38 protein-coding genes are annotated in these 44,852 nt (G+C 70.7%); 18 read left to right on the top strand and 20 right to left on the bottom strand.

Annotation, left to right across the window (positions count from 1 at the left end):
- Positions 1-37 precede the first annotated feature (37 nt).
- The 9 genes from A3IC_RS0130970 to A3IC_RS0130930 all read left to right on the top strand — a co-directional run bounded on the left by A3IC_RS0130970 (position 38) and on the right by A3IC_RS0130930 (position 10,757).
- On the top strand, positions 38-1,840 hold the full coding sequence (locus tag A3IC_RS0130970) for a hypothetical protein (RefSeq protein WP_052173891.1): 1,803 nt from the start codon (positions 38-40) through the stop codon (positions 1,838-1,840).
- A gap of 83 nt (positions 1,841-1,923) precedes the next feature.
- Positions 1,924-3,216, top strand: a complete 1,293-nt coding sequence (locus A3IC_RS0130965; protein WP_020553967.1) for a Gfo/Idh/MocA family protein — start codon at positions 1,924-1,926, stop codon at positions 3,214-3,216.
- A gap of 138 nt (positions 3,217-3,354) precedes the next feature.
- Positions 3,355-4,614, top strand: coding sequence for an ABC transporter substrate-binding protein (locus A3IC_RS0130960; protein WP_020553966.1), 1,260 nt, complete (start codon positions 3,355-3,357; stop codon positions 4,612-4,614).
- A 93-nt stretch (positions 4,615-4,707) separates the two neighbouring features.
- The gene (locus tag A3IC_RS0130955) at positions 4,708-5,613 is read left to right on the top strand and encodes a carbohydrate ABC transporter permease (RefSeq protein WP_020553965.1); all 906 of its coding nucleotides are present in this window, start codon (positions 4,708-4,710) and stop codon (positions 5,611-5,613) included.
- A gap of 2 nt (positions 5,614-5,615) precedes the next feature.
- Positions 5,616-6,575: a carbohydrate ABC transporter permease gene (locus A3IC_RS0130950; RefSeq protein WP_079026787.1), complete on the top strand. Its 960-nt coding sequence runs from the start codon at positions 5,616-5,618 to the stop codon at positions 6,573-6,575.
- Between the two features lie 9 nt (positions 6,576-6,584).
- Entirely contained in the window at positions 6,585-7,646 is a 1,062-nt protein-coding gene (locus A3IC_RS0130945) for an NAD-dependent epimerase/dehydratase family protein (protein WP_020553963.1), read from the top strand.
- A gap of 150 nt (positions 7,647-7,796) precedes the next feature.
- Positions 7,797-8,789, top strand: a complete 993-nt coding sequence (locus A3IC_RS0130940) for a dihydrodipicolinate synthase family protein (protein ID WP_158696157.1) — start codon at positions 7,797-7,799, stop codon at positions 8,787-8,789.
- On the top strand, positions 8,773-9,834 hold the full coding sequence (locus A3IC_RS0130935; protein ID WP_026218944.1) for a hydroxyacid dehydrogenase: 1,062 nt from the start codon (positions 8,773-8,775) through the stop codon (positions 9,832-9,834). Before A3IC_RS0130940 ends, A3IC_RS0130935 begins: the two co-directional genes overlap by 17 nt.
- Positions 9,835-9,905: 71 nt before the next feature.
- Positions 9,906-10,757: a fumarylacetoacetate hydrolase family protein gene (locus tag A3IC_RS0130930; RefSeq protein WP_020553960.1), complete on the top strand. Its 852-nt coding sequence runs from the start codon at positions 9,906-9,908 to the stop codon at positions 10,755-10,757.
- A 136-nt stretch (positions 10,758-10,893) separates the two neighbouring features.
- Here A3IC_RS0130930 and A3IC_RS0130925 read toward each other — a convergent pair whose 3' ends face one another.
- Positions 10,894-11,289 carry a RidA family protein gene (locus A3IC_RS0130925; RefSeq protein ID WP_026218943.1) on the bottom strand — a complete coding sequence of 132 codons (396 nt, stop codon included), beginning with the start codon at positions 11,287-11,289 and terminating at the stop codon, positions 10,894-10,896.
- Positions 11,290-11,506: 217 nt separating this feature from the next.
- Complete coding sequence (locus A3IC_RS0130920; RefSeq protein ID WP_020553958.1) at positions 11,507-12,127, bottom strand: TetR/AcrR family transcriptional regulator; 621 nt, start codon at positions 12,125-12,127, stop codon at positions 11,507-11,509.
- Positions 12,128-12,254: 127 nt separating this feature from the next.
- Between A3IC_RS0130920 and A3IC_RS0130915 the strand changes: the two genes are divergently transcribed.
- Complete coding sequence (locus tag A3IC_RS0130915; RefSeq protein WP_026218942.1) at positions 12,255-12,998, top strand: SDR family oxidoreductase; 744 nt, start codon at positions 12,255-12,257, stop codon at positions 12,996-12,998.
- Positions 12,999-13,299: 301 nt separating this feature from the next.
- Here A3IC_RS0130915 and A3IC_RS0130910 read toward each other — a convergent pair whose 3' ends face one another.
- The 3 genes from A3IC_RS0130910 to A3IC_RS57445 form a co-directional block, all read right to left on the bottom strand.
- Positions 13,300-15,027 carry a Cys-Gln thioester bond-forming surface protein gene (locus A3IC_RS0130910; RefSeq protein WP_020553956.1) on the bottom strand — a complete coding sequence of 576 codons (1,728 nt, stop codon included), beginning with the start codon at positions 15,025-15,027 and terminating at the stop codon, positions 13,300-13,302.
- 290 nt (positions 15,028-15,317) lie between these two features.
- Positions 15,318-16,772, bottom strand: coding sequence for an APC family permease (locus tag A3IC_RS57450; protein WP_052173886.1), 1,455 nt, complete (start codon positions 16,770-16,772; stop codon positions 15,318-15,320).
- Between the two features lie 57 nt (positions 16,773-16,829).
- Complete coding sequence (locus tag A3IC_RS57445) at positions 16,830-18,125, bottom strand: zinc-binding dehydrogenase (RefSeq protein WP_020553954.1); 1,296 nt, start codon at positions 18,123-18,125, stop codon at positions 16,830-16,832.
- Between the two features lie 177 nt (positions 18,126-18,302).
- Between A3IC_RS57445 and A3IC_RS0130895 the strand changes: the two genes are divergently transcribed.
- Positions 18,303-19,031 carry a helix-turn-helix domain-containing protein gene (locus A3IC_RS0130895; protein WP_205354567.1) on the top strand — a complete coding sequence of 243 codons (729 nt, stop codon included), beginning with the start codon at positions 18,303-18,305 and terminating at the stop codon, positions 19,029-19,031.
- Positions 19,032-19,187: 156 nt separating this feature from the next.
- A complete protein-coding gene (locus A3IC_RS57440) occupies positions 19,188-19,889 on the top strand; it encodes a helix-turn-helix domain-containing protein (protein ID WP_158696156.1) in 702 nt (233 codons plus the stop codon).
- Between the two features lie 138 nt (positions 19,890-20,027).
- Here the strand turns inward: A3IC_RS57440 and A3IC_RS0130880 are convergent, their stop codons facing one another.
- From A3IC_RS0130880 to ddaH, 5 genes are all read right to left on the bottom strand, one after another.
- Positions 20,028-20,867 carry an anti-sigma factor family protein gene (locus A3IC_RS0130880; RefSeq protein ID WP_020553950.1) on the bottom strand — a complete coding sequence of 280 codons (840 nt, stop codon included), beginning with the start codon at positions 20,865-20,867 and terminating at the stop codon, positions 20,028-20,030.
- Positions 20,864-21,424 carry a sigma-70 family RNA polymerase sigma factor gene (locus A3IC_RS0130875; protein ID WP_020553949.1) on the bottom strand — a complete coding sequence of 187 codons (561 nt, stop codon included), beginning with the start codon at positions 21,422-21,424 and terminating at the stop codon, positions 20,864-20,866. The genes A3IC_RS0130880 and A3IC_RS0130875 overlap by 4 nt, the downstream gene beginning before the upstream one ends.
- A gap of 234 nt (positions 21,425-21,658) precedes the next feature.
- Positions 21,659-22,450, bottom strand: coding sequence for an ABC transporter permease (locus A3IC_RS0130870; protein WP_026218941.1), 792 nt, complete (start codon positions 22,448-22,450; stop codon positions 21,659-21,661).
- Complete coding sequence (locus tag A3IC_RS0130865) at positions 22,447-23,445, bottom strand: ATP-binding cassette domain-containing protein (RefSeq protein ID WP_020553947.1); 999 nt, start codon at positions 23,443-23,445, stop codon at positions 22,447-22,449. Before A3IC_RS0130865 ends, A3IC_RS0130870 begins: the two co-directional genes overlap by 4 nt.
- A gap of 1,152 nt (positions 23,446-24,597) precedes the next feature.
- Positions 24,598-25,443 carry a dimethylargininase gene (ddaH, locus tag A3IC_RS0130860; RefSeq protein ID WP_020553946.1) on the bottom strand — a complete coding sequence of 282 codons (846 nt, stop codon included), beginning with the start codon at positions 25,441-25,443 and terminating at the stop codon, positions 24,598-24,600.
- Positions 25,444-26,755: 1,312 nt separating this feature from the next.
- Between ddaH and A3IC_RS0130845 the strand changes: the two genes are divergently transcribed.
- Positions 26,756-27,448 (top strand): LmbU family transcriptional regulator, encoded by a 693-nt coding sequence (locus tag A3IC_RS0130845; protein WP_169400947.1) that lies wholly within the window; start codon positions 26,756-26,758, stop codon positions 27,446-27,448.
- Positions 27,449-28,031: 583 nt separating this feature from the next.
- The gene (locus A3IC_RS0130840; RefSeq protein ID WP_020553942.1) at positions 28,032-29,375 is read left to right on the top strand and encodes a lysine N(6)-hydroxylase/L-ornithine N(5)-oxygenase family protein; all 1,344 of its coding nucleotides are present in this window, start codon (positions 28,032-28,034) and stop codon (positions 29,373-29,375) included.
- A gap of 70 nt (positions 29,376-29,445) precedes the next feature.
- Here the strand turns inward: A3IC_RS0130840 and A3IC_RS65480 are convergent, their stop codons facing one another.
- Entirely contained in the window at positions 29,446-30,321 is an 876-nt protein-coding gene (locus tag A3IC_RS65480; protein WP_020553941.1) for an SAM-dependent methyltransferase, read from the bottom strand.
- Positions 30,322-30,523: 202 nt separating this feature from the next.
- Entirely contained in the window at positions 30,524-32,302 is a 1,779-nt protein-coding gene (locus A3IC_RS0130830; protein WP_020553940.1) for a CDGSH iron-sulfur domain-containing protein, read from the bottom strand.
- 117 nt (positions 32,303-32,419) lie between these two features.
- Here A3IC_RS0130830 and A3IC_RS0130825 point away from each other — a divergent pair, with 117 nt between their 5' ends.
- Positions 32,420-33,061, top strand: coding sequence for a TetR/AcrR family transcriptional regulator (locus tag A3IC_RS0130825; protein WP_020553939.1), 642 nt, complete (start codon positions 32,420-32,422; stop codon positions 33,059-33,061).
- A gap of 17 nt (positions 33,062-33,078) precedes the next feature.
- Here A3IC_RS0130825 and A3IC_RS0130820 read toward each other — a convergent pair whose 3' ends face one another.
- On the bottom strand, positions 33,079-33,654 hold the full coding sequence (locus A3IC_RS0130820) for a DUF1707 SHOCT-like domain-containing protein (protein WP_158696155.1): 576 nt from the start codon (positions 33,652-33,654) through the stop codon (positions 33,079-33,081).
- On the bottom strand, positions 33,651-35,240 hold the full coding sequence (locus A3IC_RS57435; RefSeq protein WP_020553937.1) for an MFS transporter: 1,590 nt from the start codon (positions 35,238-35,240) through the stop codon (positions 33,651-33,653). Before A3IC_RS57435 ends, A3IC_RS0130820 begins: the two co-directional genes overlap by 4 nt.
- A 130-nt stretch (positions 35,241-35,370) precedes the next feature.
- On the opposite strand from A3IC_RS57435, the gene A3IC_RS0130810 reads away from it, so the two are divergent.
- A complete protein-coding gene (locus A3IC_RS0130810) occupies positions 35,371-36,141 on the top strand; it encodes a TetR/AcrR family transcriptional regulator (RefSeq protein WP_020553936.1) in 771 nt (256 codons plus the stop codon).
- 49 nt (positions 36,142-36,190) lie between these two features.
- Here the strand turns inward: A3IC_RS0130810 and A3IC_RS0130805 are convergent, their stop codons facing one another.
- A complete protein-coding gene (locus A3IC_RS0130805) occupies positions 36,191-36,649 on the bottom strand; it encodes a MarR family winged helix-turn-helix transcriptional regulator (protein ID WP_020553935.1) in 459 nt (152 codons plus the stop codon).
- Positions 36,650-36,840: 191 nt separating this feature from the next.
- Between A3IC_RS0130805 and A3IC_RS0130800 the strand changes: the two genes are divergently transcribed.
- Positions 36,841-38,355, top strand: a complete 1,515-nt coding sequence (locus A3IC_RS0130800; protein ID WP_020553934.1) for an MFS transporter — start codon at positions 36,841-36,843, stop codon at positions 38,353-38,355.
- Positions 38,356-38,425: 70 nt separating this feature from the next.
- The gene (locus A3IC_RS0130795) at positions 38,426-39,445 is read left to right on the top strand and encodes an NADP-dependent oxidoreductase (RefSeq protein WP_020553933.1); all 1,020 of its coding nucleotides are present in this window, start codon (positions 38,426-38,428) and stop codon (positions 39,443-39,445) included.
- 109 nt (positions 39,446-39,554) lie between these two features.
- On the opposite strand, the gene A3IC_RS62860 is transcribed toward A3IC_RS0130795, so the two are convergent.
- The 5 genes from A3IC_RS62860 to yczE all read right to left on the bottom strand — a co-directional run bounded on the left by A3IC_RS62860 (position 39,555) and on the right by yczE (position 44,823).
- Entirely contained in the window at positions 39,555-41,009 is a 1,455-nt protein-coding gene (locus A3IC_RS62860; RefSeq protein WP_020553932.1) for a CHRD domain-containing protein, read from the bottom strand.
- Positions 41,010-41,208: 199 nt separating this feature from the next.
- On the bottom strand, positions 41,209-41,832 hold the full coding sequence (locus tag A3IC_RS62855) for a hypothetical protein (protein WP_020553931.1): 624 nt from the start codon (positions 41,830-41,832) through the stop codon (positions 41,209-41,211).
- A 241-nt stretch (positions 41,833-42,073) separates the two neighbouring features.
- Entirely contained in the window at positions 42,074-43,543 is a 1,470-nt protein-coding gene (locus tag A3IC_RS0130780) for an SDR family NAD(P)-dependent oxidoreductase (protein WP_026218935.1), read from the bottom strand.
- Between the two features lie 255 nt (positions 43,544-43,798).
- Positions 43,799-44,212: a PPOX class F420-dependent oxidoreductase gene (locus A3IC_RS65475; protein ID WP_026218934.1), complete on the bottom strand. Its 414-nt coding sequence runs from the start codon at positions 44,210-44,212 to the stop codon at positions 43,799-43,801.
- Positions 44,098-44,823, bottom strand: a complete 726-nt coding sequence (gene yczE / locus A3IC_RS0130770) for a membrane protein YczE (protein WP_020553928.1) — start codon at positions 44,821-44,823, stop codon at positions 44,098-44,100. The genes A3IC_RS65475 and yczE overlap by 115 nt, the downstream gene beginning before the upstream one ends.
- Positions 44,824-44,852: the final 29 nt, after the last annotated feature.

Here is a 44,852-nt window from a genome sequence, read left to right as displayed (position 1 = left end):
GCGCGAGGGTCGCTGGATCCAGGTGCACGACGGGGTGATGGACTTCCGCCGGTTCGGCATCCTGGACGACAAGGTCCCCGCCGACGCCGCGCTGGACGCGATGGTCAACGACCCGTACGTCCACCGCGTCGAAGCGCACAGCGACCTGCTGTTCGTCAAACGGCACACCTTCGGCCGCTCCCGGATCGTGCTCGACTTCGGCGGACACACCGTCCGCACCACCGGCATCGAGAAGAACACCCACGACAACCCCTTCGGCGCCGTCCTGTACTTCAAGGGCAAGGTCACCGACACGGTGGTCAAGGCCAAGCTGTCCCAGCCGATGCCCGACCTGGCCGACGTCTTCGAGGTGCCGGACAGCGCGGCCTTCAAGGTCGGCGACTGGTGGGCGGTCACCATCGACCCGGAGCCGGGCAAGGGCAAGTACGAGCAGGAGGTGCAGCGTCTGGTCGAGATCACCCAGCTCGTCGACGCGACGCACATCCGGGTCGGCTACAAGATCGGCTGGGACCTCGCCGCCGGCCGTACCTTCACCTGGACCCGGATCGAGCCGGTGGACCGCGCACACGTGCGCAACATGGTCTTCCAGGGCATCCAGGACGGCGACCAGTACACCGGTTCGCACCCGATCGCCTACGAGTACACGATCCACTGCGACGTCGAACACGTGGACGCGGTCGGCACGTTCTGGCCGGTGGTGATGCGTCGATGGTGCACCCACTACCGCACCCGCGCGTGCACGCTGAAGAACCCGGCCAGTGTCACGTGGGGCGGCGCCGGCTACCTCACCCAGCAGATCTACTGCCTGTACGGGCACGTCGAGGACTGCCACGTCGCGAACAGCCGGCACCTCAACGACCTGACCGCCTCGGCCTACTGCTACGTGACCAACTGTCACGGCGACGGCGACGACCAGGGCCCGTTCGTGACGCACGGTCAGTTCGAGCACGACCTCGTCTACACCGGCAACTCGGGTCTGATGACCTTCGCCAACTCCGGTGCCGCGTGGGGTTCGGTGGCCAAGCGCATCACCGTGCGCAAGCACGTGTGCTCGTGGTTCGTGGCCCGGGTCAAGATCACCGATCTGACCCTGGAGGACATGCAGGTGATCGGCAAGCCGGCGCTGGCCGGTTCCGGGATGTTGTGGGTCAACGCCGACGGCGTGCAGATCCGCGGTTGCACCGCGTCCGGACCGCTGATCGTGTCGCAGGCGTCCAACCGCTCGCAGCGCGCCAATGTGATCGCCGACTCGACGTTCACCCTCGGCAAGGACGCCGAGATCACCCAGGCCAACGTGAGCGGCGAACTGCACCTGCACCGGGTCACCCTCAAGGGCCTGGACAACGCGAGCCTGAAGAACGCCGGCCGGCTCGTGCTGACCGACTGCACCCTCGTGGGCGCCCCGACCGCCGCGCCGACCACGGTGACCGGCGCCGCGCTGACCGTGGCCGGCGGCGAACTGCGGGACACCGGGCTGCGGTTCGCCGGCACCGGTGACCAGAGTGTGGCACTGTCGCGCACTCGACTCGGCGGCACCAACGCGGCCCGCGCGCTGCTTTCGCGCACCGGCGGCGCCCGCACGGTCTCCTGGCAGCTCGACGGCTGTGTGTCCACCGCGGCCGACGCGGCCACCGCACACGTCCTGATCACCGACGGGTCCAACCGCTACCGCGCGGCGGGCAGCACGTTCACCGGCGGCCGGCTCGAACTGACCGGCGCGGCCTTCGGCGGAGCCGGCGCGCTGCTGCACAGCGGCTGCGTCGAGGACGGCGTCACGCGCACCGCGCTGCCCGACGAGGGTCCGCGCGTCGCGCACACCGCCGGCAACCAGCTGATCTGAGTCGCCGTCACCCTCGGGCCGGCAGCGCTCGCGCGCGGCCGCCACCCTCGTATCCGCAACTCCCTCGCACCACGGGAAGCACCATGACCGCCCCCAGTTTGACCACGAACTCCGGCCGACCGGCCGGTACCGACCGACCCGTACGGATCGCGCTCGTCGGAGCGGGCAACCGAGGTTTGACCTACACCGATTGGATCCATCGCCACCCCGACCGCGCCGAACTGGTCGCGGTGGCCGACCCGCGCGCCTCCGCCCGGCAAGCGTCCGGGGCGAGCGTGCAGTTCGAGGATTGGCGTCCGCTGCTCCGGGAGCGGATCGCGGACGCGGTGATCGTGGCCACCCAGGACCGCGAGCACGTCGAGCCGATCCTGGCACTGGCCCGGGCCGGCTACGCGATCCTCACCGAGAAGCCGATGGCCGCCACCGAGGCGGACTGCCGGCGGATCATCGAGGGGGTCGCCGAGACCGGCGTTCCGTTCGCGGTGTGCCACGTGCTGCGCTACACCCCCTACACCGACCTGGTGAAGGGCGTCCTGGACTCCGGCGTGCTCGGCTCGATCGTCAGCCTGGATCTGCTGGAGCCGGTCGGCTGGTGGCACTACGCCCACTCCTACGTGCGCGGCCCGTGGAGCCGCGAGGCGGACTCCTCGCCGATGATCCTGGCCAAGTCCTCGCACGACCTGGACTGGATCGGCTACGTCACCGGTGCCCGGATCGAGACGGTGGCCGGCTTCGGCGGTCTCGCGCACTTCAAGCCGGAGAACGCGCCGGCCGGCTCGGCCCGCAACTGCCTGGACTGCGCGGTCGAAGCCGACTGTCCGTACTCCGGTCCCAAGCTCTACTTCCCGGCACTGCGCAAGACCGGCGACGCGTGGCCGATCAATCACGTCACCGACGCCGCGCACGGACCGCAGGACCAAGACGAGTTGGTCCGGGCGCTGCGCGAAGGTCCTTACGGTCGCTGCGTCTACCACTGCGACAACGACGTCGTGGACCACCAGGTGGTGGCGATGCAGCTGTCGGGTGGGATCACCGCGACCTTCACGATGACCGCGTTCACCGAGCAGACGCACCGTCAGGTGCGGATCTTCGGCAGCCACGGCTGGCTGCGCGGCGACGGCGAGAAGGTCACCGTGCACACCTTCGCCGACGACAAGGTGGTCACCCTCGACGCGGGTACCTCCGGATCGAACGCGGCGGACGGACACGGTGGCGGCGACACCGCGCTGATGGACGCCTTCGTCACCGCGCTGGCCACCGGCGACCGGGCCCACATCCGCTCCAACGGCGCCGACTCGCTCGGCAGTCACCTCGCCGCCTTTGCCGTCGAACGCTCCCGACACGGCGGCAACACCGAGGTCGTACCCGCGAGTTAGCGACGCCCCCCGAGCCGGACCGGCCGCTCGCGCCGTCCCACGATCGCCGCCTGCGAGCGGTGGGCGAGCGACCGGTCCACCACCTCGGCCCCTGAACTGACACCCCGTCGAACCCCGCTGTCAGGAGACACGACCCTCATGAGAAGAAACATCCGTCCGCGTACCGTCCGCGCGATCGCCCTCCCGGCACTCGCCACCGCCCTCACCGTGGGCCTGGCCGCGTGCGGCGGCTCCTCCGGGCCCGGCTCGGGCGGCAAGACGATCACCACCTGGATGTACCCGGTGATCGCCGACGAGGCGAAGAACAAGGAGTACTGGGCCGGCCTCACCGACGCCTTCGCCAAGGCCAACCCGGGCTACAAGGTCAAGGTCGAGACCTACCCGTGGGCCAACCGCGACACCGCGCTGGCCACCGCGATCGCGGCGAACAAGGGCCCGGACGTGGTCTATCTGGTGCCGGACCAGCTGCCCAAGTACCAGCGCAGCCTGGTGCCCGCGGACGAGTACATGCCGGCCGCCGACAAGGCGGACTACCGCAAGGCCGCGCTGGATTCGGTGAGCGTGGACGGCAAGCCGATGGCCACTCCGCTGCTGATGAGCGCCAACCCGCTGATCTGCGACAAGCGGGTGTTCGCCGCGATCGGCGAGAGCACCTACCCGAGCACCTGGGACGACCTGCTCAACCTGGCGCCCAGGCTCAAGGACAAGGGTTACCAGGCGACCAGCTACAGCGGCGACACCCAGCAGACGCTGAACCTGACCTGGTATCCGATGTTGTGGCAGGCGGGCGGTGAGGTGTTCGCCGCCGACGGCAAGTCGGTCGCGTTCAACTCCGAGGCCGGCGTCAAGGCGCTGAGCTACCTCAGGACGCTGGTGGACAAGGGCTACACCGACAAGGACCAGGTCACCACCACGCCCAAGCTGGAGCAGACCCCGGTGGCCAAGGGCAAGGTCGCCTGCACCTGGCAGAACACCCCGGCGGACGTGGAGAAGTTCTGGGGCAAGGAGAACGCCGTCGTGATGCCGCCGCTCAAGGACGTCAAGTCCGCGGGCTACGGGACGGTCGGCTCGTTCGCGATGCTCAAGGGCGCCAACAAGGACGCCGCGGGCAAGTGGATCTCCTTCGTCGCCAAGCCGGAGAACAGCCTCGCGCTGGTCAAGTCCAACGGCTACTTCCCGGCCCGCACCTCGGCCGCCGACCCCTACCCCGGCAACGCGCTCCAGGCCGAGGTGGCCAAGACGCTCGACGTGATGAGCGCCGGCCCGCTCAAGGAGAAGTCGCGCGACGTGATGGGCGTGCTCGCACCGGAGATCCAGGCCGCGCTGATCGGCAACAAGAGCCCCAAGGACGCGCTCAACGACGCGGCCAAGGCGGCGAACGCGCTGCTCGCGCGCTGACCCCGACCGGGCGGCCCGGCCCCCGTCCGGGCCGCCCATCCCCTCCCACCCCTTCCCGTCCCGCCATCCGCTCTTCAGCCCAAGGAGGTCCCCGTGGCCGCAGTCGCGGAACAACCCCGCAGGCTCCGCCGACGCGGGCCGCACGCCCGCCGCGAGGCCCGAATCGGGCTGCTGTTCGTCCTGCCCGCCTTCGTGCTGTTCGTGCTGTTCCGATTCGGCCCCAGCATCGCCGGCGTGCTGCTCGGCTTCACCGACTACTCGCTGATGGACTCGCCGAAGTTCACCGGCCTGGACAACTTCACCCGGCTGTGGGACGACCCGGTCTTCTGGTCCTCGCTCAAGGTGACCGTGCTCTACACGGTGATCACCGTGCCCGGCACGATCATCGCCGCGCTCGGGCTGGCCCTGCTGACCCGGCGCGCGTTCCGCGGTTCGAAGTTGTTCCGTTCGATCTTCTTCCTCCCGGTGGTCACCAGCCTGGTGCTCGCCTCCACCGTGTTCATCTGGATCTTCTCCACCGACGGCCCGTGGTCCACGGTGATGAGTCTGGTCGGTGGACACACCGGATCCTGGCTGGCCGACGACGTGTTCGTGGTGCCCGCACTGGCGATCGTGGGCATCTGGTCGCGGTTCGGCTACGGCATGCTGATCCTGCTGGCCAGTCTCCAGAACGTGCCGCGCGAGCTGGAGGAGGCCGCGCTCACCGACGGCGCCGGCCCCTGGCAGCGCTTCCGTCACATCATCGCGCCGAGCCTGAAACCCGCGCTGTTCTTCCTCGCCGTGATCGAGACCACCGCCAGCTTCCAGGTCTTCGACGCGGTGTACGTGATGACCGGCGGCGGCCCGGCGAACGCCAGTTACACGCTGGTGTTCCAGCTCTACGACGCCGGCTTCAAGTACTTCGATCTCGGCTACGCCAGCGCGATCGGCCTGGCCCTGTTCGTGCTGACGCTCATCGTCGCGATCATCCAGCGCCTGGTGATCGGGAAGGAGAAGTGACCATGTCCCTCGATACCCACGAGGTCACCGAGATCACGCCGCCGCCGATCGTGGCGACCGAGGACGAACCCGCGCGCTCGCGCCTGAGGTTGCGCCGGGACCGCCGGCGCGCGGGCCGCGAACAGGACACCGTGCCGTACGCCCTGCGCGGCACCCGGCGCGGCAAGGTGCTGCGCGGCGTGCTGCTCGGGGTGGTCGCACTGGCCACGATCTTCCCGTTCTACGCGATGGTCGTGCTGTCCCTGAAGCCCTCCGGCGCGGTCGAGTTCCCGGGCAGCCTGCTGCCGTGGAACCTGACCACCAGCGCCTACAGCGACGTCCTCGGTTCGCAGGACGTCCCCCAGTGGTTGATCAACACGCTCATCTACTCGATCGTCGGCGTGCTCGGCACGCTGCTGCTCTCCGCGCTGGCCGGCTACGCGTTCGCCAAGAAGCGCTTTCCCGGCCGCGAGGCGATGTTCTGGTCGTTCCTGTCGATGGTCATGGTCCCGTACCACGTGACGATGATCCCGACGTTCGTCCTGATCGCGAAGATGAACGGCGTCGACACCTACTGGGGTCTGATCCTGCCGTCGCTGGCCAACGCGCAAGCGGTGTTCCTGATGCGGCAGTTCATCCAGGGACTCCCGGACGAGCTGTTCGAGGCGGCCAAGATCGACGGTGCCTCGGAGTTCCAGATCTTCGTCCGGATCGTACTGCCGCTGATCAAGCCGATCATGGCCACCCTGGGCACGTTCGTCTTCCTGTGGCACTGGAACGACTTCCTGTGGCCGTTGATCGTCGGCCAGAGCACCGACATGCGCACGCTGACCGTCGGCATCGCCTCCCTGCAACAACAGAACGTGCCGCTGAACGTGGTCCTGGCGGGCTCCGTGGTCGCGTTCGTTCCCATCTTCATGGCCTACCTCGTGGGCCAGCGCTACGTCACCGAAGGCGTGGCGGCAACCGGAATCAAGGGCTGATCACGCGTCATGAATGCTGTAGCTGTAGCGGATGGTGCCTCCGGGCGACTCGGCTTCCCCGATGGTGAGGCCGCGCTGGAGGAACTCCTCGCGACCCCTTCGGCGGGGCTGATCGCAGACCTGTCCGGCCTGGACGGCGACCTGGTCGTGCTCGGCGCGGGCGGCAAGATGGGCCCGAGCCTGTGCCGGTTGGCCCGCCGCGCGCTGGACGCGGGAGGGCGCGCCGACGCGCGTGTGTACGCGGTCTCGCGCTGGTCGGACCCGGCGGCGGCGCAGGCGCTGGAGACCGACGGCGTGCGAACCGTCGCATTCGACCTGATGACCGGCGACCCGGCCGAACTGCCGGACGCGGGCAACGTGGTGTTCATGGTCGGCGCCAAATTCGGCTCGGCCGGCGCGCCCGAGCACGCGTGGGCCGTGAACGCCGCACTGCCGGACCGGATCGCCCGCCGCTACCCGGCCGCGCGGATCGCCGCGTTCTCCACCGGCAATGTGTATCCGCTGGTGGACGCGGGCTCCGGCGGCAGTGTGGAGAGCGACCCGGTCGGGCCGGTCGGCGAGTACGCGATGTCCTGCCTGGGCCGCGAGCGGGTGTTCACCCACGCCGCGACCACGCGCGGCACCCGGGTCGCGCTGATCCGGCTCAACTACGCGGTGGACCTGCGCTACGGCGTGCTCGCCGACATCGCCTCGGCGGTGCACGCGGGCGAACCGGTGGATGTGACGACGGGTCAGGCCAACGTGGTGTGGCAGGGTTACGCCAACGAGGTGGCGCTGCGCGCGCTCGGACACGCGGGCACGCCGTTCACGGTGAACCTGACCGGCCCCGAGACCGCGTCCGTACGGCGCCTCGCGGCGATGTTCGGCGCCGAGTTCGGCCGGGAGGCGATCGTGACCGGTGCCGAGTCGGGCAGCGCGCTGTTGTCCGACGCGAGTGTGTGCCACGAGTTGTTCGGCTATCCCGAGGTCCCCCTGCGCACACTCGTGGCCTGGCAGGCGGACTGGATCCGGCGCGGGCATCCGCTGTCCGGCAAGGCCACCAAGTTCCAGGTCCGCGACGGAAAGTTCTGAGGCATCGTGATCAACTCCGCAACGGATTCCCCGGCTTCGGTCGGCTCGGTGGACCCGGTCGATCCGGCCGGCTCGCTCGACGCGGCCGGTCCGACCGGCGCGGCGGCATCCCCGCCCACGCCGATCGAGCTGCTGCTCGAAGGCACCGTGATCCCCGCGCATCCGCTCGCGCTCGATGTCGAGGGCCGGTTCGACGAGCGTCGGCAGCGGGCGCTGACCCGCTACTACCTCGCATCCGGCGCGGGCGGCCTCGCGGTCGGCGTGCACACCACGCAGTTCGAGATCCGCAAGCCCGAGGTCGGGCTGTTGCGGCCGGTGTTGGAACTGGCCGCCGAGACGGTCGCGCGCGAGGCGGGCCGCCCGGTGGTGCGGGTGGCCGGCGCCTGTGGGTACACCGCGCAGGCGGTGGCCGAGACCGAGTTGGCCGCCTCGCTCGGCTACGACGCGGTGCTGCTCAGCCCCGCCGTGCCGGGGGCGGACGAACAGGGCCTGCTGGACCGGGCGCGTGCGGTCGGGGAGGTGTTGCCGGTGATCGGCTTCTACCTCCAGGACGCGGTGGGCGGCCGGTTCCTGACCCCCGAGTTCTGGCGCGCGTTCGCCGACATCCCGAGCGTGGCCGCGATCAAGATCGCGCCGTTCGACCGCTACCGCACCTCGGACGTGCTCGCGGCGGTGGCGGACGCGGACCGGGCCGGCGAGGTCGCGCTGTACACCGGCAACGACGACGCGATCATCACCGACCTGCTGACCCCGTATCGGGCCGGCGACCGGCCGCGCTGGTTCGCCGGCGGGCTGCTCGGCCAGTGGGCGGTGTGGACCTCCACCGCGGTCACCCTGCTCGACCGGGTCCGCCGCGCCCGCGCCGGCGACCACCGCACCATGGTCGAACTACTGGGACAGGCACCGGAGTTGACCGACGCGAACTCGGCGGTCTTCGACGTGCGCGGCGGCTTCCGCGGCTGCATCGCGGGCGTGCACGAGGTGCTGCGCCGGCAGGGGCTGCTGGCCGGGACCTGGTGCCTGGACCCGGCGGAGACGTTGTCGCCGGGACAGGCCCGGGAGATCGAGCGGGTGGCCGCGGCGTATCCGTGGTTGACGGACGACGCGTTCGTGGCGGAGCACCTCGATGCCTGGCTCGCCTAGTCCGGTGTCGGCCGCCGGGCGGCACGGTCGCGCCGTGGTCGCGCTGGCCGTCCCGCCCGGGCTGCGCGCGGAGTTCTTCGGTGTGGACGATCCGGCCGGGCCGGGTGGTGTGGCCGAGCGGCTGCGGGCCGTGGCCGACGTCGTGCCGGTGGATGATCCTGCCGATGTCGCCGCGCTGCGGGCGGCCTTCGCGGGTGCGGACGTGGTCGTGTCGTCGTGGGGAATGCCGCGGCTGACCGGCGAGTTGCTCGCGGCGGCGCCCCGGGTCGGGCTGCTGGCCCATACCGGCGCGGCGATCACCCCGTACGTGGGTGCCGACGCGTTCGCGCGCGGGGTGCGGGTGACCCAGGCCGGGCAGGGCATGGCCCGCTCGGTGGCCGAGGTCGCATTGGCCTTCACACTCGCGCTGTTGCACCGGACTCATCGCTACGATCACGCGTTGCGCGGCGGACGCGACTGGGCGGCGGCCTCGGTCGCGCCCGCCCGGCACGAGGTGCTCGGTGCCCGGATCGGCGTGATCGGCGCGTCGCGGACCGGGCGGGCGTACATCGAGGTGGTCCGGGCCCTCGGTGCCCGGGTGCAGGTCACCGATCCCACCCTCGGCGCCGCCGACGCGGCCGAACTCGGGGTCGAACTCGTCGGACTGGACCAACTCCTGACGAGCGCTCGGATCGTCGCGCTGCACGCGCCTTCGCTGCCGGCCACGCGGCACCTGATCGGGGCCCGCGAACTGGCCCTGCTCGCGGACGGCGCGGGCCTGGTGAACACCGCACGCTCGTGGCTGGTCGACGAGCGGGCGCTGCTCGCGGAGTTGACCACCGGACGGATCGACGCCGCACTGGACGTGTTCGACGACGAGCCGCTGCCCGTGGGGCATGCGTTCCGGGCATTGCCGAACGTGCTGCTGACGCCGCATCGGGCCGCCGGTACGGTCGAGTGTCGCCGTCGTCAAGGCGACATCGTCCTCGACGAGGTGGAGCGCTACCTGACGGGCCGTCCGCTGGACCACGAGGTCGGCCCCGACGCGCTCACCCGGGTCGGCTGAACCTCCCTTTGCACTGTCCCGATCACACCACCGACACCCCCGACACCCCTCACGTACCTGGAGAGATCACCGTGCGCCTGATGCGCGTAGGCGAACCCGGCAACGAACGCCCCGTACTGTTCGCCGCCGACGGCCGCCACTTCGACCTGAGCCGGCTCACCGCCGACCTCGACGCAGCCTTCTTCGCCTCGGACGGCGTCGAGCGGGTCCGCGAGGCCGCGGCGGCGGGCCTCCTGCCGGAGATCGACATCGCGGGCCTGCGCGTCGGCGCACCGGTGGCCAGGCCCGGCGCGATCCTGTGCATCGGTCAGAACTACGCGGCACACGCGGCCGAATCCGGCGCCGAGCCGCCGAGCACGCCGATCCTGTTCTACAAGGCGCCGCACACCGTGGTCGGGCCGTACGACGACGTGCTGATCCCGCGCGGTGCGGTCAAGACCGACTGGGAGGTCGAGCTCGCCGTCGTGATCGGCCGCCGGGCCCGCTACCTCGCCTCGCCCAAGGACGCGTTGGCCCACGTCGCGGGCTACACGATCAGCAACGACGTGTCCGAACGGGCTTTCCAGCTGGAGCAGTCCGGCGGCCAGTGGTCCAAGGGCAAGAACTGCGAGACGTTCAACCCGCTGGGCCCGTGGTTGGTGACCACCGACGAGGTCAGCGACCCGCAGACGCTCGGGCTGCGCTCGTGGGTCGACGGGGAGAGCCGGCAGGACTCGACGACCGCCGACATGATCTTCGGCGTGGCGTATTTGATCCACCACCTGTCGCAATACCTGGTGCTGGAACCCGGCGACATCGTCAACACCGGGACGCCGCAGGGGGTTGCCCTGTCCGGGCGCTTCCCGTACCTGGCGGAGGGCGACGTGATGGAACTGGAGATCGATCGGCTGGGGCGGCAGCGGTCGCACCTGGTACAGGCCTGACGGGTCCGCGGCCGCCGCCGGGTGGCCCTTGGATGCCGTGACCGGGAAGTCGCACCGGTCACGGCATCTTTGCGTGGGCACCCGCGCCGGCCGGCGCGATCGCCCGGCCCGCGCTTCGGGGCGTCGGGTGCGCGGGTCAGGGGCGTACCGCGACGGCGTCGACCTCGAACAACATTTCCGGCAGGGCCAGGGACGCGACGCCGCTGAGCGTCTGGGTCGGCGGCACGTCGCCCCAGATCGCGCCGATCGCCTTGCCGAGAATGGCCAGCTTGTCCGAGTCGTGGTCGACGATGTGGGTGCGCAGCTGCACGATGTGGCTCAGGTCCAGGCCGACGGCGGCGAGCGCGATGCGCAGGTTGTCGAACGACTCCTCGACCTGCTCGGCGAAGTCGTCGGTGGTCACATGGCCGTCGGCGTCCGACGCGTACTGTCCCGCGACGAACACGAGTTCCCCGGACGCCACGGCGACGTGGCTGTAGCCGAAGTGCACCGGGTCGTGCAGGCCGTCGGGGTTGATGATGCGGTGCGACATGGTCTGGGTCCCTCCGAAGCGAACGGTCGTCGAGTACAGGTCGTCGGCGCGCCTGATCATTCCCGATGCCGGTGACCGTCGAGTACGCCGGTGCGGCGGACGGGAGACGACGTGCCGACGACCGACACCACGACCACGGCCCGCTCGGGTGCCGCTTCGCGCCCGGGCCTGGGGCGTGTGCGTGTGGTCCGGTCGGCCCGGACCGGACCACACCGACCTACCGGGGTCCGCTCGGCGGCGTGCCGGCCTGGCCGGCGAGGGCCTCGGCGAGGGCGGTGGCGGCCTCGCCGGAGAGCGGCCGGTGCTCCAGCAGGAAGCGGTACCAGAACAACCCGTAGAGCTGATCCACGATCAGGTCGAGGTCGGCGCCCGGCGCGAGTTCGTTCGGATGGCGGGTGAGCAGGGCTCGCAGCGCGTCGCGGCGGGACGCGGTGAACGTGCGGACCAGGTCGGCCGCGTGCGGATCGCGCGCCGCCTCGCGGACCAGTGAGCGCAACACCGACGCGGTCGATTCGGCCCGCGCGCCGCGGAACGTGGCGGCCACGAAGGAGGACAGGTCGGCGCGCAGGGTGTCGGCCTCGGGAGGTGACACGACGTCACCGGCCAGGCCGGTCAGTGCCTCCAGCAGGACCGCGCCCTTCGAGGGCCACCAGCGGTAGATGGTCTGCTTTCCGACGCCGGCGGCGCGGGCGATGGTGTCGATCGTCACCGGCGCACCGCCGGATTCGGCGAGCAGGACCAGGACGGCGTCCAGGATCGCGCGTCGGGCGTCCTCGTTGCGGCGCCGGCCCGTGTGTGCGCGGCGCGGGGAGTCGTCGTCGGGGTCGTCGCGGTTCATCGGGCCAGCATATGCCCTTGACGAGACCGATGGTCTCGGCAATGCTTTATCGAGACTGATGGTCTCGGCAAGTCGCGAGCCGGCCGCCGCGGATCGCACGACCCCACGACGAGAAGGCAAGGCACTCATGTCCGTGTCCCGTTCACTGCAAGGTCGGTACGTCGTCGTCATGGGCGGCAGCTCCGGAATCGGCGAGGCGACCGCCGCGCTCGTCGCCGCCGATGGGGCGGAGGTGGTGATCACCGGCCGCGATCGTGCCCGGCTCGACGCGGCGGTCGAGCGGATCGGCGGCAAGACCACCGGTCATGCGCTGGACGCCACGGACGCGGACGCGGTGGCCGAGTTCTTCGCGGCCTCGAACGCGCCGATCGACCATCTCGTCCTGGCGCTGAGTGGTGCGTCCGGCAGCGGCCCGATCGCGAGCCTGGACCCGGATCGGCTCGCCGCCGGATTCGCGGGCAAATTCTGGCCGTTCGTGCGCACCCTGCAAGCGGCGCTGCCCCGACTCTCGGCGCACGCCTCGGTGACGTTCGTGACCGCGGCCTCCGCTCGGGCGGCCTTCCCCGGCACGGCCGGACTGGCCGCGATCAACGGGGCGTTGCAGGCGATGGTGCCGCCGCTCGCGGTCGAACTCGCGCCGATCCGGGTCAACGCGGTCTCGCCCGGCGTGATCGACACCCCGTGGTGGGACTCGATACCGACCGAGGCGCGCGCCGAGCTGTTCACCGGCATCGGCGCCGCCACCCCGGTCGGCCGGGTCGGCCGTGCCGACGAAGTCGCGGACGTGATCCGCCTGTTCGTCGGCAACGGCTTCATGACCGGCACGGTGATCGACTGCACCGGCGGCGCCAACCTCCCGACGGGCCGCTGACCCGGAGTCGCAACGGTCGCGCCCGAGCCGCCGGAGAATACGGCAAGCACCGCGAAGAATTGTCACACCCATGTCCCAATCCCGCTCATTCGAATTGTCGAGCCGGTTTGGTATGTGTGCAGGGAAATGAATCGTGCTGTCGACAAAACACGGATTGCATTCGTGGGAATACGCATGGGATTCGCGGGTGAAAACGACAAGGGCCCCGCCGTGTGTCGGCGGGGCCCTTGTCGTCGGCTCGGATCAGGTGGTGGCCCGACCCGGTTCAGCGGTGTCGCGGGTGCTCGGGTGTCGCGGGTGCTCAGACCTGGTGGCGGCCACGGCGGCGGTTGAGGTGGATCGCGCCTGCGCCGGCGGCGAGCAGCGCGGCGGCCGCGCCGGTGATCATGACCACGGTGGAGTTGTCGCCACCGGTGTTGGCGAGGTCCTTGCCGTTGCCGGCCGGGGCGACCGGGAGCCACGGCACCTCGACCGCCGGGTTGTCCGTACCCGGCTCGACGATCGGCTTGGTCGGCCCCTCGCTACCCGTGGGCTCCGCGCTGCCGGACGGCTTCGCGCTGGTGGCCGGTGCCGCCGTGGTGGCCGGGGCGGACGTGGTGCCGGGCCCCGCGGAGGTCGCCGGAGCCGAAGGGGTGGCCGGTGCCGAAGACGTGGCCGGGGCGGAGGACGTGGCCGGGGCGGACGTGGCCGGCGCCGAGGTGCCCGGACCGGGAGGGGCCGTGCTGGTCGGCGGCTTCGACGTGGTGGGCGGCGTGGTGTTCACCGGCGGCGGCGTCGTCGCGGGCGCGCTGGTCGGCGGCGTGGTCGTCGGCGGGACCGTCGGGGTCTCGACGCAGTCGAGCGTGCCCGTGTAGGTCTGCGAGAAGCCGGCCGGGCCGGTCACGGTGACGGTGTAGTTCGTGTCCTCGGCGACCTTGACGAACTGGGTCTTGGTCGAGTTCGGCGGCACGCTCACCTTGGTGCCGTTGAGCTTGAAGTCGGCCGGTCCGTCACCGGTGTTCTTCAGCGTGACGGTGACACCGCCCTGGACGCAGTCCTCCTTGTACGCCGACGAGGGGACCGGAACGGGCTGGTGGCTCCACTTGACCTGGGCCGAGGCGGCGACCGAGAACGGCTGCGAACCCGCCGTGATCAGGGTCTGCGAGTGCTTGCGGTCCTTGGCCAGGAAGACCCGGCCGATGTTGACGCCGGCCTTGGTCGAGGCCGAGATCCTGGCCTCGCCCGGGTTCTGGCTCTTGGGCACCTTCACGTACAGCTCGGTGCCGTCGGCCGCGGTGCCGACCGGGTTGCCGTCCTTGCCGACCAGCGAGACGCCGGTGGGGACGGTGCCGTCGAGCTTGACCGCGACCGGCTCGGTCGAGGTGGTCTTGACGGTGACCGGACCGACGCCGGGAGTGTCGCCGTCCTTGCCGCTGGTGGTGGTGGGGGAGAGCTCCAGGGAGGCGCCGGGCTCACTGGCCTCACCCTTGTTGGCCTCGCCGGTGAGGTACTTGTACAGCGCCACGACGTCCTTGTCGTTGCGCGATTCGGACGCGTTGACGCCGTTGCTGTAGTGCCAGATCGCCGCCTGGGTCGCCGCGACGGCCTCCTGCGCGTCGAGCTTCCCCTTCTTGTCCGACACGCCCGCGGCCTTGGCCAGCGCGTCGAGGTCGTTGATCTTGGGGTACGAGTGGTTCAGCACCCAGTTGATCTTCGCGACCTTGGCGGTGTCCTTGAGCCACGAGTCGGCCCAGGCGCCCTCGCGGTAGTCGACCCCCTCGCGGACGGTGGTCTCCAAGTCGATGCAGTACACCAGGACCTCGGGCGCGCCGGCCTTCTGGGCGCTCAAAACCATCAGCTCGGTCTGCTGCTTCCAGAGGAAGCCCGACAGGGCGACCTCGCCCTCCGTGTGCTTCACGTGACCACGGAACTGGAGGGCGGCGCCGTCGGCGTATGCGACGGGCGAGAACCCGATGACGGCGACCGCGGCCAGACCGGTGACGGCACACGCCGATGCCGCGCGGGATATACCCCGCTGAGTCGTGAACATGAAAGAAAGGACTCCTTGCGAAAAGGCGGCCCCCGCTGCCCGGGTCTGTCACCGGGATCCCCACCCCTGGGCCGCCGAACGCAAGAATCGTGGCATTGCGATGGTTAGTCAATTCACCGGTGGAGAATCCGGCCACAAAATCGCCATGCCCTCGAAACCACTCGATATCATATCGCATTATTGCCGGTAATTCAGGCGTTCCCGCGTCGATGCCCGGCTCCCGACGCTCGGGTGACACACCTCGGCCGCCGTCCTCCGCGAGGGGGAGGCGGCGGCCGAGGCGGTTCGGTTCAGCCCTGGGCCGCGTCGTCGGCGAACGTGCCCGCGCGGGCGGCGCGTTCCGGGTCACGGGCGCGCAGGACCGCGTAGCCGGCGATGCCCACCACCAGGGCGCCGACGAAGACGTACGGCAACACGTTGAGCGGCGACTCCGGGACGGGCCACAGGTTGCGGTAGAAGACATAGACCATCGCCGCCGCGCCGATCAGGCCCAGGACCCAGGCGAGCAGCAGGGCCCGGGCGCCCGTCCTGCGGACGAACAGCGGCGCGGCCAGACAGACCAGCACGTACGACAGCATGTAGCCGAAGACGCCGATCGTGTCGATGTACGTGGTCGCGTCCAGGCCGTCGGTGCCGGCCAGTACGACCGCCACCGTCGGGATCGCCACGAATGGTGTGACGACCCAAATCGCGGCCGACGGGGTCTTGTGGGTCGGGTGCGCCCGACCGAGGCGGGCCGGCACCACGCCCTCCCTGGCCATGCCGAATAGCAGCCGGGCCGCGACCGTGACGCAGGCCATCACCACCGCCAGGAACGAGGCCGCGAATCCGGCGTGCAGGAAGAACTTCAGGAAGCCCAGGCCGGAGAGTTCGGCCAACTCGTCCATCGGGTCGGCACTGGCCACCAGGCCGTCGGGGCCGCCGAAGCCGACCACCTGGGCATAGGCGGCGAACATGTACAGCAGCCCGGCCAGCAGCGCGCTGCCCATCACCGCGCGCGGGATCGCCTTGTACGGATCGGTCGCCTCCGCCCCCAGCGAGGCCGCGCCCTCGAAACCGACGAAGCCGAGCACGCCCAGCACGACCGCGAACACGATGCCGTCCACGGTGCTGCCGCTCAGGGTGAGCTGGTCGGTGTCGAACAGGTCGTTGCCGCTCTTGAAGAACACCGCCAGGAGCACGACCACGATCAGCACGATCGAGATCACCTCCAACGTCGCCGCCACCCGCGCCGCGGTACGCACGCTCGCGATGGTCAACCGGACCGCGATGGCGGCCAGCAGCACGTCGAGCAGCACCTGGCCGGCCACCCCGGTGAAGGCGCCCACGCCGATCCCGTCCAGCGCGCGGCCCGTGTAGTAGCCGGCGCCCGCGAGTGAGCCCGAGCCGATGCACACCGCGCCGATCAGCAGCGCCCAGCCGGTCACGAACGCGCCGGACGGCCCGAGCGAGAGCCGGGTGAACGCGTACAGCGAGCCGGTGCCGGCTCGGCGGCGGGCGAACACGCAGATGCAGTACGCGATCGCCAGCACCGCGGCCATGGCCAGGAAGAACGAGAACCACGCGCCGTTGCCCGCGGACGCGGCCATGCTCGCGGGCGCGAACGCGATCACCGCGCTGGGCGCGACGTTGGCCACGCTCTGCGCGCCCACCTCGAAGGTGGTCACACTGCGCCGGGCCAGGCCGTCGTCGGACACGCCGGAGTGGGCGCCGAAGGACGGGGGCGAGGCTGCGGATGTGGGCACGGGTGCTGCCTTTCCGGACTTTCCGGCCGAATTGCCTGGGGTGAGAGTAGTCATCGGTCAGCCCTCGCGCTTGGTGGGGTCGTACCCGGACGGGGTGTGTGTGGTCGAACCGGAGGCGGAGCGAGGTGCGACGTACGCCGTGTACGCCTCGTAGGCGGCCGAGTCGGAGCCGGCCACGCCGGCCTCGGCCGGGTCGTACGGCGCCGGCCGGTAGCCGGTGATCAGCAACTGCCGCAGTGCGCGGCCCTCGTTCAGTTCGGCGAGGGCGTCCCCGGCCTCCTCCAGCGGGCGCCGGGCCGAGATCATCGACTCGACGTCCAGGAAGCCGCCGACCACCAGGTCGACCAGGATCGGGATGTCGCGATGGGCGACCACCGAGCCGTAGTTCGAGCCGAGGATGCGCTGATCGGCCTCGGCCAACGCGAGCGGGTCGAAGCGGGCGGTGCTGCCGGTCGGCGGGAGGCCGACGATCACCGCCGCGCCGCCCTGGCCGAGAGCGGCGATGGCCTGCTCGGTGGTGGCGATCTTGCCGATCGCGTCGAACACGTAGTCCAGGCCCTCGGGGACCAACGTGCGCAGCGCCGCCACCGGGTCGACCGCGCTCGCGTCGATGGTGTCCGTGGCGCCCAGCGTGCGGGCCAGGTCGAGCTTGTCCGCGACCACGTCCACCGCGACGATCCGGCCCGCGCCGGACAGCCGGGCGCCTTGGACGCAGGACAGTCCCACGCCGCCGCAGCCGATCACCGCGACCGTCGCGCCGGCCTCCACCCCCGCGGTGTTGCGTACCGCACCCACGCCGGTGGCGATCGCACAGCCGACCAGGGCCAGCGCGTCCAGCGGCGCGTCCTTGCGCACCTTGATCGCGCCGGAGACCGGGACCACCACGCGGTCGGCGAACGAGGACACGCCCAGGTAGTGGTGCAGTTGCTCGCCGTCGGCGGAGCTGAGCCGGCTGGTGCCGTCGTACAGCACACCCTTGGGCGCGACCACCTCGGCGACCAGCGAGCAGGCGGCGGGGCGGCCGGCGAGGCAATAGCGGCAGGTGCCGCACGCCGGTACCCAGGACAGCACCACGTGGTCGCCGACGGCCAGGCCCGAGTCACCGGTGTCCGGGCCGAGCGCGGTCACCACGCCGGAGCCCTCGTGGCCCAGCACGACCGGCATCGGCACGTCCCATTCGCCGCGCACCACGTGCAGGTCCGAGTGGCACACGCCGGCCGCGACCACCGCGACCTCGACCTCGCCGGAGCCGGGTGGGGCCAGTACGAGGTCGGTCATGGCGAGGTCGTTGCCGGGGCGCAGGACCACGCCGCGGATGCGGTCGGCGGATGCCGGCGAGGGGATGGGGCTCATGGCTGCTCCTGGCTGGACGAGGTTGCGTTTAGTGGAGCTAAACTTTCGTCAAGGTTTTACAGGAGTAAACTCGTGGCGTAAAGACCCCCGAGCGGGGTGAATCCGAACCTTTACGGACCGCCCCGCGGCTCCGGAACGGTGCGCTGAAACGGCGGGAGGGCGGGTACCGTGTCGCGCGTGCCAGCACATACCGGAGAAGCACCCGGCGAAGACCCCAGCGAACCTTCCGGCGCCGAGCCGGAACCCGCAGTCGAGGCCGAGCCGGAGGCCCGAGCCGGAGGCGGGACCGGCGCCGAACCCGCGCCCGGGGACGTCGCGTCCAGGGACACCTCCAGTCGGATGTCCCGGGTCGGCCCGCGCCTGCGCGAACTGCGCCAGGCGCAGGGGCTGACCCTGGTTCAGGTGGCCGGCGCCGCCGGGGTGACCAAGGGCTTCCTGAGCCTGGCCGAGCGGGGCAAGGCGTCGGTGTCCGTGCCGACCCTGCTGCGCATCTGCGACGCGGTCGGCACCAGCATCGCGGCCCTGTTCGACTATCCCGACCAGGATGTGGTGCGCAGCGGCATCGGCGCGCCGCTGGAGATGGGCGGCATCGGGATCGAGGAATTCCTGCTGACGCCGGCGGACGAGACGCACGTCCAGGTGATGCGCACCGTGCTGAGCCCGGGCGGCGGCTCGGGCGGCGCGTACGCGCTGGAGGCCGAGACCGTGTTCGCGTACATGGTCCGCGGCAGCCTCGAACTGACCGTCGACGGCGCCGTACGACACCTGGGCGCGGGCGACTCGACCACGTTCTCCGCGCGACTTGAACACGGATGGACGAATCCGGGCGAGATCGAGGCCGAGGTGTTGTGGTCGATCGCGCCGGCCCTGCCGCGCCACGTGACGAAGCTGCGGCCGAACCGGTAATCACCGGTTGCCGACCGATTGCCGACCGGGGGCGATCGAGTGCGGGCCCGGTACGGACCGGGTGGCGGCCCGATGTCCGCCGCGCAGCGGGTCGGTTCGTCGCGTCCACATCGACGTCGGCGCCACACCGCCGCCGGGGCTTTCTATGCTTGCCGCGTGACCGACCCCAATGACCTCGATGTCCGACCGGCGTTCTCGCCGTCCGCAGCCGCCTCCGCCCGGGGGGTGATGGCGCTAACCTGCGAGCGTGTGGCCGCGACATTGGCTTCGTACGAGCTGCGGGTGCTGCCGTCGACCGTGGCCCAGTGGGAAGCCGGTACGGAACGCCCGAACGAAGCCGAACTGCTCGCCCTCGCCAAGTCCTTGGTCGTCCCCGTGAGCCAACTCATGGGCGGCCGACCGACCAATCTCCAGGACCACCGAATCGCCGCCGGCCTCACCCGCGCCGAACTCGCCAACCGGGTACGGATGAAGGAGGTCGGCTACGCGCGACTCGAACGCGCGAACAAGTGGCGGGCCGACGAGGAGCGGACCGGCTTCCTGGTCCGCGCGCTGGGCCTGTCGATGCGTGACCTGGCCGAGGTGTCGGGCGTGGGCCCGGAACTGGAAAACCTGCTCGCCGAGGCCGTGGTGGGTCGCTGGAAGACCCAACTGCCGGACATCACCCGGCTGATCGGGATGCGCCGCAAGCGCATCGGCGAGGTGCTCGAAGTGCTGAGCTCGGTCTTCCCGGAAGGCATGGATGCGGCCGACGTGCCGCGGGCCGCGGTGGTCGAGCGGTTCTGGGGCCTGCTCGGCGACCCGGTGGCGGACCCGGGCGCACCGGGCGTGTGGCTGCTGCAAGGACGTTTCGCGTAACCGACCCCAGGAAACGAACGGTCCTGCCGTTCCGTCGGATCCGACGGAACGGCAGGACCGCATTTTGTTCGAGCCCCTTCGAGCCCCGTCGAGCCCTTTCGAGCCGCTTCGAGCCGCTGCCTGTTCGAGCCGAGCCGCCTATACGGGCACGCCGACCAACGTCCCGCCGTCGGCGAGGCGCACTTCGAAGCGGGCGAGTTGGTCCTTGGGCGTCCAGGTGCCGGTCTGGACGACCAGCGGCGCCTCCGAACCCGGTACGCCGTAGCCCTTCGGCGGAACCGTCCAGCCGGAGATCTGCTGCTCCTTGCCGTCCTTGCCGACCGCGACCAGCGAGCACCGCAACGGGCCGCGCACGTTGCGCAGTTCGAGCGCGAGATTGGTACCCCAGGCCTTGCTCTCCAGCGCGATCCGGGCGGCCGCGCCGGTGCGCGGATCGGTGGCCTGGACGGTCGTACCGTTCCTGGCGATGGCCGCCATCGGGTCCGCGGGCACGTTCTGCGCGGCCGTGGACGAGTCCTCCTTGAACCAGGTCCGGCCGGCGAGCACACCCGCGCCCAGGCCGATCACGAGCAGCGCGACGCACGCGGCGACCAGGAGCGCCGGCCGAGACCGGCGCCGGGCGACCCGCCGTGCGCCGAGCTCGTCCACGGGTCCCGACGCGGCGGCCGGTGTCGGCAGCGGTGGTGCGGGCGACATCGTCCGCGGCGTCTCGATCGGCTCCGGCACCGAAGTCGGGGTCGGTCCGGGCACCCGCGCCCCTTCGGCCGGCGACGGGGCCGAAGCCGACGGCTCCGGCAGTTCGTACACACCCTCGTCGCGCAGCTCGGTCAGCAGCGTGGCCATGCCGGAGAAATCGGCCAGCTCGTCGAGACACCGGTCACACGTGGCCAGGTGCTCCTCGAACGCGTCCCGGTCCGCCGGCTCCAGCAGGCCGAGGGCATATGCGGCGATATCCGCGTGTTCGGGTTGGATGCTCATGCCGACACCCCCCTCTCCTCCAGGACGATCCGCAGGGCGCGCAGCGCGTAGTACACGCGTGACTTCGCCGTACCCGCCGGGATGCCGAGTACGTCGGCCGCCTGATTGACAGTACGGTCGCGGAAGAAGGTTTCGATCAAAATTTCCCGGTGTGATGTGGAGAGGGCGTCCAGCGCGTCGCCGACCACCACCGCGCGCAGCAGCCTGTCGACCTCGTCGCCGGTGGGCAGCGTGGCCAACGGCTCGTCGCCCACCTCCGGTGGGCGGGCCGCGCGGGCCCGCTGTTCGTCGATGACCAGCCTGCGGGCGACGGTGACCAGCCAGGGCAGCAGCGGCGCGGCGGGATCGAGCTTCGCGCGATTGCGCCAGGCCCGGACCAGCACCTCCTGCACGCTGTCCTCGGCCCGCTGCCGATCGCCGCCGTTCAGTCGCGACACGACGGCGAGCAACGGTCGCGAGTACTCGCGGTAGAGCATCGTGACGAACCTGGTCTCCTCATCGGAGCCCGGCGGGTCGGAACCCGGCGGGCTCGATCCCGGTACGTCCACATCGGACATTCCCGACCCGCCTCCTCATCCCGTAGCCGAGATCCGTATCCCGGAACAGGCAACACCCTAGGGGGCCGCATGCCCTCGGATCGGCCCGGACCGGCAACCCGGCGTGCGCCATCGCCCGGGCCGGCGCCGCGCGGAAGGCGGAGAACGCCGACGGGCGGCGGACGCCGACGCGGTGTCGGAGCACGCCGCCCTGGGACGGAGGGGGTTGCGCGAAGCGGCCCGCGCTCATGTCGCCTACCGCGGGTCGCGGTTGAACGACGCCTTCGACCAGAAGTAGCCCAGCACGGTCAGCGCCAGACACCAGGCGACGGCGAGCCACCCGTTGTGGCCGATCTCGGTGCCGAGGAGCAGGCCGCGCAGGGTCTCGATGGCCGGGGTGAACGGCTGGTACTCGGCGATCGGCTGGAACCACCCCGGCATCGCGTCGAGCGGGACGAAGGTGGTGGAGATCAGCGGCAGGAAGATCAGCGGCAGCGCGTTGTTGCTGGCCGCCTCGGCGTTCGGGCTGATCAGGCCCATTCCGACCGCGATCCAGGTGAGCGCCAGGGAGAACAGCACGAGCAGCCCGAACGCCGCGATCCACTCCAGGACGGTGGCATCCGTGGACCGGAACCCGATGGCCAGCGCGATGACCCCGACGAGGATCACGCTCAACAGGCACTGCAGCACACAGCCGACGACGTGCCCGATGAGCACCGACCCGCGATGGATCGCCATCGTCCGGAAGCGGGCGATGATGCCCTCGTTCATGTCCGTGGCGACGGACACCGCGCTGCCGATCGTGGTGCCGCCGATCGTCATCATCAGGACGCCCGGGACGAGATACGCGACGTAATCGGACCGGTCCGCCCCGCCGCCCCCGATTCCGGCGCTCATCGCGTCGCCGAAGATGTAGACGAAGAGCAGCAGCAGCATGATCGGCGTGAGCAGCAGGTTCAGCGTGAGGGACGGGTAGCGACGCGCGTGCAACAGGTTGCGCCGCAGCATCGTGGACGAGTCGCGCACGGCGAGGGCGAGGGAGCTCATCGGACGGCCTCCTTGGGCTGGGCGCTGCTGCTGCCGCTGGTCAGGGCGAAGAACACATCGTCGAGGTCGGGGGTGTGCACGGTCAGCTCGTCCGCCTCGATGCCGGCCGAGTCCAGCCGATCGAGGATGAAGCGCAGCTCGCGCTGGCTCCCGTCGCTGGGGATCTGCAGCGTCAGCGCCTCGTCGTCCCGGGCGACGTCGTGCAGCGCGGAGGCGGCGGACCGGTACGCGGCCGGGTCCGAGAAGCGGAGTCGCACGTGTCCGCCGGGGATGAGCCGCTTCAGCTCGTCGGCGGTCCCCTCGGCCGCGATCTTGCCGTTGTCGAGCACGGCGATGCGGTCGGCGAGCTCGTCGGCCTCATCCAGGTACTGGGTGGTGAGGAAGACGGTGACGCCGTCGGAGACGAGCTCGCGGATGATCCCCCACATGTTGTGCCGGCTGCGCGGGTCGAGACCGGTGGTCGGCTCGTCCAGGAAGATGATCCGCGGGTTGCCCACCAGGGTCATGGCGATGTCCAGGCGCCGCTTCATGCCACCGGAGTAGCTCTGCGCGGGCTTTCCGGCGGCGTCGACGAGGTCGAATCGCTCCAGCAACTCGGCGCTCACCCGCCGTCCTTCGCGCTTGGACAGGTGGTGCAGATCCGCCATGAGGAGCATGTTCTCCTCGCCGGTGATCAGCCCGTCGACGGCCGAGAACTGCCCGGTGACGCCGATCGCGGCGCGCACCTTGTCCGGTGACGTGGCGATGTCGTGGCCCGCGACCTGCGACTGGCCGCCGTCGGCGGTGATGAGCGTGGACAGGATCTTGACGGCGGTGGTCTTGCCGGCGCCGTTCGGCCCGAGCAGTGCGAACACGGACCCGGCCGGGATGTGCAGGTCGATGCCGTCGAGGACGGTCTTGTCGCCGTACGACTTGCGCAGACCGACGGTGGCGATGGCCGCCGGCGACGGACGGCCGTTCCCCGGCCTGGATGTGGGGATGTCAGAAGAAGGCATGGGACCCTCCCGCTCGAAGGCTGAGGTGGCTGGGGAAATGCGTGAGTCGGGGCCGGCCTTTCCGGGGTCGGCCTCGGCGCGGCGGACGTCGGCGCTGCCGTGCCGGGTGCCGCCACCCCTCGCCGCGGCCGCCCGCGGCCGCGTTCTCGAGCGGCTCGACGGGCGGGTCCGGGTGCTCGGCGACACCGCCGTCGACGGGCGGCGTCACCACGACGTCGGGGTCGAACACGCCCAGTCGTACGTCGACCGAGCCGATGCCTGTTTGCGGTGGGGACGGTCGGCGCACGGCGTGAGGTTCATAGCGCCAGCATGGCACCATGATGGCGGCATGTGCAAGCCTGGATGGCGCCGTGGCTGGAGCGGGCTCCGTAATGACCACTCTGACCTGCGGAAACGGCAAGGAGAAGGCTTGAATGATGGTGGCGCCATACGTGCTCATGGGTTTTCGGGAGGCTGAAAATGGCTTCGGATGACATAGGATGGCGCCAGGCAGTACTGCATGGCGCCAAGTGATGCCACGTGATCTCCGCCCGCTTGGGGCGAGGAGCCACGTCGTGCGCAGGTCGGCGGCGACGCGGGTCGGCCGAGCGCTTCGCGCGCTCGCCACTGTGCGCACGCCGTGGCGAACCCTGCGCCGGTCGGGCACTTCGGGTCACCCGGAATTCCGGCCGATTTCCCGGCCGCCGATACCTCCCGGGCGATTCCTCGATGACCGACCGGTTGAAAGATGAACAGGCCGTCGGATGGGGAATGGCGCGAGCGGGCTGTTCCCGACGCCGGTCGATGAGTGGGATCCGAGGGTGGGCTTGGCCCGGGCATCGATCCGGGAATTCTGTCGATCCTGCCACGGACCGGATCCGGATCCTGATCGAGTTCCCGGACCGCATGCCGGCACCCGTTTTCGACCGGGCCCGAGCATACCCTCGCCCGGAATCGGTGAACGGGCGCGGGATAAGGGCGCGTCGGTCGCGAACGCTTTCGCCCTCGGGGAATTCTCGGTGTTTGCGCGAGGAAGGGAAGGCGGGCCCGCCCGGGAATTCGCGCCGGACCTCGAACCGGGCGGACGAGCCGTCGGCTCCGGTGCCACCGGAGGGTGTCCCGTCGACGGGACTCGGCCTCGACGAGCCGCCCGCCCGCCCGCATCGGGGCCGATCAGCCGCGCAGTTCGAGCGTGCAGCACTTGGCGTTGCCGCCGGCCTTGAGCAACTCGGTCAGGTCGATCCCGATCGGGACGTAGCCGCGCTCGCGCAGCCGCGGCCCGACGAGTTCGACCGCTCGCTCCGGCAGCAGCACGTGTCGGCCGTCGGAGAGCGCGTTGAGCCCGAACGCGGCGGCGGTGGCCTCGTCCGCCAGGATCGCATCGGGAAAGCGCTCGGCCAGTCGACACCTGCTGTCGGGGGAGAACGCCTGCGGGTAGTACATGACCTCGTCGGGACCGAGCACCGAGAGCGCGGTGTCCAGGTGGTAGAACCTGGGGTCGACCAGCGTCAGGCTGAGCACCGGGATGCCGAAGAACTCCCGTGCCTCGTGGTGCGCGCGCACGTCGCTGCGGAAGCCGCAGCCGGCCAGGAGCTCGCCGCCCACGTAGAGGAAGTCGCCCTCGCCCTCGTTGAAGCTCTCGGCCTGACGCACCTCGGACCACCCGCCGGCACGGAACCAGTCGAGGTAGGCGCGCGACTCGTCGGCGCGCTGGCCGTGACGAAACCGTGCGACGAGCACCTTGCCGTCCACGACGGTCGCACCGTTGGCGGCGAACACCATGTCGGGAAGACCGGGCACCGGTTCGATCAACGCCACGTCGTGCCCGAGCGCCACGTAGGCGTCGTGCAGCCCCTTCCACTGGGCCAGCCCGGTGTCCGCCGAGGTGGGCACGCTCGGGTCCATCCACGGATTGATCGAATAGGTGACGTCGAAGTAGGTCGGCCGGCACATCAGGAAACGCCGCGGCCGAGCGGTGCGGTTGTCGTTCGAGGTCTGTTCGATGTTTGTCTGGGTCACCTTGATTCCCTTGTTCTCCGTGATTGTGTCCGGGGCGAAATCAATGCCGATGCGAAACGGTGAGTTCGACCGGATGGAAACACGACGTGTGCCCGATGCGGGGCATGCCGGAAAAGAGCGGGATCGCCGCGGGCCGAAGCTAGCACGAGGTGCGGGTCGCACTCGTCCCGTTGACGGGACAACCGTGGTCGATGGATATCCACGATTTCGCCGAGGTCGATTCGGGTAATTCCACCGGGCGATATGCCATGCGTGCTCCCGGGAGCCGTCGCCTGTCGAGCACGGCGAATGGAACTCGCGCCGTATCTCGCGCCGTATGTCGACAAACCGAAGCGCGAACCTTCGGCGGTCCGGGCGAGGCGGAGGGCCGGCGGCCCGCGCACGGGCCGAGCGCTCCCGCGGCGCCGCCGATGTGCGCGGGCCGGCCGATGTCGCCCGAGGTACCGGTGGCTGCCGTCGACAAGATCACCCGGGAACCGGGGTGGCTCACCCGCGCGCTGTCCACCGCCGCGGACGGCGAGGGTCCGGCCCGACTGGCGCCGCACCCGGCCGGCCGGATCCGATCGTTCGACGGGCGCGATCCACACCCGAACGGACCGCCCGGAAAAGCGTTCGAGTGGACGAAGTCATTCCGGATACGACCCGCTTGTGAATGTGCGATGACGCTTACCCGGCGGGGCCGTTAGGAAGGCGTCAAGACGACCGGATCCCCGAGCCGCAGCAGGAACGTACCTCTATAGTGACCGCCCCGCGAACCGGGTCGGTCCGTTCGCCATAGCCGCGCGTCGAGACAATCCGGTTGGGCGAATCCTTTTTGGCCGGATACGGAATGAGGAGATCGACTACCGAGCACGTGCGGTCGGTATCTCTCCGAAACAACCGGCGGTCGGTTCCTTGATTTCCGGGAGTTGCTGGGATCTACTCGGGTTGGCCGTCGAAGAGAACCCACATTGAATGTGGATCTTCAGGTGCCGGCAGGGCGTGACGCCGGTAGCCGCAACGCCAACGGGGATCTGTGAAGAGGCGAACGGGGCGAGTCGTTGATGCACGCATTCGTACACATGTCGACCATTTCCGACCGCGCGGTCTCGAAGATCGCGCGGCACGGTCGTACGCAGGTGGAGCCCGGGCCGTCGACCAACCGGCCGGTAGCGATCGAAGGGCGGCAGTCGTGCCCGATCGCGCCGGTGGGGTCGGCGGTCGGCTGAATGCATATCGGATATGTCTGATATACCGCCCGAGGCGGACTCCCCGTGGCAACGAGCTGCGCAAGAGCGGCAACCTGCGCAACGACGTGCACTCACATGGAGGCATGGTGGCGAATCAAACCAGAAGTCATGAAATCGGGAGAGAGGCACAGCTCCACTCGGGCCCCGGGGGCGTTCCCCGACCCCGAAGAGCTGTCGGGGACCATCCGCATCACGGCCGGTTGCTCACGACAAAAGTGGGTTTGCAAATACCTGCCGATATGACCTTCGAGGACTGGGAGCAGGCCGGCCGCAAACTATCTGGAATACTGGATTCCTCGTCGTGGTGGCTCGGCGACTGGTTGGTATACGGGAAAGACCACTATACCGACCTGTACCAGCGTGGGATACGCGCGGCTGGGTTAAGCTACCAGACGTTAAGGAATTATGCATGGGTCTCACGGCGTTTCGAGTTCAATCGCCGGCGATCGGCACTGAGTTTCCAACATCATGCGGAGTTGGCCTCGCTGCCCGTCGCTGAACAGGAACTGTGGCTGGACCGCGCCGAAGAGATGAGCTGGACCACCAAGCAGTTGCGCAACGCCATCCGCGACGTCCGGGCGGCGGCGGAAGGGCAGGATGCCCGGCAGGCCGAGGCGACCCGTCGCCTCGCGGTGCCGGGTGATCGTATCCAGTGGTGGCACAAGGCCGCGGAGCAATCGGGGATCGACTTCGAGCAGTGGGTGCTCGCGACGCTGGACAACGCCGCCGAGCGGGTTCTGGAGGACGTCGAGGTGCCGGCGGCCGTCGGCGCCTGAGGGCGGCCGATCGAGGTAACACGGGGTGATCGAGGCAGGCGAACCGCCCGGGGCGGCTCGACGGGCCACGATCCCGGGGGCCCGTGCTCGCGAGCGCGGGCCCCTTCGGCGCTTCAGGAGTGCCAATGGATTACCACGGATCGACCGAGCCGGCCGGAAGCCGCCCCGTTCGCGATACCGGGTGGGAACAATAATCCGGAACTCGCCTTTCGGTAATCCGATGCCGTGACGACCACGCGCACTACGGACGCACCGGAGGAGCCAACGCCTCGGTGCGCCGGCACGAGTGAGTCGGCGGCCCGGTCGGAGCGTTGTCCTGTCGGCGGGACGGCGTATGCCACCGTATTAAGGGCCGAGCCCTTGAAAGGTTTACTCGGCCCCTCTACGTTGAAGTTGCGGTGCCCTCCCGGCGCGATATCGAATGTCTTTCTCCTGGACGGCCGGTCGAGAGATACGGGAGCATGGGCACGTCGGACGGTGTTTATCGTGAATCCCCGACCAGGGTCCTCCATGTGCTTTCCGTGACCGACCCGTCGAAGATACGGAAGTCCCTGTCGCCGCCACGCTAGCGGGAGAGTTTTCTATGGGCACTTTTGCACGCGAGATCTACGACGTGGTGGGCATCGGTTTCGGCCCGTCCAATCTGTCGCTGGCCATTGCGTTGGACGAATACGGATCCGAGGGCCCGGGCCGCCGATCGCAGCCGTCGGCGATGTTCTTCGAGCGGCAGCCCTCGTTCGGATGGCATCGCAATATGCTGTTGCCCGCGACGACCATGCAGATTTCCTTCATGAAGGACCTGGCCACGTTTCGCAATCCGGTGTCGCGATTCGGCTTCGTATCGTATCTGCACGCGTCGGGCCGGCTGACGCGGTTCGTCAACAACCAGGACTTCTTTCCGACCCGCCAGGAATTCCACCAGTACCTGGAATGGGCGGCGGCCGGCTTCACCGACCGGGTCCGCTACGGCACCGAGGTCACCGGGATCCGGTTGCCGGCGGCGACCGAGGCGGCGGCCGAGGCGTACGTGGAACTGGAGGTCCGCAGCGGCTCCGCGACCCGGGTGGTGTTCGCGCGCAACGTGGCCATCTCCACCGGCCTGGTGCCGCGCATGCCCGAGGGCGTGCAGCGCGACGAACGTGTCTGGCACAGCTCGGAGTTCCTGGACAAGTACGGCCGGATGAACCCGTCCGAACTGAAGACCGTGGCGGTGGTCGGCGCGGGCCAGAGCGCGGCCGAGATCACCCGCTACTTCCACGACGAACTGCCGCACGCGCAGGTCTATTCGATCATCCCGTCCTACGGCTACTGCGTGGCCGACGACACTCCCTTCGCGAACCAGGTCTTCGACCCGGGCGCGGTGGACACCTACTACTTCGGCACGGATCGTTCCCGAGAGGCGTTCTGGCGCTACCACCGCAACACCAACTACTCGGTGGTCGACGACGAGGTGATCCGGGACCTGTACCGGCGCTCGTACGACGAAGAGGTGCGCGGCCTCGGCCGGTTGCACTTCCTCAACCTGACCCGGGTCGCCCGGGTCAAGCGGGCCGGTGACGAGACGCGGGTGTCACTGCTGTCGTCGACCGACGAGACGCCGGAACTGGACGTGGACGCGATCGTGTTCGCCACCGGGTACGACGCGATGGAGCCGACCGCGCTGCTCGGCGACCTCGACCGGTACTGCCTGCGTGACGAGATGGGCCGGCATCGGGTCGCCCGCGACTACCGGTTGCTCACCACTCCCGAGGTGGGCTGCGGCATCTACCTTCAGGGCGGCACCGAGCACACCCACGGCCTGACCTCGTCGCTGTTGTCGAACCTGGCCGTCCGCAGCGGCGAGATCGCCGAATCCATCATCGGCCGGCGTGCCGAGCCGGCGGCCGAACCGCCGCTTCGCCGGGTGGTCGCCGCCGAGACCGGGTGATCCCCTCCACTCGGGGCCCACGGCCCGTCGGCACCCCCGACGGGCCGTACCCGAGTCCGCGGGCCGACGGTCAGTGCTTGATGCCGACCGCGCCGTAACCCCAGACGTTCTCGACCGTGTCCAGCGGGTGTTCCGGCTCCGCGTCCGGGTTCCAGTGGGTACGCAGACCCGGGTCGACCAGGTCGAAGCCGGCGAACATCGACAGGATCTCGTCGTGGCCGCGCATGGTCATCTCGGCGGAGGCGTTCTTCCATCCGTCGGCGCCCTTGCGGCCCTGGTGCGGGTTGGCGTCGAAGGACGCGTGCGAGAGCAGCAGCATGCTGCCCGCCGGCAGCGCCTCGCGGAGTCGGGCGACGATCTCGTGCGGCTTCTCGTCGTCCCGGATGAAGTGCAGTATCGCGACGAGCATCAGCGCGACGGGCTCGCCGAAGTCGATCACCTCCAGCACCTCGGGCGCGGACAGGATGTCCTCGGGGGAGCGCAGATCGGCCTGGGTGAAGGTGGTTCGGCCGGGTCCGGCGTCCGTCATCAGTGCCCGCCCGTGCACCAACACGATCGGATCGTTGTCCACGTACGCCACCCGGGCGTCCGGGGCGATCTCGTGTGCCACCTCGTGCGTGTTGCCCGAGGTGGGGATGCCGGTGCCGATGTCCAGGAACTGGCGGATGCCCCGGCGCGCGGCGTAGCGCACGGCGCGGCGCAGGAAGAGCCGATTGAGCTGGAGGGTGACCGGCAGGTCGGGGATGGCGGCGACGATGGCGTCGGCCGTCGCGCGGTCGACCGCGAAGTTGTTCTTGCCGCCCAGCAGATAGTCGTAGATCCGGGCGGTGTGCGGAATGCTCGTGTCGATCCGGGCGGGCAGCCGGCTTTCGACCTCGTCGAGGCGAGGCAACCGCCAGGCCTTCTCGTTGCCCTCTCCCGCGTCCCCCGCCGGTATGGATGTCACGTTCGCAAGCCTCCGCACAACCGATTCCCTACGTTCGCCGAGCGTACTGCGGGCATTCGCGGTTTGAGTTCGCGCCGAGGGGGCTGTCGAGGAATCGGTACACACCCGAAGTCGCCGGGCAACCAACCGGATCGCGCCGGTGGGTGGGTCGGTGCCGGCGGTCGGCCCCCGTGGCGCGGACCGCCGGCGAGTGCCCGAGGAACTACTCGGGCGCGCCTTCGTCGACCCAGCGGGCGAACGCGTCCACCCGGTCGGCCGGCCAGGCGCCGTCACATGGCATGCTGCCCTGGCGCAGGCGGGCCAGGATCGCCTCGGCATGCGCGCTGACGTCGGCGTGCGACCACAGGTCGAACATGAAACTCATCGACTTGCGGTCCATCTCCCGGAACAGCGGCTTGATGTGCTCGGCGAAACCGATCGCCTCGTCCGCGACCGGCAACGGCATGTCCGTCGTTTCCTCGTCCGGTGGCGGGGCAAGGGCGGACACCCGGGCGCCGGGGGTGGCGCCGCAGACCCACCACCAGCGGGGTACCGGCATGTGGGCCGGCGGCCGGGCGCCGGGCTGCGAGTTCTCCACCGCGATCCGCGAGCCCCACTCGACGTAGCCGGCGAACGCGGCACGGAACTCGGCGTCGGTGGGCAGGCCCGCGTCGTCGGCGGCGAGGCTGATCAACTGGGCCCAGCGGGCCCGCCATTCCTCCTTGAGCGCCTTGCCGGCGTGCTCGCCGACCATGTGGTCGTAGCCGCCGTAGCGCTCGGAGTACAGCTTGGGTCCGCCGAACGTCTCGACCAGCCAGGCCGCCACCCGCTCCGGGTGATCGGGTGCCATCCGGGCGAACAGCGGTGCCAACAGCGGGTCTTGCGGGACGTACTTGTCGTAGAAGATGTGCGTCATCCGGGTCAGCGCGGGCAGTCCGCCGGCCCATTCGTAGAGCGTGGGCTCGGCGGAGAGCGGCGGATCGGCGAAGGTGACGTACCAGTGCATGCCGCTACAGAACGGCTTGTTCCGCGAATGGCCGCACCGGCACAGGCTGTAGTGCTCGGTCGGCGCGCCCGGACCGCGCGGCTCCGGCTCGCCGTCGGCGCCCACCAGCGGGATCCCGCCGGTCACCCGGTAGGGGCCGTCCAGCGACACCTCGATCGCCGGTTCGCGCTGCTGCGGCGGTGGTTGCCGTCCGTCGAGCAGATAGTCCAGGGCTCCGGACGGACAGGCACGCACGGTCCGGACGATCTCGTCCATCCGGCCGCCGGACGGCGCCACGAACGGCTCTTCCTTCTGCCGGAAGACCGCGGACAGCCGGTCGGTGCACAGGCCCGAGTGTGCGCACAGGCCGCGGTTGTCGGTCACCACGACCGGGTCGCCGGGATGGCTGTGCCGTTCGTCCGGCACCCGGGCGGGATCCTTGGCGCCGCTGAAGCCGATCCGGGCGTGGCTGCCGTCGCACAGCGGCTTGGTGGCGGACTCGCCGCACCGGCACAGCGCGGTCTGCGGCAACACCGGGATCGGCTCGCCGAGCCGATCGGTGACGTGGGTCGCGTTGGTGACCAGGTACGGGCCGTTGGGAGCGACCTGGATGCGGGTGGGCAACTCGGCCTGGATCGCCGCGAATTCGGCGACCAGCGCGGCCCGGCTCGGGTCGTCCTCGGCGAACAGCCAGGCCAGGTGTTGCAGGGCCGCCGCGGCCTCGGGCAGGGTCGGCGGCGGTTCGCCGGCGACCTCGGTGCGCAACCGGGTGAGGTCCGCGGCGAGTTCACGGACTGTGGTCGCCGGATCCCGATCGGCACCGGTGGAGTCGGCCGGCTCCGGGCCCTCGGGGTCGCCGCCGAGCGCGACCAGCGCCTCGGTCAACGGTCGGATCACCGTGTCGCGCAGCGGCTCGGCCGCGTCCGCGTCGGTCATCCGGCCGGTCAGTTCGTGGTCGAGAACGCGGGCCCGGGTCAGCAGCGTCCGCAGGCGGACCTCGATCGGCGCGCCGGTCATGACGTGCAACCGGTGGGTCGGCTCGACGCGATGATGGGACGGTTGAACACGATGGTCACGCTCGCTACCCCTGTCTCGGTGCGGTGCTGATTCAATACAATACAGGAGTGTATTGAAATGGAAAGTGGCAGTCGCGGTTCCGGTCGCGCCCGGGACAGTGCGATCGACGCCCGGATCCTGGCCGTGGCGGGGCGCCATCTGGCCCGGGACGGGTACGCCGCGATGTCGCTGGCGGCGGTCGCGCAGGAGGCGGGCACCACCCGACAGGCGCTGTACCGCCGCTGGCCCGGCAAGGCCGAACTCGCCGCGGCGGTGGTCGCCGCGCTGGACGAGGAGGAGCCCGGCGACCTGGCCGCGGACAATCCGTTCACCACGCTGGTGGCCGAACTGACCGACTTCCAGCGCGGCGTTTCCAAGCCCGGCCGACTCTCGCTCGTCGGCACGATGCTCCAGGACACCACCGACCCGGACCTGCGCGCCCGCTACCGGTCGCGGGTGATCGCCCCGCGCCGGGCCCGCCTGCTGGCCGCGCTGGAGGCGGCCCGCAGCCAGGGCCTCCTCGCCCCCGACGCCGACCTGGAGATCGCCCTGACGATGTGCACCGGCGCCTGGTACGGCCGCGAACTCGCGGGCGCCCCGATCCCGGTGAACTGGCCGTACCGCACCGCGTCGCTGATCTGGCGCGCCCTCGGCGGCACGATCCCGCCCGGGACACCGCCGCCGGCCCCCACTCCGGGACCGACGGCGGATCCGAGGTGACCCGTATCCGGCCGCCTTCAGCCGCGTCGGCGCACGCGGTGCCGATGCCGGCGGGAACGACCGGCGAGCAGGATCGCCACCGGGATCGCCACCGCGAGTAGGACCCAGGCCCAACGGTCGAGATGCAGCGCCCAGCCGAGGAGCACCGCCGCGATCGCGAGCAGCACGGGCCGGCGGCCGAGCCGGCAGCCACCGGACCGCAGCCGAGGGAAGGCGCGCTCACCGTGTCCGTCGTTCTCGTGGCGGCCGCCTCGCGGACCCGCTTCGCGCCGGCCGGCCCGCCGGTGTTCCGCCGGCCGGCCATGCCACCGGTGCCGTTCGTGCCGCTTCGACCACGTGCGTTCGCCCGGTCGAGCGTCGACCCCGTCGGCCGTTGCCGGTACCGCCAGTCCCGCCGTCGCGCGATCCAGCGCCGCCGCCGAGTCGGCGGTGAATACGGCCGACAACCGGCGATCCAGGTCCTCGATCTCCAGCGTGCCCACCGCGTAGTGCTCGGCGAGCAGTGCCGCCGCCGCGTCCCGCTCGACCTCGCGCACCGGTTCCGGGGAAAGGGACCCGAGCGGCCCCATCGCGGGCTGCGCGGCCCCGGTCATCGATGTGCTCCGGACGGGTCGGCTGCCGCTGCGGCGGCCGCAGGCGGAGGGCTCGTCGGGTCGATCGCGGGCCGCCCGGGCGGCGGGGTCTCGGCCGATACGCCGTGCTCCTCTTCGCGTGGCCGGCGCGGCAGCAGGAACGCGGTGAGCAGGACGAGTGCGAGCGCGGCCACGACCACCCACAGGGTCTGTTCCAGCGCGTGGGTGTAGGCGCCGGCCCGCCGCGGGCCGTGCGATCCGGCGGCGGCGTCGAAGAACAGGGTGCCCAGGACCGCGACGCCCAGCGTGGCGCCGAGTTGCTGGTTGGCGTTCAGTACGCCGGACGCGGAGCCGGTCTCGTGCTCGTCGACGCTCGCCAGCGCGATGTCGAAGAACGGGGCGAGCACCAGGCCCATGCCAATCCCCGCGACCAGCAGGGCCGGCGCGAGTTGCCCGGCGTCGGCGTCGGCGCCCACCTGATGCAGCGTCAAGGACAGGCCGGCCACGCCCGCGGCCATCACCACGGCGCCCGCGTGCAGCACGGCGCGGCCGAACCGGGGCACCAGCACCGCACCTGCGGCCACCGCGCCGAACACCACGCCCAGCGCGATCGGGGCGCTCGCCAGGCCGGCGTGGATGGCCGACCAACCCAGGCCGATCTGGAGGAACAGGCCGAACACCAGGATCAGTCCGTTCATCGCGGCGAAGAACACCAGGCCGACCAGCAGGCTGCCGGTGAACGCGCGCTTGGCGAGCAGGCTCGGTACCACCAGCGGTGATCCGCCCGCCCGGGCGATCCGCCGCTGCCACCACGCGAAGGCCGCCAGGACCGGCAGGGCGCCCGCCATCGAGGCGAACGTCCAAGCGGGCCAGCCCGATTCGCGCCCTTGGACCAGCGGATACACCAGCAGCAGCACGGCGGCCGAGACCAGCACCATGCCGATCGGGTCCAGCCCGGGGCGCCGCTCCGCCCGCGATTCGGGCACGTAGCGCAGCGCGCCGAGGATGGCCAGGACGCCCAGAGGCACGTTGATCAGGAAGATCGCCCGCCACCCGGTGCCCGCGGGGTCCGCCTCGATCAGCGCGCCGGCCACGATCGGGCCGCCCACCGAGGCCAGCGCCATCACCGGGCCGAACAGGCCGAAAGCCTTGCCGCGTTCGGCCGGCGCGAAGACCGACACCACCACGGAGTACGTCTGCGGGATGGTCAGCGCGGCGAACAGGCCCTGCACCGCGCGCGCGGCGATCAGCAGTCCGATCGACGGCGCGCCCGCGCACAACGCGGAGGTCGCGGTGAAGCCGCCGAGTCCGATCAAGAACATTCGACGGCGGCCGACGATGTCGCCGAGCCGACCGCCGGTGATCAGGCCCACGGCGAAGCTCAGCGTGTACGCGGCGGCGATCCACTGCAGGCCGGTCGAACCGCCGCCCAGATCCGCTCGCACCGAGGGAGCGGCCACGCCGACCACGGTCGAGTCGAGCAGGTCCATCGTCTCGGCCAGCAGAACCACGGCGAGCGCCGCCCACCGCCGGGGATGGGCGGCTGCCGGGGACGAGGGCCGGTCCGGGGCCGGCGGTGCCACCGGCGGGGGTGTGTTGGCGTTCATGTCTCTCCTTGACGAATGATGTTCGTACTACCGAATCATGTTCGGTGTAACGATCGCTGTTCGTTCCAGGAGTCAGTGTTCGGGTCAACTACGCTGTTCGCAACCCTCGATCGAAACAGGACGGCAACAGATGGCGAGAACGTCGCGGACCGGGCCTCGAGCAACCCCCGGCCAACCGGCCGCGGACGCGGGCGCCGACGTCCCGGACCTGCCCACGCCGCCGTGGCGCCGCGGCCGGGCGAAGCCGGTGCGCCCACCGCTGAGTCGGGCGTCGATCGTGCGGGCGGCGCTGGCCGTACTGGACGAGGGCGGGCTCGAAGCGGTGAGCATGCGCCGGGTCGCCGACGAGCTGCACACCGGACCGGCGTCGTTGTACGTCCACGTGTCGAGCAAGGAGGAACTGCTCGAACTCGTGCTGGACCACGTGCTCGGCGACGTGGTGATCCCGGCGCCGGACCCCGAGCGCTGGCAGGCCCAGCTCAAGGAGGTGGTGCTGGGCTTCCGGGCGGTGCTGGCCGCGCACAACGACCTGGGCCGGGCGGTGCTGGCGGCGATCCCCTCCGGGCCCAACGCGCTACGGATCAGTGAGGGGTTGCTGGCCGTCATGCGCGGCGGCGGTGTCCCCGAGCAGGCCAGCGCCTGGGTCCTCGACGTGCTTCAGCTCTACATCTCGGCCGACGTCTACGAGGCCGCGCTGCACCTGTCCCGGTCCGAGCACGGTGAGGACCCGATGGCGATGGCCCAGGCATATCTCGGCGAGGTCATCGAGGCGCTGCCGCAGGAGCGATTCCCGACCCTGATCGCACTGAAGCCGCACATGACCAGCGGCGGCCGGATGGCACGGGTCGAATTCGGCCTGGACATCTTCATCCGCGGACTGGCCGACATCCGCCAACCGTGACCCGACCGCCGCCGCGCCGCCGCCTCAACGCTCGCCGGCGTACAGGTCGTCAGGCGTGCGGGGCCTCCATGGCCGGGCGCAGCCGCGCCAGCAGGCCGAACAGCGCGAGGCGTTCGTCGGTGGTGAGCGCGTCGAGCGCGGCGCGCGTGGTCTTCATCTCGCTGCGGATGCGCCGGATCGTGGCGTGGCCCTCTTCGGTGGCCACCACGTTCTTGACCCGGCGGTCGTTGGGGTTGGGCTCGCGGCGGACCAGGCCACGCGATTCGAGCCGGTCCACGATGCCGGTGACGTTCGAGGCGTCGCACACCAGACGGTCGGCGAGCCCGCGCATCGGCAACGGGCGGCGGAGCAGCGAGAGCGTCTTGGCCTGCACCGAGGTGAGGCCGTGCCGGCTGACCACGGCGGCGAAATCGTGGAAGTACGCCGTGCCCACGGCGGCCATGGCGTCCATGATCTCGGCCGTGCTCGGGTTGGTGGGGTCGACGTCGGTGCCCGCGGCGCTGCTCATGGATCCAAGTTAACGCAAAAAGGTTGAGGACTTCAACCTTTGAACTTGACGTAGCAATTTCCGAGTGTCTACGGTCGGATCCGACGTATTGCTTGAAGACTTCAACCATCGAGGCTGCCAAGCTTTGCCTCGGTCTCCCGAAGTCCCCCACCGAAGTCCCTTTCGAAGTCCCCTCCAAGGAAGAGCACCCCGTGAGCCCCACCCCGCCCGGCAAGGGCACCGGCACCGGCACCGTTTCCGCCACCGCCGACAAGCGACGATCCGGTGCCCCGCTGATCCTCGCCCTGGGTCTGGCCGCCATGGTCGTCGCGATGGCGCAGACCCAGGTCATCCCGATCCTCGGGCTGCTCCAGCAGGAGCTGGGCACCACACCCGCGGGCGTCGGCTGGGTGACCACCGCGACCCTGCTGTCCGCGGCGGTGTTCACCCCGCTGCTCGGCCGCTTCGGCGACCAGCACGGCAAGAAGCCGACGCTGATCGGCGTACTGATCGTGATGATCGCCGGCTCCGTGCTGGCGGCGGTCACGTCCTCGCTGCCGCTGCTGATCCTGGGTCGGGTGCTCCAGGGCGCGGCGACCGCGATCTTCCCGCTCGCCTTGTCGATCATTCGCGAGGAACTGCCGGTGGAGAAGCTGCCCGGCGCGATGTCGCTGATCAGCGGCACGCTCGCGTTCGGCAGCGGCCTCTCGCTGGTGGCCACCGGGCTGCTCACCCGCGGCGACGACCCGAACTACCACCTGGTCTTCTGGTTCTCCGCGATCCTGTCCGCCGTCGCCCTGCTCGCGGTGATTCTGCGGGTGCCGGCCAGTCGCGCCAAGGCGGGAGGCCGGATCGACCTGCTCGGCGCGGCCACCCTCGGCGTGTTCCTGGTACTCCTGCTCCTGGGCATCTCGCAGGGCCACGAATGGGGCTGGGCGTCCGGCCGGACCATCGGCGCCTTCGTCGGCGCCGTACTGATGGCGGGTGTGTGGGTCCGGGTCGAGCGCCGGGTCGCCGACCCGCTGGTGGACCTGCGGATGTTCGTACACCGCCCGGTCCTGCTGACCAACCTGGCCGGCCTGTTCGTCGGCTTCGCCGCCTTCAGCCAGTTCATCGGCATCTCCTACCTGGTCCAGATGCCGGAGCGGGCGGCCGGCTACGGATTCACCGCGTCGGTGCTGCGGGCCTCGGTCGAATACCTGCTCCCGGGCGCGCTGATCTCGCTGCTCGCGGCCCCGCTGGGCGGTCTTCTGGTAGGCAGGATCGGCGCCCGGGTGACCCTGGCGATCGGCTCGGTGGTGGGTATCGCCGGCTTCGCGTGGCTCGCCTTCGGCCACGGCGCGTCCGCGTCGGTGATCCTCGCGGGCATGCTCACCGGCATCGCGATCTCCTTCGGGTACGCGGCGATGCCCGCGCTCATCGTGGCCAACGTGCCGCACCACCAGACCGGCATCGCGAACGGCATCAACTCCATCTCGCGCAGCGTCGGCAGCTCGATCGCCAGCGCCGTGATCACCTCCCTGCTCGCCTCCAAGTCGGTCGAGGGCCTGCCCGCCGGCCTCCCGCCGATCCCCGCCGAGAGCCAGTTCACGCTGAGCTTCGTGATCGCCGGTGTGATGCTGCTTCTGGTCGTCGGGGTGGCGTTGCTGGGCCTCAAGCGGGTACCCGCCAGGGCCGAATCCGTGGCCGTTTCCGTGCCGCCGGCCCGACAGTCCGTGGACGCCTGACGGACGAACCGCCGCATCGACCGCCGCACCGACGCCCCGACCACCGCCACCGTCGAGAAAGGCCACATTGATGACCCCCACCACCAGCCGCGAATGGCACATCCTGGCCCGCCCCAAGGGCTGGCCGAAGGAGGAGGACTTCGCCCTGCGCGAGGTCGAGATCCCGGAGCTCGCCGACGGGCAGATGCTGATCCGCAACCTGTTCCTGTCGGTCGACCCCGCGATGCGCGGCCGGATGAACGACGTCAAGTCGTACACCCCGCCGTTCGAGCTGAATCAGGCCATGGAGGGTGGCGCGGTCGGCCGGGTCGTCGCGTCCAGGGCGACCGGCTTCGAGGTCGGCGACACGGTGCAGCACTGGCTCGGCTGGCGCGAGTACTCGGTGGTCGAGGGCAAGGGCGCCGGGGCGGTCAAGGTGGACTCCGACCTCGCGCCGCTGTCCGCGTACCTGGGCGTCCTGGGCATGCCGGGCTTGACCGCGTGGGCGGGCCTGCTCGACGTCGCCTCCTTCCGGCCGGGTGACGCGGTGTTCGTCTCCGGCGCGGCCGGCGCGGTGGGCAGCCAGGTCGGCCAGATCGCCCGGCTCAAGGGCGCCTCGCGCGTGGTGGGCAGCGCCGGTTCGGCGGAGAAGGTCGCGCTGCTCGTGGACGAGTACGGCTTCGACGCCGCGTTCAACTACAAGGACGGACCGGTCGCCGAGCAGCTCGGCAAGGCCGCGCCCGACGGCATCGACGTGTACTTCGACAACGTGGGCGGCGAGCACCTGGAGGCCGCGATCGGCGCACTGCACACACACGGGCGGGTCGCGATGTGCGGCGCGATCGCGCAGTACAACGCCACCGAGCCGACCCCCGCGCCGCGCAATCTGGCGCTGTCGATCGGCAAGCGGCTGCGGCTGCAAGGCTTCATCGTGATCGACCACTTCGGCAGGCGCGACGAGTTCCTCGCCGAGGTGGGCGGTTGGCTGCGCGAGGGCAGCCTCAAGTACCGCGAGACGGTGGTCGAGGGGATCGAGAACAACCTCGAAGCACTCCTGGGCATGCTGCGCGGGGAGAACACCGGGAAGATGGTCGTCGCCCTGCCGGAGTGAGCCGGCGAGCGGGTCCGGACCGGCCGAAGGGCCGCGCGTGGGGGTGGACGCGCGGCCCTTCGGGGCCTTTCGGGATGAGCAACCCGGCTCGGGGGAGCGGGGGTTCGAGTCAGCCGAGGAACAGGTAGTCGGCCTGGTAGGGCACTTCGGCGGTGGGCCGGCCTGCCGGGTCGCACGTGCCCGCCGGCGCCACCCCGCCCCGCGTGTTCAGCCGCAACACCTGAGTGCTCGCGGAGAGCAGCAGATCCGGCTTGCCGGTCTGGGTCGCGTTCAGCACCAACTCGGGGATGTTGCCCTCGCCGTTGGGCAGTTTGCTCGCCACCGCACCGGTCACCGAGCTGCCGTCCGGAGCGATCCACTGCGGCGGCCCGGCCGTCGGGTTCACGAACGTGTGCTTGAGATCGCCCTGGAGCTTCGCGGCCACGTCGAGCTGGGTGAACGCGGTGACGCCGTCCTTGGTCGTGCACTGGTATATCTGCTTGCCCGCGACCACCGACAGGTTCAACGCCGGCGACTTCGGGGTGACCTTCCGCTCCAGTTGCCCGCGCACCGCGCCGCCCGGGAACTCGCCCGTGTGCAGGTTGGTGTAGTAGTTCGCGGGTGTCGCGTTGATCCGCTCGACCACGGCCGGGTCGATCCCCTCCACGGTGCCGGCCAGACCGGTCACCGACTGCGGCAGCCCGCCCTTCGCGTCGAACAGCGGCGCGACCACGTCGCCGTTGCTGCCCGCCGCCGCCTTGTGCAGGTGGCCCACTGTGGGCGGGGCCACGCCGGTCCAACTGAACGACCAGTCGATGCAGTTGCCCCACGGGCGTACCGAGGTGTCGGCGCGGCCGTCCGGGTCGCCGGTCTTCTTGCCCTCGGCGTTTTGCACCTCCTGCTTGCCCGTCGCCTCGGCGGGCAGCGTGCCGTTCTTGAGCACGCTGTTCACGTCGGCCGGGCGGGCGAGCTTGACCAACTGGCCGCGGACCGCGCCGCCGGGGAACTCGCCGGTGTGCACGTTGAAGTACAGGCTCGCCGGGTCGGCCTTGATCTTCTCCAGCAGCGCGGCGTCGGTGACCTTGACGCTTCCGGTGACCGCGTTCGCGGTGCCGGGCAGCGCCGATGCGAAGAACGGCACCTTCACCTCGCCGTTCGTGCCCTTGCCGCCCAGGTGCAGATGGGCCGCGGTCGGCGCACCGATGCCCTCCCAGCGGATCCCGAAGGACACCTGGTCGCCCTTGATCCGGACCAGCGCGGTGCCCTTGCCGTCCTTGTCACCGACCGCCGCGTTGCCGCCCGGGACCTCGTTGGCACCGGACAGGCCCGCGGCGAAGAAGGTCTCCTCGCCGGTCGCGGGTGCGGCCGCGCCGGTGGTGGTCCGGTCGGACGCGGGGGCGGTTGTGCCGTGCTCGGTGCCGTGTTCGCCGCCGGGCGAGCCGGGGTCGTTGGCGCCCTTGGCCACACCGGCCGAATCGGCTTTGCCGGCACCGGACTCGGTGTCCGAGGACGAGCAACCGGTGACGGCGAACGCGAGGCCGGCGGCGAGGGCGATGGTGGGCAGCGTGTACTTGCGTGCGGGCATGACGTGTCTCCCCGAGGACATGGGTCGGTGGATTTCGCGTGAGTGGATCGGCCGGGCCTCGTCCGCGTCGGTGGCGCGGGGGTGCTGGGCCCAACTTCCGGGTGACCCCCTGCGGTGCTGATCGGCAACTCGGCCGTGCTGTTCGGGAGTCGGCAGGTGGAGCGGCGGCCGGGTGGGCGGCCGCCGGCGCTCGGGTCGATCAGTAGCCGGAACCGCCGCTGCCGGTCGAGGGCTTGTCGGTCTGCGGCGCCGTGCTCGTGGCCGCCCCGGCCTTCTTGCCGTCGGGCGTCACCGCGAACCAAGTGCCGTTCACGCCTTGGCCCTTGGTGTCGCCGGGCTTGGCGTCGGCCGCGAACCGGTACACCGGCCAACCGCCGATGGTGACCTGGGTGCTGCCGTCGCTGCGGGTGACGCTGCCGACCGCGGACTGGTCGACACCGTCGAGGGTCACACCGCCCGTGGTGGTGACCGCGGGCCACTTCGCGGCGCAGTCGCCGTCGCAGTTGGACTTGGACGGCTTGGCGGTGTCCTTGTCGAAGCGGTACAGGGTGAAACCGGAGCCGTCGGCGACGATCGCGCCGAGCTTGGCGTCGGTGCCCGCCTTCAACACGGCCTTGCCCGCCGTGCCGTTCGCGCTCTGCCCGGGAGCGGCGGGCGTGCCGGGTGTGTTCTGCGCGGGCTGGGACTGCTGCGCGGAGGGCTGTGTCGTGGTGCCGGCGGCCTTGCCGTCGTCCTTCGAGTCGCTGCCACAGGCGGACAGGCCCAGACCGAGCGCGCCGGCGATGGCGACGGCGGCGATGCCGCGGGTGCTGAAAACAGACATGGTGAACCCCCGGGGGATGATCGTCGGATGTATCGAACGGCGGTACGGGAGGCGGATTTCGGTATCCGTTCCCGAGTCGACCGGTTCGCGTGCCGGTCGTTGCGCGTCGACATCCAGCAGTACGGGGGAGGGGTCGAAGAGGGTTCAACGCCGCCGAAAGTTTTTTTCGAGCAACCCCGCCCGAACCCGAACCGGCCCCGGCGAGAACCTCCGCCGGGGCCGGAACGCGCAGGTGGGCGGCCTACCAGGCGGCCGGCGCGTAGTCCTTGAGGAAGCAGCCGTACAGGTCCTCGCCGGCCTCGCCGCGCACGATCGGGTCGTAGACCCGCGCCGCGCCGTCGACCAGGTCGAGCGGCGCGTGGAAGCCCTCGTCGGCGAGTCGCATCTTCTGCGGGTGCGGGCGCTCGTCGGTGATCCAGCCGGTGTCCACGGCCGTCATCAGGATGCCGTCGGAGAGCATCTCCTCGGCGCTGGTGCGGGTCAGCATGTTCAGTGCGGCCTTGGCCATGTTGGTGTGCGGGTGACCCGGCCCCTTGTAGCCGCGGCTGAACTGGCCCTCCATCGCGGACACGTTGACCACGTACTTGCGTCGGGCCTTGGCCGCGGCCATCGCCGGACGCAGCCGGCTGACCAGGACGAACGGCGCGGTCACGTTGCACAGTTGGACCTCGAGCAATTCGACCGGGTCCACCTCGTGCACCCGCTGCGTCCAACTGTTCACCGGGTCCAGGTCGGGCACCAGGCCGCCCGCGTCGATCGCGGTGCCGGTTTCGATCCGGGCCGGCGAGGCCGATCCGCTGGTCAGCGCGAGGGCGGTGAGCGCCTGCGGGGTCAGCGCCTGGTCCTCGGTGCGGGACTGGCCGGGCAGCAGCACGTGGCCGCTGCCGCCGATGTGGCCGAACGAGACCATCTCCGGCAACTCGCCGGCCGGGAGCGGCGCGGCCTCGGCGGCGGCCAGCGCCGCGTACGCCTGCGGAGTCCGGCGGACCGTCTGCGCGGCGTTGTTGATCAGGATGTCCAACGGCCCGGCCTCGGCCACCGAGTCGGCCAGGGCGACCACCTGGGCCGGGTCGCGCAGGTCTATCCCGGCGATCTTGAGCCGGTGCAGCCAGTCCGCGCTGTCCGGCATCGCGGCGAACCGGCGGATCGCGTCGTTGGGGAAGCGGGTGGTGATCGTGGTGTGCGCGCCGTCGCGGAGCAGGCGCAGCGCGATGTACATGCCGATCTTGGCCCGGCCGCCGGTGAGCAGGGCGCGGCGTCCGGTCAGGTCGGTGCGCTGGTCGCGGCGGGCCCGGTTCTCGGCGGCGCACTCGGGACACAGCTGGTGGTAGAACGCGTCCACCTCGCGGTAACGCTTCTTGCAGATGTAGCAGGCCCGGGCGCGTTCGAGCACGCCGGCGATCTCGGTCGTGGTGACCGTGGTCAGTGCGATGCCCAGCGTCTCGTCGTCGATCCGCCCCGGCGCGCCGGTCGCGGTGGCGGCGGTGACCGCCTCGTCGTTGGCGATCACCCGGTCCCGACGCTCCTTGCGGCGGCGCTCCTTGACGCTCTTGTAGATGCCGGCCGTGGCCCGCCGGATCCGCACCGCGTCCGGGTGCTCGACGTCCAGGCCCTCGACCTCGGCGAGCACGCTCAGGCACAGCTCCATACGCGCGGGGTCGACCCCCTCCGCCACGCCCGTGTCCGCCTGAATATCGCTACTCGCTGTCATCGCCGTTGCCGTTTCCTGTGTTCGCCGCCACCACAAAACCCCGGCGAAACTCTACGTCGTGCCGGGACCTGGACCAATTCCCGCGCTCGGCGGGCCGGGCGGGCCGGCGTCCGGTCACCGCGCATCACGCGCCGCCACGGCGTCGGTGCGGTCGGCGTTCTCGACGGCCCGCCGCCGAGCGGGGCGGACCGCGTCGGTCGCGCCCCCGGCCCCCCCGTGCGGGCCGGGAGCGCGACGTTCTCGGGTCGGGCCCACTCAGGTGCGAGACCAGCCGTAGGTGCGCTCGACGGTGATCCGGATGACGACGCGGCGTTCCGCGGCCATCACGGCGCGGTACTCGGTCCAGTCCGGGTGTTCGCCGACGATCCGGCGGTACACCTCGACCAGTTCGTCGGCCGCCGGGTCGTCGGCGGAGCGGCATTCGGCGCCGATCTCGGCGTGGCCCTCGGCGACCAGGTAGCCGGCGTAGTCGGGGGCGGTGACCAGGAAGCTCGCGCGCGGGTCGCGGGCGAGGTTGCGGGTCTTGGCGCGGTCCGCGGTGGCCGAGATCCGAATCAACCGGCGGTCCGGCTCCCACAGGTAGGAGACCGGGGAGAGTTGGGGGCGGCCGTCCCGCTTGAGGGTGGTGAGGACGCCGCGTCGGTCGGTGCCGAGGAGTTCCGTGTCCATGGTCGGTGGCTCGTTTCCGATACGGGCCCCAGCGTCAGCCGGGGCAGGAACCAGTGGGCCAGCGGCCCGATGGTGAGGGTGAACACGACGGTGCCTACGCCGACCGTCCCGCCCAGCAGCACGCCGGCCACCAGGACGCTCGCCTCGATCACGGTGCGGCCCAGGCGGATCGAGTGGCCGCGGGCGGCCCAGCCGGTCATCAGCCCGTCGCGTGGGCCCGGGCCCAGGCCGGCGCCGATGTACAACCCGGTGGCGATCGCGGTCACCACGATCGCCGCGGCCAGCAGCCCCGCCCGCAGAGCCGGGTTCTCCGGCGCCGGCAGCAGCCACAGCAGCGCGTCCACCACCAGGCCGACCACCACGACGTTGGCGATCGTGCCGATCCCGGGTCGTTGCCGCAGCGGGATCCACAGCAGCAGCACCAGGACGGCGGTGCCGATCACGATCCGCCCGAACGGCAGCCCGGTCCGCTCCGCGACGCCTTCGTGCAGCACGTTCCAGGCATCCAGGCCCAGTCGCGCCCGCACCATCAGCGCGATGCCGAGCCCGAACATGGCCAGGCCGAGGAACAGCCGGATCAGCCGATTCGGCAGGCGATCGAGCGTGCTCACGCGGCACCGGCCTTCCTGGCCACCCCGTC

Source organism: Embleya scabrispora DSM 41855 (assembly GCF_000372745.1).
In the GTDB taxonomy this organism is placed as follows: Bacteria; Actinomycetota; Actinomycetes; order Streptomycetales; family Streptomycetaceae; genus Embleya; species Embleya scabrispora.
The sequence above is the reverse complement of the archived record's forward strand: the minus strand, read 5'-3'. Positions and strand labels throughout refer to the sequence as shown.

Bases quoted from the DNA above. Each gene is read 5' to 3' on its own strand.
- A3IC_RS0130970 (WP_052173891.1), top strand. From the start codon at position 38: ATGGACTTCCGCCGGTTCGGCATCCTGGACGACAAGGTCCCCGCCGAC.
- A3IC_RS0130965 (WP_020553967.1), top strand. From the start codon at position 1,924: ATGACCGCCCCCAGTTTGACCACGAACTCCGGCCGACCGGCCGGTACC.
- A3IC_RS0130960 (WP_020553966.1), top strand. From the start codon at position 3,355: ATGAGAAGAAACATCCGTCCGCGTACCGTCCGCGCGATCGCCCTCCCG.
- A3IC_RS0130950 (WP_079026787.1), top strand. From the start codon at position 5,616: ATGTCCCTCGATACCCACGAGGTCACCGAGATCACGCCGCCGCCGATC.
- A3IC_RS0130945 (WP_020553963.1), top strand. From the start codon at position 6,585: ATGAATGCTGTAGCTGTAGCGGATGGTGCCTCCGGGCGACTCGGCTTC.
- A3IC_RS0130935 (WP_026218944.1), top strand. From the start codon at position 8,773: ATGCCTGGCTCGCCTAGTCCGGTGTCGGCCGCCGGGCGGCACGGTCGC.
- A3IC_RS0130925 (WP_026218943.1), bottom strand. From the start codon at position 11,289: ATGTCGCACCGCATCATCAACCCCGACGGCCTGCACGACCCGGTGCAC.
- A3IC_RS0130920 (WP_020553958.1), bottom strand. From the start codon at position 12,127: ATGAACCGCGACGACCCCGACGACGACTCCCCGCGCCGCGCACACACG.
- A3IC_RS0130915 (WP_026218942.1), top strand. From the start codon at position 12,255: ATGTCCGTGTCCCGTTCACTGCAAGGTCGGTACGTCGTCGTCATGGGC.
- A3IC_RS0130910 (WP_020553956.1), bottom strand. From the start codon at position 15,027: ATGTTCACGACTCAGCGGGGTATATCCCGCGCGGCATCGGCGTGTGCC.
- A3IC_RS57445 (WP_020553954.1), bottom strand. From the start codon at position 18,125: ATGAGCCCCATCCCCTCGCCGGCATCCGCCGACCGCATCCGCGGCGTG.
- A3IC_RS0130880 (WP_020553950.1), bottom strand. From the start codon at position 20,867: ATGAGCATCCAACCCGAACACGCGGATATCGCCGCATATGCCCTCGGC.
- A3IC_RS0130875 (WP_020553949.1), bottom strand. From the start codon at position 21,424: ATGTCCGATGTGGACGTACCGGGATCGAGCCCGCCGGGTTCCGACCCG.
- A3IC_RS0130870 (WP_026218941.1), bottom strand. From the start codon at position 22,450: ATGAGCTCCCTCGCCCTCGCCGTGCGCGACTCGTCCACGATGCTGCGG.
- A3IC_RS0130865 (WP_020553947.1), bottom strand. From the start codon at position 23,445: ATGCCTTCTTCTGACATCCCCACATCCAGGCCGGGGAACGGCCGTCCG.
- A3IC_RS0130845 (WP_169400947.1), top strand. From the start codon at position 26,756: ATGGTGGCGAATCAAACCAGAAGTCATGAAATCGGGAGAGAGGCACAG.
- A3IC_RS0130840 (WP_020553942.1), top strand. From the start codon at position 28,032: ATGGGCACTTTTGCACGCGAGATCTACGACGTGGTGGGCATCGGTTTC.
- A3IC_RS0130830 (WP_020553940.1), bottom strand. From the start codon at position 32,302: ATGACCGGCGCGCCGATCGAGGTCCGCCTGCGGACGCTGCTGACCCGG.
- A3IC_RS0130825 (WP_020553939.1), top strand. From the start codon at position 32,420: ATGGAAAGTGGCAGTCGCGGTTCCGGTCGCGCCCGGGACAGTGCGATC.
- A3IC_RS0130820 (WP_158696155.1), bottom strand. From the start codon at position 33,654: ATGACCGGGGCCGCGCAGCCCGCGATGGGGCCGCTCGGGTCCCTTTCC.
- A3IC_RS57435 (WP_020553937.1), bottom strand. From the start codon at position 35,240: ATGAACGCCAACACACCCCCGCCGGTGGCACCGCCGGCCCCGGACCGG.
- A3IC_RS0130810 (WP_020553936.1), top strand. From the start codon at position 35,371: ATGGCGAGAACGTCGCGGACCGGGCCTCGAGCAACCCCCGGCCAACCG.
- A3IC_RS0130805 (WP_020553935.1), bottom strand. From the start codon at position 36,649: ATGAGCAGCGCCGCGGGCACCGACGTCGACCCCACCAACCCGAGCACG.
- A3IC_RS0130795 (WP_020553933.1), top strand. From the start codon at position 38,426: ATGACCCCCACCACCAGCCGCGAATGGCACATCCTGGCCCGCCCCAAG.
- A3IC_RS62860 (WP_020553932.1), bottom strand. From the start codon at position 41,009: ATGCCCGCACGCAAGTACACGCTGCCCACCATCGCCCTCGCCGCCGGC.
- A3IC_RS62855 (WP_020553931.1), bottom strand. From the start codon at position 41,832: ATGTCTGTTTTCAGCACCCGCGGCATCGCCGCCGTCGCCATCGCCGGC.
- A3IC_RS0130780 (WP_026218935.1), bottom strand. From the start codon at position 43,543: ATGACAGCGAGTAGCGATATTCAGGCGGACACGGGCGTGGCGGAGGGG.
- A3IC_RS65475 (WP_026218934.1), bottom strand. From the start codon at position 44,212: ATGGACACGGAACTCCTCGGCACCGACCGACGCGGCGTCCTCACCACC.